Below are 55,943 nucleotides of genomic sequence, written 5' to 3'. Positions count from 1 at the left end.
ACGTGCCGGGCACCATGCTCGTGCTCAACCCGATGGACCCGGACATCGGCATCCCGTGGGAGCTGACCGGGCCGCCGATCATGTCCGAAAAGGACGCGAACGGCGTCGGCCTCAAGGAAGCGGAGTCCGAAGGGCTGCTGCCGACCTACGAGGAGTGCCTCGCGCACTACGCGGCACTGGGGGCGGGCGCCGCCGCGACGCCGGCGAGCCGGCCGACCTCCCCACTTCCCGACGAGCAGCGGAGCTTCTGCCGATGACGAGCTACCAACCGGCCCAGCGGCTGCGCTTCGGGGTGATCGGCTGCGCGGACATCGCCTGGCGGCGGACGCTGCCGGCGATGGAGACCGACCCGGCGATCGACGTCGTCGCGATCGCCAGCCGCGACGGCGACCGGGCCCGGACGTTCACCGACCGCTTCGGCGGCACGCCGTACGCCGGCTACCAGGCGGTGGCCGAGCACGAGGACGTCGACGCCGTCTACATCCCGCTGCCGCTGATGCTGCACGCGGAGTGGATCGAGCGGTGCCTCGACGCCGGCAAGCACGTGCTGGTGGAGAAGCCGATGTCCGACGGCTACAAGGAGTCGGCCCGGCTGCTCGACCTCGCCCGCGAGCGCGGCCTGGTGCTGCTCGAGAACTACATGTTCCTCTACCACTCCCAGCACGCGGCGGTGCGCAAGCTGCTCGCCGACGGCGCGATCGGGGACCTGCGCGGTTTCCACAGCGCGTTCACGATCCCGCCGAAGCCGCCGGGGGACATCCGCTACCAGGCGGACGTCGGCGGTGGCGCGTTCCTCGACTTCGGCGGCTACCCGATCCGCGCGGCGCAGCACCTGCTCGGCCGGGACCTGTCGGTGGAGGGCGCGGTGTTCCGCCGCGACCGCGCGCTCGACGTCGTGATGTCGGGCAGCGTGCTGCTGGCGTCGCCCGAAGGCGTGCCGGCCCAGCTGACCTTCGGCATGGAGCACTCCTACCAGAACAGCTATGCCCTGTCCGGCAGCACCGGGCGGCTGACGGTGGACTGGGCGTTCACCCTGCCGGAGACGCACCGGCCGGTGCTGCGGATCGAACGGCAGGACCACCGCGAAGAGGTGGTGCTGGCGGCCGACCACCAGTTCGCCGGGGCGATCCGGGCCTTCGTCGAAGCGGTCGTCACCAAGGCGCCGCTGCGGGAGGAGCACGACGGGACGCTCGAACAGGCCGCCCTGATCGAGCAGGTGCAGCGGGTCGCCCGCAACGTCTGGATCTGAAACTTTCCCATACCCAAGAGGGAGATTGTGAGCATGTCGAACACAGCCGAATGCCGGATCTGCGGCGGCACGGTCGAAGAGTTCTTCGACTTCGGGCGCCAGCCGCTTTCCGACGCCTTCGTCGCGCCCGGCGCGGACCCGGGTAAGGAGTTCTTCTTCCGCCTCGCCGTCGGCCTGTGCGGCGGGTGCACGATGGTGCAGCTGATGGAAGAGGTGCCCCGCGAGGCGATGTTCCACGAGGAGTACCCGTACTACTCCTCGGGTTCCGTGGTGATGCGCGGGCACTTCGAGGACCTCGCCAAGCACCTGATCGCCACCGAGCTCACCGGCGACGACCCGTTCGCCGTCGAGATGGGCTGCAACGACGGCATCATGCTCAAGACCCTGGCCGACTCCGGCATCCGGCACCTGGGCGTCGAGCCCTCCGGTGGCGTCGCCGACGTCGCGGCGTCGAAGGGCGTGCGCGTGCGCAAGTCGTTCTTCGAGGAGTCGACCGCGCGCGAGATCCTCGCCGAGGACGGCCCGGCCGACGTCATCTACGCGGCCAACACCCTGTGCCACATCCCGTACATGGACTCGATCCTCGACGGCGTCAAGGCGCTGCTGAAGCCGACCGGCGTGTTCGTCTTCGAGGACCCGTACCTGGGCGAGATCGTGCGGCGCACGTCGTTCGACCAGATCTACGACGAGCACTTCTACTTCTTCACCCTGCGCTCGGTGCAGCAGATGGCGCAGCGCCACGGCCTCGAGCTCGTCGACGCGCAGCGCCTCGACGTCCACGGCGGCGAGGTGCGCTACACGCTGGCGCCGGCCGGGTCCCGGACGCCGTCGGACGCCGTCCGCGAGCTGCTCGCCGAGGAGCAGGCCGCCGGGCTGCACGAGCGGGCGACGCTGGAGGCGTTCGGCGCGAAGGTGCTGCAGGTCAAGGAAGATCTCGTCACCCTGCTGCGCAAGGCGAAGGACGAGGGCAAGCGCGTCGTCGCCTACGGCGCCACGGCGAAGAGCGCGACCATCGCCAACCTGTGCGGCCTCGGCCCGGACCTCGTCGAGTTCGTCTGCGACACCACGCCGGCCAAGCAGAACCGGCTCACCCCGGGCACGCACATCCCGGTGAAGCCGGCCGCCGCGTTCTCGGACCCCTACCCCGACTACGCGCTGCTGTTCGCGTGGAACCACGCCGACGAGATCATGGCCAAGGAGCAGGCGTTCCGCGACGCCGGCGGCCAGTGGATCCTCTACGTGCCGACGGTCCGGCTGGTCTGATGACCGAGACCACGACGTTCCCGCTCTCCTGGATCGGCGACTGGGCGCCGGAGCCGATCCCGGGCGGCGCGGCGGGCATCTTCAACTCGGCCGTGGCGGCGTTCGCCGTCGCCACGGCCTGGGAGGCCGGCGCCCTCGACGCGCTCGACGGCGGCGGCACCCTGGACGTGCCGGGGTTCTGCGCGCGCCGGGACCTGCACGAGCCGTCGATCCGGAGCGTGTTCGCGGCGCTGGCCTCGGTCGGCATCGTGGTGCGCGAGGGGGACGCCGTCGTGGCCGGCCCGGAGTTCGCCGAGGTGTACCGGGCCAAGGCGTTCTTCCACTGGCTCACCATCGGCTGCGGCGAGCTGTTCGCGAACATGCCGCGGATCGTGCGCAACACCGAGCGCACCGGCGACTTCTTCCGGCGCGACGCGGCGGCCATCGGGTTCGCCTGCCGGGACATCAACCGGCAGGCGTTCGACCCGGTGTTCGCCGACGCCCTGGCGGACCTGGACTTCCCGGTGACCAAGGTGGCCGACCTCGGCTGCGGCAGCGGCGGCCGGCTCATCGACCTGGCCCGCCGGTTCCCGGGCGTGCGCGGCGTCGGCGTCGACATCGCCCCGGCGGTGCTGCGCTCGGCGGCGTCGAACACCGAAGCCGAGGGACTGGGCTTCGAGTTCGTCGAGGCGGACGTCCGCGCGCTGGGGCCGTCACCGCGCTTCGACGGCGTCGAACTGCTGACGTGCTTCATGATGGGCCACGACTTCTGGCCGCGGGAGCGCTGCGTGGCGACCCTGCGGATGCTGCGCGAGGCGTTCCCGGACGCGCGCCGGTTCCTGCTCGGCGACACCGCGCGCGTCGAAGGCGTGCCGGACCGCGAGAAGCCCGTGTTCACCCTGGGGTTCGAGACCGCGCACGACCTGATGGGCGTCGACCTGCCGACGCTCTCGCAGTGGGACGGCGTGTTCGCCGAGAGCGGCTGGCGCCTGCTGCGCGCCCGGCCGGTCGAGGTGCCCGCCGCATCCGTGATCTTCGAACTGAGCTGATCTTCTGAGCTTGCTTGAGAGGGGACGACATGCGGGTCCTGGTGACCGGCGGAGCGGGTTTCATCGGCTCGAACTACGTCCGGCGGGTGCTGTCCGGGGGCTACCCCGCGCTGGCCGACGCCGAGGTGACGGTGCTCGACAAGCTGACCTACGCCGGGAACCGGGCGAACCTCGCCCCGGTGGCCGGCAGCGAGCGGCTGAGGTTCGTCGAAGGCGACATCTGCGACGCCGCGGTCGTGGCGGACGTGATGCGCGGCGTCGACCTCGTGGTGCACTTCGCGGCGGAGTCCCATGTGGACCGGTCGATCGCCGGGTCGGGCGACTTCGTGCTGACGAACGTCCTCGGCACGCACACGCTGCTCGAAGCGGCGTTGCGCGCCGGGACCGGCAAGTTCGTGCACGTCTCCACCGACGAGGTGTACGGCTCGATCGACGACGGCTCCTGGCCCGAAACGCACCCGCTGGAGCCGAACTCGCCGTACTCGGCGGCGAAGGCGTCGTCGGACCTGCTGGCCCGGGCGTACTTCCGCACGCACGGCCTGCCGGTGTGCGTGACGCGGTGCTCGAACAACTACGGGCCGTACCAGTTCCCGGAGAAGGTCGTCCCGCTGTTCGTCACCAACCTCCTGGACGGCGAGCAGGTGCCGCTCTACGGCGACGGCCTGAACGTGCGCGACTGGCTGCACGTGGACGACCACTGCCAGGGCATCCAGCTCGTCGCCGAGGCGGGCCGGCCGGGCGAGGTGTACAACATCGGCGGCGGGACCGAGCTGAGCAACCTGGACCTGACCGGCCGGCTGCTGGACGCGGCCGGCGTGGGCTGGGACCGCGTCCGCCGGGTCGAGGACCGCAAGGGCCACGACCGGCGGTACTCCGTGGACATCTCGAAGATCAGCGCCGAGCTGGGGTACGCGCCGCAGGTGAAGTTCGACGACGGCCTGGCCGCGACGGTGGCCTGGTACACCGCGAACCGGTCCTGGTGGGAGCCGTTGAAGGAACGAGCCGCCGAAAGGTGAAGACGTTTCGGGCCGGGGTCGGCTATGTTGGCCTCTTCGGTCGGCGTGCTGGGGGGTCGGAGGCGATGGAAGGTGCGGGCCGGTACGACCTCGTGACCGAGCGGCGGTTCCTGAACCCGCTCGAAACCGAGGCCGACACGGGCCGCGCGCCCGCGGTGGTCGGTGACCGCTACGAGCTGGGCGAGCTGCTCGGCAGCGGCGGCACCGCCCGCGTCTACCGCGCCCGTGACCGCGACACCGGCACCGAGTGCGCCGTCAAGCTGTTCCACCGCAACGCCGCCACCCTCGGTCCCCGCCGCGCCCGCGAAACGGCGATCCTGCAGGGTCTCGACCACCCGGGGGTCGTCGGCCTGCACGACGCCGGCCTGGAAGACGGCCGCGCGTACCTCGTGGTGCAGCTCGTCGAAGGCGAAGACCTGGCCGAGCGCCTGCTCACCGGGCCGCTCGGCCTCGACGAGATCACGGCCGCGGCCCGGCGGCTGGCCGACGCGCTGGCCCACGTGCACGAGCGCGGCGTCATCCACCGCGATCTCAAGCCGGGCAACGTGCTGCTGGGCGCGGACGGCGCGATGATCACCGACTTCGGCGTCGCGTACCTGCTGGACACCACGCGCGTCACGGCGGTCGGCTCGGTCGCCGGGACCGCGGCGTACATGGCGCCGGAGCAGGTCCTCGGCGAGCCGGTGGGCCCGCCCGCCGACGTCTACGCGCTGGGGCTCGTGCTCATCGAAGCCGTGACGGCCGAGCGCGAGTACGCCGGGCCGCGTGTCGAGGCCGCGCTCGCCCGGCTGAGCAGGCAACCCCGCATCCCGGAAGGCCTGCCGGACGAGCTTTCCCAGGTGCTGCACCTGATGACGGCCCGCGACCCGGCGTTGCGCCCGACCGCCGCCGAGGTCGTGCGGGCGTTGTCGGGGGTCTCGTCACCGTCGTCGTCACCGTCCGAGCCGCTGCCGTCCGAGCCGCTGCCGTCCGGCCTGGTGACACCGCCTTCGCTGCCCGCGTCCCGTCGCAAGCGCGGCGTGGTCGCGGCGGCCGTCCTGTCGCCGGTGGCCGCCGGGCTGGTGCTGGTCGCGCTGGTGACGGGCAGCGGCCGGGTGACCGACAGCCTGCACTCGCCGTCCTACCCCGATCCCGGCCGGATCCCGGCCACGTCGTTCGCCCCGGCGCCGTCGTCCATCGTGATCCTCACCCCGGTCGGTTCGGACGTGGTTTCCCCGCCGGGCGAAGGGAAAGCGCCGTCCGGCGGCACCGCGGCGGCCGTCCAGGCACCCCCGCCGTCGATGACCACGGTGACGTCGACCGCGACCCGCGGCCCGCACCGCGGGGTCCGCCACCACACCCCGCTGAAGCACGCGACCAAGGCGATCCCCTCGGGCAAGGCCAAAGCCCGGTAGCGCCGCCGCCGCCGGGCAGGCCGAAGTCCGTGAATGCCACATTCACGGACACTAGGTCCCTCGATGTGGCATTCACGGACGTTCGCCGGACGTGTGGCCGGGCTCACGTGGGTGCGCGGAAACTCGTGGCCGTCGGAGACCGGGATCGCCGAGCGCGTCCGGACGGTTACCGGGAGCATGGGGGCATGGCGCGACGTCTGGCTGCGGCCCTCCTCCTGGTGGCACTGTCCCCGTTCGTCGCCGAGTTCCTGCTCGGCGACCAGTACCTCAGCGGCACCCCGCGACCCGGGCAGCAGTTCGGCCAGTTCGGCATGTTCGTCGCCTTCTACGGCAGTGGCGCGCTGCTCATCCGCGAGATCGCCCGGCACCTCAACCGCGGCTGGCCGACGATCCTCACCCTGAGCCTCGCGTTCGGCCTGCTCGAAGAAGGCCTGCTGACGCAGTCGCTGTTCAACCCGGACTACCTCGGCATCCGCGTGCTCGACGCCGGGCACATCCCGGCGCTGGGGATCGGCGCGCCGTGGACGGTGTACGTGCTGACGCTGCACGTCGTGTGGAGCATGGGCACGCCGATCGCGATCACCGAGGCGCTGTTCGGCCGGGAACCGTGGCTGGGCAAGCTGGGCCTGGCGTTCTGGTCGGTCGTGTTCGTCCTCGGCTGCGCCGCCGAGTTCCTGATCTCGCTGCTGGTCGGGCCCGCGCCGTTCATGTCGGCGCCGGCCCAGCTGATCGTGGCCGGCTTGATCGTGGCGGGGCTGGTGGTGCTGGCGATCCGCGGCTTCCGCAAGCCGCCGCGTGACGCGCCGAAGGGCAACCGCTGGGCCGGGTTCGCGGTCGGCCTCGTCGCCGGCACGGGCGTGCAGCTGCTGGAACGCTGGGAGTCGATCTCGCCGTGGCTGCTGGCCGCGCTTATGCTGGCGCTGGTCGTGGTGGCCGCGGTGGTCGTGCGGGCCCTGAACCCGCCGGCGTTCGCGCCGGCCGCGGGCACCCTGCTGACGTACTGCTGGGTCGGCCTCAACACCGCGATCGGCCAGGGTGTGGTGGCGATCATCGAGCAGACGGTGCTGGTGGCTGTCGCGGTGGCGCTGCTGCTGGTGACGGCCCGCCGGACCACGGCCGAGTACTGAAGTCCACAGTGGACAGCGCCTGGCGGGACGCCGTCCAGTGTGGACTCAGGTGCCGGCCGGCTCGGTCAGCAGCGCGGCGTCGACGGCGCGGCGCATGGCCGCCGCGGTGGCGGGGCTGTCCCGCGCGGTCGCGATCGCGGTGTTGACGAGCACCGCGTCCGCCCCGAGCGCCAGCGCTTCCGAGACTTGTTCGGGAGTACCGAGCCCGCCCTCGGCGACGACCGGGACGTCGACGGTTTCGATCACGGCCCGCACGGCGTCCGGGTCGAGGACGCCCCGCGCGCTCGCCACCGGTGACGCCATCACGCGCAGCGCCACGGCGCCGAGGTCGACCAGCCGCTTCGCCAGGCCGGCGTCGGGCCGGATGAACGGCAGCACCGAAAACCCGTCGCCGATCAGGGTTTTCGCCGCGGCGACGGTGGGTTCGCCGTCGGGCAGGTTGTCCGGCGTGCGGACGTCCAGCTTGATCACCTCGATGCCGAACGCGGCACGCAGTTTCTTCGCGGTGTCCACCGCTTCCCCGGCCGAGTAGGCGAACGAGGTCGTCCCGATCCAGCCGTACCGGGTGAGGTCCATCGCCTCGTCGAGGTCCGAGAGCAGCAGGCTCGCCCGGTCCCCGGTGGGGTCGTAGGTGGTGATGAAGACGTCGCAGCCGCCGGCGGCCAGGACGTCGGCGACGAGCCGGGGGTCGGCGTACTGCTCGATCCCGACGATCAGCCGGGAGGTGAAGGAGACCCCGCCGGCCACCAGCCAGGGGGTGTTCACCGGTCTGTTCGCGTCGTGCACGATCCTCCTCGCAGATCGATGACTTCGACACCGGCGGCCGCCGGCGCCTCTGACCGAGGATGCCGCATCCTGGTCTGGACCAATAAAGCGGCCCTCTCCGAACGGGTTTCGCTAGAGTCGCGACCATGGATTTCCAAGACGTGGTACGGCGTCGGCGCATGGTCCGGGAGTTCGGCCCGGAGCCGGTGCCCGCCGGGAGCCTGGAGCGCCTCCTCGACAACGCCACGCGCGGTCCGTCCGCCGGGTTCTCGCAGGGACAGGCGTTCCTGGTCCTCGAAGGCGACGCGCTCGAGCGCTTCTGGGCGGTGGGCCTGGACGCCGTCCAGGACTCGGTGCGCACCGCGCCGCTGGTGATCGTGCCGCTGTCGTGCAAGCGGGTGTACCTGGACCGCTACGCCGAACCGGACAAGGGCTGGACCGACCGCGACGAGTCGCGGTGGCCGGTGCCGTTCTGGCACATCGACACCGGGATGGCGGCGCTGCTGATCCTGCAGACCGCCGTCGACGAGGGCCTGGGCGCGCTGTACTTCGGGATCGTCCCCGAGCAGGTGGCGCCGTTCCGCGCGCTGTACGGCGTGCCGGACGACCAGGAGCCGATCGGCGCCATCGCCATCGGGTACCCGGCGGAGACCGTCCCGGTCGACCGGGAGCGGTTCAAGCGGCGCCGGAAGCCGCCGGCCGACGTCGTGCACCGCGGCCACTGGAGCTGACGCCCGGATCCGGACCGTGGAATCCGTAGCGGCCCGTGTCGCCGCCGTCGCTTTCCGGGGTCCGGTTGCGCCGGTCGAGTCGGCCTTTCGCATTCAGCTAGCGAGGGCCAAACGGCCGTGCCAAATTGATCCCATGAGCGAATACCCGAGTTATCCGGCTTCGTCCGACCCATCCGCTTCGAGCGCGGCCGCCCCGGCCCGGCCGAGCACCATCGAGGTCTCGTTCTGGGCGTTCATCGCCTCCACTGTGGTCAGCCTGATCGGCGGCATCCTGGTCTTCGGCAACAGAGACGCCCTGACCACCGCCACCCGCGACGCCAGCAGGCAGAACGGCACCGGCCTGACCGAGGCGCAGATCGACCAGGCGGTGACCATCGGCCTGGTCGTGGCGGTGGTGATCGCGGTCGTGATCGCGCTGCTGTACCTGCTGTTCGCGTTCAAGCTCCGCGCCGGCCGCAACTGGGCCCGCATCGTGCTGACGGTGATCACGGTGCTCCAGGTCCTGTCGGTCCTGGTCGGCCAGAGCACGTGGGTCACGTACGTGAGCGTCGTCGCCGCGGTGATCGGCGTGGTGTTCTCGTTCCTGGCCCCGTCGAGCGCCTACATCAACGCGAGGAAAGCCGTCCGCTGACCCCGCGGGCCGCGCCGCATCCCCCGGCGGCGCGGCCTGGGGTCACCCCGATCAGCCGACGGCCGCTCGGGCGGCTTCGACGTCCGGGTGGATCTCCAGCATGTCGGCCAGTCCCAGCAGGGAGATCGGCCTCAACACCGCGCGCTGGCGGGTGACGAGGACGAACCTCGTGCCGGCCGCGTCGGCGGCGCGGTGGGCGTGGATCAGTGCCGTCAATCCGGTGGAGTCGCAGAACGTCACGTCGGTCAGGTCGGCGATCACCGGGGTCCCGGACTCGATCGCCGTCGCCAGCCGGTCGCGCAGCTCGCCGGAGACGGACGCGTCGATCTCGCCGGCCGCCTTCAGCACCGTCGCGGCGCCGGTGGACGTCAGCTCGAGCGCGAAGTTGACGCGGGCTGGCGGGCCTTCGATCACGGGTGGACTCCTCCGGGGGTCAGCGCGGGATCACGCATGACGGAACCACGGCTGGGGTCTCAACCGTATTGACACGACCGTAGCAGCCGGGGCCGTCGGCGGCGCCGCTCCGGACGCCGCGAAGCCGCGTACCGTGTGGAGGCGGCTACTGAGGAGGTCCTGGCGTGGATTGGTTCCTTGACCGGCAGGACCGCGCCTCCGCGTCGCTGCTGCGCCGCGAGATCACCGGCTACCTCAGCCGCCACGCGGTGGACCAGGCCGAGCAGATCGACGACGCCGCGTTGATCGTCGCGGAGCTGCTCGCGAACGCCTACGACCACGGCCGCGGCGACATCTGGGTGTCGCTCCAGTGGACCGAGGTCCGGCCGGTGCTCGAAGTGCACGACATGGGTGAGGCGTTCACGCTGCCGCGGGAGGCGCCGACGGCGGAGCAGTACCGCGGGCGTGGCCTGTGGCTCGTGTCGCAGTTCTCCTCCGAGCTCGCGGTGGCCGCGAAGCGCGCCGGCGGGAAGTTCGTGCGGTCGGTGCTGCCCGTGGTCCGGCCGGTGGAGCTGACGCTCGACCTGCCCGCGCGCCGCGTCAGCCCGCTGCCCGCCATGTCCGAGGCCCGCCCCGAGGGCGGGTTCGGCCGCGAAAGCTTCCTGCGCGCTCTGGTCGTCCAGTTGTCGACGGCCGTCGAGCAGCAGCAGGGCCCGGAAGCCGCGCAGCGCGCGATCGCCCAGGTCGCGGCCGACATCGGCGGCCAGATGGAGCAGGAGTACCGCGACGCCATCGCCACGCAGGCGGCCCAGCTGGCGCCCGAGCAGATCGCCGAGTGCCTCGTCCGGCTGAAGGCGGCGATCGGCGGCACGTTCCAGGTCGTCGAGATCACCGGCGACCGCCTGGTGTTCGTCAACTCCGACTGCCCGTTCGGCGCCGCGGTCCGCCAGTCGCCGTCGTTGTGCCGCATGACGTCGTCGGTGTTCGGCGGCATCGCGGCCCGCAACGTCGGCGAGTCGGCGGTGACCCTGGAGGAGCGCATCGCGGTCGGCGATCCGCAGTGCCGGGTGGTGGTCCACCTGGGCGCGGCGGCGGCGAAGGCGGAGAACGCGCACCGCTACACCGCGAGCGCCTGACTCCTCGGCGGCGCCGGGGATCGAGGCGGTGGCCCCGGGTCTTGGCGGCATCGCGGCCCGCGTCGACGGTGACACTGGAGGAGCGCATCGCAGTGGGCGACCGCAGTGCCGGGTGGTAGTCCACCTTGGGTGGGGCGGCGAAGAAGGCGGAAAACGCGCATCGCTACACCGCGACCGCCTGACCTCTCACCGCCGCCGGGGATCGAGGCGGTAGCCCCGGGTCTCGGCGGCATCGCGGCCCGCAACGTCGGCGAGTCGGCGGTGACGCTGGAGGAGCGCATCGCGGTCGGCGATCCGCAGTGCCGGGTGGTGGTCCACCTGGGCGCGGCGGCGGCGAAGGCGGAGAACGCGCACCGCTACACCGCGAGCGCCTGACTCCTCACCGCCGCCGGAAGGCCAGCAGCGCGATGTCGTCCTCCGCGGCTTCGCCGAAGCGGTCCAGCAGCGTGTCGCACAGCGTTTCCAGCTCCGCGTCGTGGGTGACCGCCGTGCGGAGGAGGTCCATGCCGTCGTCGATGACGCTGCCTCGGCGCTCGATCAGGCCGTCCGTGACCAGCAGCACCAGCGTGCCGCGGTCGAGGGTCAGGGCCGTCGCCGGCGGGCGGGGCAGGCCGATGCCGAGCAGGGGCCCCGCGACCTCGACGTACCGGGCCCCGGCCGCGTCGGCCAGCAGGGGCGGGATGTGGCCCGCGCTGGCGATCTCCAGCGCGCCCGACGCGGGGTCCAGCACGACCAGGCAGAGCGTGGTGAGGCTGCGCGGGTGGTAGCGGCGCAGCATGGCGTCGAGCAGGTCCAGGATCTCGACCGGCCCGTGTCCCTCCACCGCGTACGCGCGCAGGGCGTGCCGCACTTCGCCCATCACCGTGGCCGCCTCGATGGAGTGCCCGACGACGTCGCCGACCGCGATCAGCAGGCGGCCGCCGATGTCGGAGACCTCGTAGAAGTCGCCGCCGATCTCCGCGTTGTCGCTCGCGGGTGCGTAGCGCGCGGCCATCTCCAGCTCGGGCCGGGCCGGGAGCTCGCGGGGCAGCAGGCTCTGCTGCAGCGTCAGCGCGAGCTGGTGCTCCTCGGAGAACGTCCGCATCGCCTCGCACGCCAGCGCGGTCGCCTGGCCCAGCTGCAGCAGCAGGTTGCGGTCGTCCTCGGACTTGATCCCGCGCGCCGCCACGGTGATCGCGACGGGCAGCCGGGACGGGTTCGGGTAGACCAGCGCCACCAGCGAAAGCCCGTCCGGGGACGGGAAGACCGAGGACGCCGGCGCGTCGGCGGCCACCGCCTTGGTGGCCTGCTCCAGCGCGCGCGGGGTGTCCGCGTGGACGACCGGGACCTCGGCGGCGTCCTCGGTGGTGGCGGAGCGCACCTGGCCGCGGTGGCTCGCGCTGACGACCGAGGCCGGGCCCTCGAAGATCGTCGCCGCCCCGGTGGCGGCCGCGGCGAGGACGTCGTCGAACGTGCGGGCGCTGTTCATCGCGAGGGTGGCGCGGGTCAGCCGGCCCAGCCGCAGCGCCAGCCGTTCGGCGTGGGTCCGGGCCCGGTAGTACCGCAGGGCGGCCTCGACGGTGGCCACCAGCTCACCGGGGTCGACCGGCTCGATCAGGTACCCGTCCGCGCCGCGGTCGAGGCCGGTGGTGCGGTCCTCGACCTCGATGGCCGTGGCGGAGATGTGGATCACCGGCATCGCGGCCGTGCGCGGGTCGCCCTTGATCCGCTCGCAGATGTCGAACCCGCTCATGTCCGGCAGGTTGACGTCCAGCAGGACGATGTCCAGCTCCTCGGCGGCGATGGCGGTCAGCGCCTCCCGGCCGGTGCGGGCCTCGGTGACGCGGTAGCCGTTGCGGCGCAGCCAGCTGCTGGTCAGGTACCGGCTGGCCTCGAGGTCGTCGACGACCAGGATGCTGGCCCGGCCGGTTTCGCCGGGGGTGCTCATGCGGTCACCGCCCGGGCCACGACCGCGAACGCTTCACCGATGGCGAGCCGGAGGGTCTCCGGCGTGACCTGCGACTTGAGCAGCAGGCCCGCGCGGAGGCCGGCCCCGGTCAGGTCCAGCCCGTCCGGCGGCGACGAGGTGACCACGACGACCGGGATGTCCCGCAGGCCGGGTTTCTCCCGCAGCACCTGGAGCACCTCCTTGCCGTTCATCCCGGGCATGAGCAGGTCGAGGAAGATCAGGCCCGGCCGGTGCTCGTCGAGGGCTTCGATGGCCTCCCGCCCGTCCGCGGCGTGCCGGACGTCGGCGGCGACGCCGTGGACCAGCCGGGCGAGCCGGTCCCGGAACTCGGCGTCGTCGTCCACGATCAGCAGCGAGTCGACGCGGGCGGGCGAGGGCCGGCTCGGGTCGGGACGCGGCAGCCGGAGCACGGCGGTGGTGCCCGACCCGTGCTCGCTGGCCAGCGTCAGGCCACCGCCCAGGATCTCCGCGAGCCGGCGCGCGTACGGCAGGCCGAGCCCGGTGCCCGGGGCGCCGGCCTGCAGGTCGTTGTGGACCTGGTGGAACTCCTCGAAGACGCGGTCCTGCTGGTCGGCCGGGATGCCGATGCCGGTGTCGGTGACGGTGAACCGGACGTCGCCGGCGTCGGCGTCGATCCTCAGCCGGACCTCGCCGCGCTCGGTGAACTTCAGGCTGTTGGACAGCAGGTTGCGCAGGATGCGGACGAGCATCGTCTCGTCGGTGACCAGCTGCGGTTCCGGGCCGGGGTCCTCGATCACCAGCTTGACCTCGGGCGAGGTCACCGTCGAGCGCAGGGCGCCCCGCAGCTGGAGGCAGACGGCGGTCAGGTCGACCAGGGTCGGCTGCGCGACCAGCCGGCCGGACTCGGCCTTCGCGGTGTCGAGCAGCTCGTTGACCAGGGAAAGCAGCGTCGACCCGGCGTCGTTGACCAGGCTCACCTGACGGCGCTGGTCGTCGGTGAGCGGATCCGCGCCGGGGCCGGTCAGCAGCCGGGCGAGGCCGATGACGGAGTTGATCGGCGCCCGCAGCTCGTGGCTGATGTTCGACCAGAACCGGGTCTTCGCCTCGCTGGCCGCCTTGAGCTGGCTCGACTTCTCGTTGAGCTCGGCGTAGAGCGCGACGACCCCGCGGTTCGTTTCCTCGAGCTCTTCGGAGAGTTCCTTGTACAGCGCGACGACCCCGTGGTTGGTCTCTTCGAGCTCCTCGTTGACCCGCATCAGCTCCTGGCTCTTCGCTTCGAGGCTCTCCAGGGTTTCGATCAGCTCCTGGTTCTGCGCCCGCAGCTCGTCCATCGGGGTGCTCACCCCGCGCAGCGCCAGTGCTTCGCGCAGCCGGTCGAGGTCGGCGGCCGTGGGCGTCTTCGCCGCGGGGGAGCGCAGCTTGTGCAGCGCGACGACGTTGCGGTCCGCCTCGCGGGTGACGCGCACGTCGTCCATCAGCCGGTCCGCGGTGGCCCGGCCGGACCTGAGCACGGCGTCGGCCGGGCCGCCGGGCCAGCCGAACTCGACGACGAGCGCGGGCGGCGCGTCCTTGAGGAGGAACCGGACGGTGGCCTGCACCCCGGCGTGGACGAGGTCACGCCCGATGTCGCTGAGCACGGTGGCGACCCGGATCTGGTCCTGGCTCTCCAGGCCCACCGCTTCGGCCACTTCGCGGCCGCACCGGCGGATCGTGAAGACGTCCGGTTCCGCGCCGACCGGCAACCGGATCAGCTCGTCGCGCTGCCGGGTGGTCATGGGCGGGGCTTGCCGACCAGCACGCCGGCGTCGTCGTGGCGGATCCCGGCGTCGCGCAGCAGCGCCGCCGCGATCGCCAGGGGAGTGGCGGCGAACAGCCGTTCGCGGCCGTCGACGCTCCACCGCTCGGTGAGGCCGTCGGAGTGCAGGACCACCGTCGAGCCGGGCGGCAGCGGGTAGTCGAACGCGCGGATCGTGCGGGCCTGGTGCCCGGCGACGCCGGGTGCGGAGATCATGCCCTGCTTGCGCCCGCCGGCCACGACGCAGCCGGCGATGTTGCCCAGGCCGGCGAACCGGACGGTGCCGGCCGCGGTGTCGACGTCCGCGACCGCGACCGCGCCGCCGCGGGTCCGGCGCAGGGCCTCGTGGATGTGCTTCACCACTGCCTCCGGCGGCTCGGTCGCGTGCTCGCGGAAAACGTCGGCGGCGGCGCGGGACGCCGCGGCCGCCAGCGGGCCGTGGCCCGATCCGTCACACATCATCAGCCGGAGCCGGCCGGGCTCGTGGTGCACAGCGTAGGCGTCGCCGCAGACTTCTTCGCCGCCGATCGGCCGGGTGATCCCGGCGAAGCCGGTCTCGGGGATCTCGGCGAGCGGGCCGCGCCGGGGGTGGAACCGCGCGGTGACGACGGTGCCGTGGCCGGGCTCGGAGAGCACCGAGGCCACGTCGGCGAGCCGGCGCACGGCCCCCATGCCGATCCCGAGCGTGCCGGTGGTGGACTCGCCGTCCTGGCCGGCGGCGACGGCGTCGGCCATGCCGGGTCCGCGGTCGATCGCGACGACCTCGACGGCGGCCTCGCTGACGCCCCGGACGGACCGGACGACCACGACGCCTTCGACGGCGTGCTTGGTGAGGTTCGTCGCGAGCTCGGTGACGGCCAGCCCGATCTCGGCCACCCGGACCTCGCCGAAGCCGAGCTGGCCGGCGAGCGTGGCGGCGGCGCGCCGGGCCCGGCCGTGCGCCGTCTCGTCTTCGACCCGGAGCCAGGCGAAGTCCTCGGTGACGGGGAGGGAACCGGCGGTGGTCATCGCGCCCACTTGACGACGGTGATGTCCGTCCCGCGGCCGACCTCGGTGTCCAGGTCGAACTGGTCCACCAGGCGCTTCGCGCCGCCGAGCCCGAGGCCCATGCCCTTGCCGCTGCTCCAGCCGTCGGCCAGGGCGACGGTGACGTCCGGGATGCCGGGGCCGTCGTCGTGGAAGTGCGCCCGGACGCCCTTGCGGCGGCCGTCGGTGATCTCCTCGACGCGGGCCGTCCCGCCACCGCCGTAGATCAGGGTGTTGCGTGCTAGCTCGCTGGTGGCGGTGACCAGCTTGGTCTGGTCCACCAGGGACAGCTTGACCTGCAGCGCGTAGGTGCGGACGAGCTGGCGGACGCGGACGACGTCCTCGTCGGCCCGGATCACCTGCTCGTCCGTTCTGCCGGGGTCGGTCATCCCGTCACCGGAACGGGTTCCTCGTCCGGGCCGGCCGTGGTCCCGGCGCGCCGGGCGGCGAGTGAGTCGAGCACCTTGATCCCGCGCTCGAGGTCGAGCGCCGTGCGCACGCCACCCAGCGTCAGGCCCAGCTCGACCAGGGTGATCGCCACGGCCGGGCGCATGCCGACGACGACGGTCTCGGCGTCGAACAGCTTCGACAGCGACGCGATGGTCGCGAACATCCGGCCGATGAACGAGTCGACGATCTCGACCGCGGAGATGTCGATGACCACCCCGGACGCGCCGGTCGTGCTGATCTTCTCCGCGAGATCCTCCTGCAGGGCCAGCACGCTCTGGTCCTGCAGGTCGATCTGGATGGAGACCAGCAGCATGTCGCCGATCTTCAGGATGGGGACCCGGTCCATCAGCGCGTCCGCTCGCGGGTACGGGTCACGACGACGCCGTCGCGCCGCAGGGCGTGGCGGAGCGCGTCGGCCAGCGTGGCCTTGGTGGTGATGTCGCCGAACTCGATCCCGAGCGCCACGATCGTCTGCGCGATCTGCGGCCGGATGCCCGAGATGATGCATTCGGCGCCCATCAGCCGCGCCGCCACGACGGTCTTGAGCAGGTGCTGGGCGACCTGGGTGTCGACGGCGAGCACGCCGGTGATGTCGACGATCGCGTGCTCCGAGCCGGTCTCGACCAGCGCCTCCAGCAGCTTCTCCATCACGACCTGGGTGCGCGCGGAGTCCAGGGTGCCCACCAGCGGCACGGCCAGCACGCCTTCCCAGAGCTTGACCACCGGTGTGGTCAGCTCGAGCAGCTGCTCGGACTGCTCCCGGATGATCTCCTCGCGGGCGGCGGCGTAGGTCTCGAACGTCCACAGCCCGAGCGTGTCCAGCAAGGAGGAAAACGCCAGCACCTCGCGGAACACCTGGGGGTCGGCGGCGTTCTCGGTCAGCTCGGACACGGCCTGCTTGAGGGCGAAGACGCCCGCGGCGGTCTCGGACGGGCTGAAACCCTGGCGGGCCCGGCTGCGGGAGAGGTCGGCCAGCTGCGCCTTGAGCTCGGTGAACTCGGACCGGTCCAGACCACCGTCCAGGGTGATCACGGCGGCGATCGCGGTGTACAGCTCGCGCAGGTCACGCTCGAGCTCGGTGGTCGTCAGCCGCCCGCGCAACGCCGACCCGGCCAGCTCGGCCCAGCGGCCGACCAGCCGGTCGCGGTCCGTTTCGAACACCTCGGCCAGCCGGTGGACCGGCCCGCTTTCCGCTACCACGGTTTCTCCTTGCGACGTCACTTGTGGTGCTGACAGTAGCCGGTGGCCCCGGCCGGGTTTCCCGTCGCGAGGGGTAATCCCGATGGGGGTACCCGCGCACCGCAGTTGGTGCACTATTCACGAAAGGGGGAGCGGTGTGATCGGCGCGGCGGCGAACTGAAGGAGGAGGGTTTCCGGTCGAGCAGGTGTCGGATTTCCTAGCCGACGAGGACACGGCCGTGTGGGTCGACCTGTGCGAGCCGACGGAAGCGGACCTCGCCGCGCTGACGGCGGAGTTCGGGCTGCACCGCCTGGCCGTGGAGGACGCCGTCCACGAGCACCAGCCGTTCTTCGACGAGGCGACCGCGCCGTACTTCCAGGACGTCTACGACCACGTGCTGCGCGCGTCGGAGTGGACGAAGTCGTTGCGGGAGCTGGTTTCCACGATTCGCGAGACGCAGCTGAACCTGCAGAGCAACCGGCTCAACCTGATCATGAAGAAGGTGACGGGCTGGGCCGCGGTGATCGCCGTCCCGGCCGCGGTGACCGGCTTCTTCGGCCAGAACGTGCCGTATCCGGGCAGCGGGAGCTCGCTCGGTTTCTGGATGTCGACGCTGGCGATCGTGCTGTTGTCGGCGTTGCTGTTCGGTATTTTCCGCCGTCGCGACCGGCTCTGACGACTAGGCGCGGAGCAGGACGAAACTGGCCCGCGCGACGGTCGTTCCCGCCGACGTCACCCGGCACGAGGTGAAGACCGCGCGGCGGCCGACGCGGTCCACCGTCGTGGCCACTTCCAGCCAGCTGCCGACCGCGGCCGCCGAGAGGAAGTCGACCGTCGAGCTGACCGTGCGGACCACCGCGCCCTCGCCGATCGCGTGGCGCGCGGTGCGTCCGGCGGCGATGTCGGCCAGCGTCATCAGGAAGCCGCCGTGGGCCGTGCCGAGCGTGTTGCGGTGCTCGTCGCGGACGTGGACCCCGAGCACGCCGTCGTCGTTGACGTGCAGCGGTCCCACCAGCCCCGAGAACGGCGACGACTCCAGCACCACGAAGCCCGGCGGCGGGGTGCTCACCGGGCCGCCTGGAGGAGCCGGGCGAGGCGGTCGAGGTCGTCCTCGAGGTCGATCGACGGGTCGAGCAGCCACTGGGCCTGCAGGCCGTCGGACGCCGCGATCAGCACCCGCGCGGCGAAGTCCGCGTCGACCGGCGGCGTCTCGGGCCGCGGTGACCCGCGGAACTTGCGGGCGAGGATCTCGCGCAGCTCGCGGTAACGGCGCGTGAAGAACCCGTGGGCCGCGTGTTCGGGGTCGGGCGCGGCCGCGGTCATCTCGAGGAAGAGCCGGACGAGGCCGGGCGTCTTGGCGGTGTGCGCGGTCACCGCGGCGAGGTCGTCGAGCGGGCCGTCCGGGTCGAAGCTCGCGCGGTCGGCCGCGTCGCGCTCGGCGAGGATCGCCACGAACAGCTCGTCACGGGCCGGGAAGTAGTGCAGCAGCCCGCGTTCGCTCAGCCCGGTCCGCTTCGCGATGGCCCGCAGCGACGGCCCGGTGCTGTCGCTCTCGGCGTAGGCGGCCAGCGCCTCGCGCAGGATCTGCTGCCGCCGGGCGATCCCCTTGGCGTACGGGCCGCGACGTGTCGGTTCGGGCATGGGCCGACGGTACCGGGAAATTGAAAACACAGCATCGCTGGGTTTTCGTGTACCGTCCTCGCCGTGGAGAGATCGCCGATGATCGACGCGAGCGCCGTGCGGCTGGGCCGGCTCGGGCCGTTGCTGCTGCTCGGCCAGCTGGCCTGGGCCGCGCCGGGCGCGGCGAGCGGCACCCTGCTCGCCGCCCTGCTGGCCGGCGTCACCCCCGCGCACAAGGTCGGCGTCTTCACCGCCTACGCCGTGGCCGGCGCGGTGACCAGCGCCGCCGGCACCGTGCTCGGCGGGCTCCTCTCGGACCGGACGCGCAGCCGGCTGGGCCGGCGGTCGCCGTGGCTGCTCGGCTCGGCCCTGCTGGCCGCAGTGGCGCTCACCGCGGCCGGGCTCACCAGCGATCTCGTGCTGGTCGGTGCCTGTTACGCGGTCTTCCAGCTCGGCGTCGGGACGTGGGTGGCCGCGTTGTCGGCGCTGATCCCCGACCACGTGCCGGCCGGCTCGGTCGGCCGGGCGTCGGCGTTCGCCGGCTTCGGCTTCCTGCTCGGGCAGACCGCCGGCGGGGTCGTGGCGGGCGCGCTGGTGACGACGCCGGCGCGCGGGCTGATCGTCGTCCCGTGGCTGATGGTGCTCGTCGCGGTCGTCCTCGCGCTCGCCGTACCCGGGCGCGACAACCGGGACGAGCCCCGGCGGATCGCCCGGCGCGACCTGGCGCTCCCGGCGTCGCGCGACTTCTGGCTCGCGTTCACCGGGCGGTTCCTGTTCATCTTGGCGATCCTGATGATCACGACGTTCCAGCTCTACCTGCTCACCGACTACCTGGGCCTGCCCACCGCCGAAGCCGGCCGGGTCGTCGGCCTGGCGACGCTGCTGGTGGGCGTGCTCTCGGCCGTCTCGGTGATCGTCGCGGGCGTGCTGGCCGACCGGCTCGGCCGGCTGAAACCGGTGGTCGGCGGGGCGCCGGTGCTGCTGGCGCTCGGCCTGGTCCCGCTGCTCGTCGCGCCGGGGCTGGGCACCGAGCTGGTGTTCTTCGGGATCGTCGGGCTGACGCTGGGCGCGTACCTGGCGGTCGACCAGGCCCTGATGGTCGCGGTGCTGCCCGATCCCGGCACGGCCGCGCGCGACCTCGGCGTGCTGAGCATCGGCTCGACGCTGCCCGGCGTCGTCGCGCCGATCGCCGGCGGCCTGCTCGCCGGCGCGGCCGGCTACCTGGCGATCTTCGTGGTCGCCCTCGTCCTGGCGGTGGCCGCGGCCGCCGTCGTCCTCGGCATCAGGAGTGTGCGATGACCTTCCCGCCCGGTTTCCTCTGGGGCGTCGCGACCGGCGCCCACCAGACCGAAGGCGGCAACGTCGCCAGCGACTGGTGGTACCGCGAGAACCGGCCGAACTCGCCGGTCGCCGAGCGCTGCGGCGACGCCGTCGACAGCTACCACCGCTGGCCCGAGGACCTGGATCTCGCCGCGGGCGCGGGGTTCACCGACTACCGCTTCGGCATCGAGTGGTCCCGCGTCGAACCGGCCGACGGCCACGTCTCGCACGCCGCGATCGCGCACTACCGCCGGATCGTCGAAGGCGCGCGCGAACGCGGGCTGCGGCCCCTCGCGACACTGCACCACTTCACGCTGCCGCTGTGGTTCTCCGCGGCCGGTGGCTGGCTGCGACCCGATGCCGTGGACCGGTTCCTGCGGTACGTCGACGCGCTCGCGCCCGTCCTCGACGCCGGCGTCGAGCGCGTGGAGACCATCAACGAGCCCAACATCGTCGCCATCTTCCCGAAGCTGACGGCGGCCGGGGAGCTGGCCCACGGCCTGCCCGAACCGGACGCGGCGACGACGGACGCGATGATCGCGGTCCACCGGTCCACTGTGGACCGATTGCGGGTGAACCACCCGGGCCTGCTCGTGGGCTGGGGCGTCTCGGTGCAGGACTACCAGGCCGAACCCGGCGCCGAGGCGGCGCTGGAGGCCTACGCCGAGCCCCGCGACCAGGTCTTCCTGCGGGCGAGTGCGGGCGACGACTTCGTCGGCGTCCAGACCTACACCGGCGGCCGGCTGCGCGCGGACGGCACGGTGGCCGAAAACCCGGCGGCCGAGCGCACGCAGACCGGCTGGGAGTACACGCCCGGCGCCTTGGGCGGAGCCGTGCGACGGGTGGCGCGCGTGGCCCGCGACGTCCCGATCATCGTCACCGAGAACGGCGTCGCGACGGCGGACGACGACCGGCGCGTCGCCTACACGACCGGCGCGCTGGAGTCGTTGCGCGAGGCGATGGCCGACGGCGCCGACGTCCGCGGCTACTTCCACTGGAGCCTGCTCGACAACTGGGAGTGGGGCCACTGGGGTCCGACGTTCGGCCTGGTCGCCGTCGACCGCACGACGTTCGCGCGCACGCCCAAGCCGTCGCTGAAGTGGCTGGGCGGGCTCGCGCCGTCGAGGATGGACGCGTGACCCCCGAAGACGCCGGCCTCTCGCCGGCCGGACTGGACCGCGTCGACGCCGCCGTGCAGCGGCAGGTCGACAACGGCGTGATCGCCGGCGCCGTCACGCTGGTGGCGCGCCACGGCGAGGTCGTGCGCACCACGGTGCTGGGCCGCGACCGCCGGTTCCCGCGCAAGCCGCTGCGGACCGACACGATCTTCCGCATCTTCTCCATGACCAAGCCCGTCACCGGCCTGGCCATGTCCATCCTCGCCGACCGCGGGCTCTGGAAGCCGGCCGACGCCATCGCCGAGCACCTGCCCGAACTCGAGAACCTGCGCGTCGCCACCGGGTTCGCCGACCGCGGCCGCCCGGTGCTCGCCGACCCGGTGCACCCGCCGACGATGCTCGAGCTGCTGACGCACACTGCGGGGTTCGCCTACGGCTGGGACAAGGCCGACCCGATGACCCGGCTCTACCGCGCCGAACGGCCGTTCCGGGCCACGAGCCTCGACGACTTCGTGGCGCGCGTGAGCCGGCTCCCGCTGGCCTACCAGCCGGGGACGAGCTGGCGCTACAGCCTGTCGATGGACCTGCAGGGCGCGATCATCGAGCGGCTCAGCGGCCAGTCGCTGCCGGACTTCTTCCGGGAGCACATCTTCGAGCCGCTGGGCATGACCGACACCGCGTTCCACACCCCGCCGGAGAAACGCCGGCGGCGGGCGGCACTGCACTTCACCGGCGGCCCGGTCCGGCTGCTGCCGATCCGGAACCCGCTCTACCGCGACTCCGCCACCCCGCCCGCGGCGGCGATGGGCGGCATGGGCCTGGTCTCCACGATCGGCGACTACGCGAAGTTCGCCCAGCTGCTGCTGAACCGGGGCGAGTGGCACGGCCGCCGGATCGTCAGCGAAGAAGCTCTCGCCGCGCAGATGTCGAACCAGCTGCCGGAATCCTTGCTGGAGCGGGGTTTCCACGCCGGGCACATGGACCTGCGGCCCGGGTTCGGCTACGGCTACGACGGCGCCGTGTTCCACGACCCGGCCCTGGCCGGCGCCCCGGTCGGGCGCGGCACCTACCAGTGGGACGGCGCCGCGGGCACCTGGTTCTGGGTCGACCCCGAGCACGACCTGCTCTACGTCGGGATGATCCAGCTGCTGTCGTACGCGGCGCCACCGCTGCAGAAGATCACCCAGGCGCTGATCGCCGAAGCGCTGCTCGACCGGTGACCGCGACGTTCCCGCTCGGGCCGTTCGAGCCGAGCCCGGCCAACCCGATCCTGCGCCCGCGCGGTACCGGCTGGGAGTCGGCGAACCTCTACAACCCGGCCGCGATCGTCGTCGGCGACCGCGTCGCGCTGCTCTACCGCGCGCACGCGGCCGACCGCGTCTCCCGCATCGGTCTCGCCTGGAGCGAGGACGGCGTCCGGTTCGACCGTGAAGACGACCCGGTTCTGGTTCCTGAGCACGACTACGAGCGGGTCGGGTGCGAAGACCCCCGGATCACGCGGGTCGGCGAGACGTACTACCTGACGTACACCGGCTTCGACGGCGCGCAGGCCCAGCTGTGCCTGGCGACGTCGGCCGATCTGCGCACCTGGGCGAAGCACGGCCCGCTGTTCCCGGGCTTCAACACCTGGCGAACCTTGCCGTACGGCCCGGACAAGCCGTGGAGCAAGGCCGGCGTCATCCACCCGGAGAAGCTCGGCGGCCGCTACTGGATGTGGTTCGGCGAAGGCACGATCCACGCGGCGACGTCGGCGGACCTGCTGCACTGGACGCCGGTCGCCGGCGACGAGCACCCGATGCACACGCCGACCCCCGGCGAGTGGGACGCGACCCTGGTCGAGATCGGCGCCCCGCCGGTCCGCACCGACGACGGCCTGCTGGTGTTCCTGACCAACGGCGCGACCGCGACGTCGCCCACCGAGGTCCACTACCGCTGCGGCCAGATCGCCGTGGCCGCAGCGGATCCGGCGACGGTCGTCGCGCGCACAACCGAGCCGTGGCTGCGCCCGACGAGCTTCGAGGACACCCACGGGATGGTCTCGAACGTCACGTTCGTCGAGGGCCTGGTGCACTTCCGCGGCCGGTGGTTCGCCTACTACGGCCAGAGCGACACGACCCTGGCCGTCGCGATCTGCTGATCACCGTCGTTCCAGGACGACGATGGGGATCTCGCGACCGGCTGCTTTCTCGCGGTACTCCGGGAAGTGCGGCCAGAAGGTCTCCGCGATCCGCCACCAGCGGTCTTTCTCCGCACCGTGCACTTCGCGCGCGCGGACGGCGTGGACGTCGTCGTGGTCCTGCACGCGCACGAGGGGATCGGCGAGGACGTTCCGGTACCAGGCGGGGTGCTCGGGCGCACCCCCGGCGGACGCGACCACGGCGTAGACGCCGTCGTGCTCGATCCGGATCAGCGGGGTCTTGCGGACCTTGCCGGTCTTGGCGCCGGTGGTGGTGAGGATGACGACGGGCTGGCCTTCGAGCGTCCCGCCCTCACGGCCACCGGTGGCTTCGTACCGCTCGACCTGCTCGCGGACGCGGTCACTGGGGCTGGGTGCGTAGTCCATGGTTCGTGCTCCTGTCTTCAGATGGCGGTGCGGCCGCCGTCGGCGGCGATGGTCGCGCCCGTGACGTAGCTGGCCTTCGGGGACGCCAGGAACGCCACCACCTCGGCGATCTCCGCCGGGTCGGCGGCCCGCTTCATCGCGGTCGTCTCGGCGAGCGCGTCGAACAGGTCGCGGGCCTCCGGGCGGGTGTACACCGGGCCCGGTGCGACGGTGTTGAAGCGGACGCCCCGGCCGCTGTACTCGGCCGCCCAGCCGCGAGTCAGGGCGGCGAGCGCCGCCTTGGTCGCGCCGTACGCGGCGCCGTTCACCAGGCCGACGCTGCCCGCCATGCTGCCCAGCGAGATCACGCTGCCCGACCCCCGGGCCGCCATCGCCGGGGCGAACGCGGCCACCAGCAGGAACGGCGCACGGACGTTGCCGGCGAACATCGCGTCGTAGTCGGCGAGCTTCAGGTCCTCGGTCGGCGCCCAGACCGACTGGCCGGCGTTGTTGACCAGGACGTCGATCTCGCCGACGTCGGCCGCGAGCCGCTCGATGGCGGCCGGGTCTTCGAGGTCGGCCTCGACGAACCGGGCCCGGCCACCCGCGGCGGTGATCTCCTCGACGGTCTCGGCGCCGCGGCGGGCGTTGCGGCCGACCGCGATGACGGTCAGCCCGTCGGCGGCCAGCTTCTTCGCCACGGCTTTGCCGATCCCGGACGTCGCGCCGGTGACCAGGGCGGTAGCAGGCTGAGCGGACATGGTCGGCACCTTCCGGAGTTGTCATCCAGACCGGTCTGTCTGGCAAGAATCAACCTAGACAGACCGGTCTGGATGCGTCAAGGGTGACGCTCGCCTCAGCGCAGACAGACCGACCTGTCTGCTATGGTGTGCGCATGTCCGAGAAGGCGCCGTCACCCCGGGAACGCAGCGCGGCCGCGCGGGCGCGGCTGCTGGCCGCCGCCGACGAGCTGTTCTACGCCGAGGGCGTCCAGTCCGTCGGCATCGACCGGGTCATCGAGCACGCCGGCGTCGCCAAGGCGACGCTCTACAGCGCGTTCGGCAGCAAGGACGGCCTCGTCCGCGCGTACCTGGAGGCCCGGCACGCCGCCACGGCCGACCGGATGGCCCGCGAACTCGAAACCCGTTACGCCACGCCGAAAGAGCGTCTCGTCGGCGCCTTCGAGGTACAGGGCTTGTCGTTCACCGAGCCGGGGTTCCGGGGTTGCGCGTTCGTCAGCGCGAGTGCCGACGCCGCGCCGGGCGGCGTGGTCGAGGAGACCGCCGCCGACTACCGCACCTGGCTGCACGACCTGTTCTTCGACCTCGCCCAGCAGGCGCGCGCGACGGACCCGAAGCTGCTCGCGCAACAGTTGGTGCTGCTCTACGACGGCGCCGGGATCAGCGCGTGGATGGACCGCGACCCGAGCGCCGAGTCGGCCGCCCGCGGCGTCGCGGCCGCCTTGGTGAGCGCCGCCGTCCCGGACTGATCACGTCGCACCGGCGAAGGCGACGACTGCCTCCAGGACGACCGTCGTGTCGGGGCCGTACAGCGCGAGCGTCGGGGTCGAGCGCGGCACGTTACGCGCGTGTGGCGCGGGTGGAAACGATCCGGGACCACCCGCCTGGCCGAGCGCGGGCGCGGTGCGCGCGCCTACGCTGGGGGCGCGCCCCGGACCCAGGCGACCGCAGTCGAACGGCCCGAGGAGATCCGCCGATGACCACCACGCACCGGGAGCTCGATCCCGTCGAGATCGAGCAGATCGGCACGGAGCTGGACAAGCTGCGCACCCGCGTCGCCGGGGAGCTCGGCGCGGAGGACGCCGACTACATCCACAACGTCGTTGCCGTGCAACGGTTCTGCGAGGTCTCCGGCCGGGTGCTGTTGTTCGCGGGCTGGTTCCCGCCCGCCTGGGCCGGCGGCGTCGCGGCGCTGACGCTGTCGAAGATCCTCGACAACATGGAGATCGGCCACAACGTCATGCACGGCCAGTACGACTGGATGAAGGACCCGGCGCTGAACTCGCGGACCTTCGAGTGGGACATGGTGTGCCCGGGCGAGCAGTGGCGCCGCTCGCACAACTTCATGCACCACACCTACACCAACATCCTCGACAAGGACCGCGACGTCGGCTACGGCATCCTGCGGATCACCGAGGACCAGCCGTGGCACCCGTACTACCTCGGCAACCCGGTCTACGCCGCGGCGCAGGCGGTGTTCTTCGAGTACGGGATCATGCTGCACGACCTCGAAGTCGACCGGATCGTGCAGGGGCGCCGCGGCTGGCGCGACGTCCTCCCGCTGCTGAAGCCGATGCTGCGCAAGACGGCGCGCCAAGCCGGGCGCGACTACGTCGTCTACCCGCTGCTCACCGGGCCGCTCGCGCCGCTGACCCTGACGGCGAACGTCACGGCCAACGTGCTCCGCAACCTCTGGGCGTTCTCGATCATCTTCTGCGGCCACTTCCCCGACGGCGCCGAGGTTTTCGCCGAGGAGGAGAGCGAGCACGAGAGCCGGGGCCAGTGGTACCTGCGGCAGATGCTCGGGTCGGCCAACATCACCGGCAGCCCGCTGTTCCACGTGCTGTCGGGCAACCTCAGCCACCAGATCGAGCACCACCTGTTCCCGGACCTGCCCAGCCACCGCTACCCGCGGATCGCCGCCGAGGTGCGGGAGATCTGCGAACGGCACGACCTGCCATACAACACGGGATCGCTGTCCCGGCAGCTGGGCTCGGTGGTCCGCAAGATCTTCCGCCTCGCGCTCCCGGGGCGTCTACTTTAGACGGTCCAGCAGCGTCTCGACGGTGTCGGTGCCGTCGCGGTGCGCCGCCGCCATCTGCACGTCGTGCGCGGCTTCCGGGTTCGCGTCCGAGGGAACGATCAGCAGGGTCACGCGGTGGCGGTCCGACGCGCCGATCACGGTGAGCGTCCCGGCTCGCTGCGAGCGGAACCCCTCAAGCCGGACCCGCTCGCCGTCGTACTCGATTCGCCTTGGCGGGTCGGCGAAATCGCCGAGGTGGAAGGTGACGCGCTCGATCCGGCCCAGCCGGACGGCCAGTACGGCGAACAGCTCCGGCAGCTCGCCGACCAGGTCGGCCGAGCGCGGCCACCACGCGCCGTCGACGTACCCCGTCGTGGGTCCCTTCGGCTTCAACCGAAGCCGGAGGGCGTGCTCCTCGGCCGCGGGGGTGGTGACAGTGCTGGGGGCCGACGTCATGCCGGGACTCCCGTCCCCGGCCGCCGATCGCGACCGGTACGCGCCCGAGGACGGCGCGGGCTCGAGCGCCCGCGCGCGAAATGCTCTCGGTCACCACAGACACTACACGCACTGTGTGTTAAGACTGGGGTCTACCAAAGGGGCCCTCGTGGACCAGCTCACCCTCGGCGTCGTCTCCCGTTCACGGAAAGAGAACGAACGCCGGCTTCCCATCCACCCCCGCCACTTCGAGCGGATCGATTCCGATCTGCGCGAACGCATCTTCCTCGAACACGGCTACGGCGAGAACTTCGGCGTCGCGGACGAACAGCTGGCCGGCCTCGTCGGCGGCCTGCGCACCCACGAGCAGCTCGTCGCCGAGTGCGACGTCCTGTTGCTGGCCAAGCCGTTGCGGGAGGACGTCGCCGAGCTGCGCCCCGGCCAGGTGCTGTGGGGCTGGCCGCACTGCGTCCAGGACACCGGGCTCACGCAGCTGGCGATCGACAGCAAGCTGACGCTGATCGCGTTCGAGGCGATGAACCACTGGAACCGCGACGGCTCGTTCGGGCTGCACGTCTTCCACAAGAACAACGAGCTCGCCGGCTACTGCTCGGTGCTGCACGCGCTGCAGCTGGCCGGTGCGACCGGGGACTACGGCCGCCGGCTGAACGCGGTCGTGATCGGTTTCGGCGCGACGGCACGGGGTTCGGTGACCGCGCTCAACGCGCACGGGGTGCACGACGTGCACGTGCTCACCGGCCGGGGGATCGCGGCGGTCGGCTCGCCGATCCACTCCGCCACGATGGTGCACTTCGAGCACGACGAGAACAACCCGGGCGACCTCCGGCGCAGCCACGCGCTGACCGACCGGGGCCGGGTGCCGCTGGCCGGGTTCCTCGCCGAGCACGACATCGTCGTCAACTGCGTGCTGCAGGACACCGCCGAGCCGCTGACGTTCCTCATCGAGGAAGACCTCGCCGCTTTCGCGCCGGGCAGCCTCATCGTCGACGTCTCCTGCGACGAGGGCATGGGCTTCAGCTGGGCGAAGCCCACCACGTTCGCCCACCCGGCTTTCACGGTCGGCGACGGCATCACCTACTACGCCGTCGACCACAGCCCGTCCTACCTGTGGAACTCGGCCACGTGGGAGATCAGCGAGGCGCTGCTCCCGCTGCTGCGGCCGGTGCTCGGCGGACCGTCCGAATGGGACGGTCACGAGACCGTGCGGCGCGCCGTGGAGATCCGCGACGGCGTCATCGTGAACCCCGCGATCCTGGCCTTCCAGCACCGGTCGGCCGCGTACCCGCACGTCGCGGGGTAGGGTTCGGTGCGGCCGCGGTGGCGGAGCTGATCCGTACCCATGTCCTTCCGAGTCGGTGTGGCGGTGCAGGACACCGACCCGGAGGAGGCCCGCATGCGCCGGCGTGTGGTGGGTGGCTGAGCTCGACGCCCTGCGCAGCGGCGTCCTGGCCGCCCTCGCCGGCGGCCGGGCGGGCAGCGGCGTCGACACGGTCGGCCGGGTGTGCCGGGCCTGCGTCGAGCTGCTCCCGGTCGATGGCGCCGCGGTGTCGGTGATGGCCGACGCCGGGCACCGCGAAGTCGTCTACACGAGCGACGAGGTGAGTTCCGCGCTCGCCGAAATGCAGTTCTCGCTCGGCGAAGGCCCGTGTTTCGAAGCGTTTTCCCAAGGCGGGCCGGTGCTCCACCCCGACCTCGCCGCCGGGCTCCCGCCGGCCTGGCCGGTGTTCGCCGCCCAGGCCGCCGAGCACCCGGTGGCGGCGTTGTTCACCTTCCCGCTGCAGATCGGGGTCGTGCGCGTGGCGACCCTCGACACCTACCGGGCGACGCCGGGCTCGCTCACCGCCGCCGAGCTCTCGACGGCCCTGCAGGTGGCCGACATCGCCGCGCTGGCGCTGTCGGGCCTGCTCGGCGGCGACCGGTGGCTCGACGGGGACGGCCGGTGGATGGAGGGCGCGGGGATGCGGCACCGGGAGGTCCACCAGGCCACCGGGATGCTGATCGCGCAGCTCGACGTGCCGGCCGAGGCGGCGCTGGCCCGGATGCGCGCGCACGCCTTCGGCGAAGGGCGTCCGCTGCTCGACGTCGCCGCCGACATCGTGGCCGGCCGGCTCCGGCTGGACCGGGAGCCCCGATGAGGGTCACCGTGAAGACATCCGACGAACAACCAGGAGGTGGTGGGCATGGCCGACCGTGAACGACAGGTGACCCGGACGTTCGTCGCACTGGCCGACACCCTCGTCGACGACTTCGACGTCGCCGACCTGCTGCACACGCTGGTGCGGCGGTGCGTGGACCTGCTCGACGTCGCCGCGGCCGGCCTGACGCTCGTCGACGAGCGCGGCAGCCTGCAGGTGCTCGCGTCGTCGACCGAGCAGGCCCGGCTGCTCGAGCTGTTCCAGCTCGGCATCGACGAGGGCCCGTGCGTGGAGTGCTTCGCGAGCCGGACCCCGGTCCTGGTCGCCGACATCGCCGCGGCGGCCGGCCGCTGGCCGCGGTTCGCCGCCGAGGCCGCCCGCGAGGGGTTCGCCTCGGTGCACGCGCTGCCGATGCGGCTGCGCAAGCAGACCATCGGCGCGCTGAACCTGTTCGGCGCCCGCCCGGGCGAGCTGGCGGCCGACGACGTCTACCTGGCCCAGGGGCTGGCCGACACCGCGACCATCGGCATCCTCCAGGAGCGGGCCGTCCGGCACGGGGAGACGATGTCCGAGCAGCTGCAGACCGCGTTGAACAGCCGGGTGACGATCGAGCAGGCGAAGGGCGTCTTGGCCGTGACGGGCGGGCTCACCATGGACGACGCCTTCGCCGCGCTGCGGGGCTACGCGCGCAACAACGGCCTCCGGCTGAGCGACGTCGCCCGCGCGCTCGCCGAACGGGCACTGGACCCGGCCCTCGTACTGGCGCGCCGCAAGGCCTGATCACCGGCGGGTGCGAGCGACCGGCGGAACCACCCGGCTGGAGCTGCCGCGGTGCCGCGGTGCTCACGTAGGCTGGATCATCGCCCCGGACCACGGCGACGAGAGTTCGTCGACGAATCGGGGCTGTGCGGTGGAATCGGCAAAAGCGTTGGACGACGAGTACCCGGTGGGCTGGGTCCTCACCTACCGGGATCGGCGGGTTTCCGGCTGGTCGGCCGGGGTGGTGCTCGGGTCGCCGGTGCGGGATCCGCGCACAGGTCTGGAAACGATCCCGCTGGCCCCACTGGGCGACGGCCCGCCGGTCTGGGTGCCGGACAGCGACGTCGTCGGCATCGAACCCCGGCGCCCACCACCCGGGTGACGTCCGTCCTCAATGGACTGCCCCGCGGGCGGAACCACCCACCTGGCCGAGCCCGCCGAGCCCCGCCCGGGCTTAGGCTGGACGCCACGCCCCAGCCCCCGGCGCCCTTCGACGTTCGAGCGAGCGGGGTGACGAGATGGCCACGGCCGAGGATGCCGAACCCGGCGTGTACCCACCGGGCTGGCAGGTCCGCTACCGCGGCCGCCGGGAGCCGTCGATGCCCGGGTTGCGAACGTCGCGGGAACGCATCGGCACGATAGCCGGCCCCACCCTGCGCGACGAGCACACGTGCACGACGTGGGTCCGGGTCAGACCGTTCCGCGCGGCCCCCGGCACCCCACTGAGGCTGGTGCGCTCGACGGACATCGTCGACGCCCGCCCCCCGGGCGAGCCCATGCCCCCACCCCCCGCGAACGACGACGACGAAGGCCGCACGGTGGTCATCGAACTACCGGACCGCGGCCCGTGAGGTGCCGGTCGGTCGCCGCATGAGCGCTGACGCGGGCACGTAAGCGATGACGGGGGCGCGTGAGCGCTGACGCAGGCGGCCGGTGGTCGCCGAGCCTTCGGAGCGGGGCCCGGGAGGTCAGGTCGCGTGCCGGGAGGGTCGGCTTACGTACTCAGAGGGTCGGCTCACGTACTCGGAGAGTCGGCTCGCGTACTTGGAAGGTCGGCTCGCGGTACGGAGGCCGGAACTCGCGTGATCCGAGCCGGAACTCGCGTGGTCCGGGTCGGGAATCGTGTGATCCAAGTCGAGACTCGCGTGATCTGGGTCGGGACTCGTGTGATTGAAGGCGGAACTCGCGTGATTGGACGGTCAACTCGCGTGTCTGGAGGGTCAACTCGCGTGTCTGGAGGGTCGGCTCGTGTGTCTGGAGAGTCAACTCGCGTGATTGGAGGGTCGGTTCGTGTGTCTGGAGGGTCGGCTCGCGATACGGGAGGCCGGAACTCGCGTGATTCGGGCCGGAACTGGCGTGATTCGGGCCGGGACTCGCGTGATCCAAGCCGGACTCGCGTGACCAGAGCCGGGACTCGTGTGATCTGGGCCGTGACTCGTGTGATTGAGGGCGGGACTCGTGTGATTGGGGAGTCGGCTCGTGTGGTTTGGGGGGCGACACGGTGTGGGGCGTGGTGGGTTAGGGGGGTGTGGGGAGGTGGCCGGGGCGGAACTGGACCAGCAGGGCCGTTGCCGTTGCGCAGACCACGTTGCCTGCTCGGAGTTCGCCGGTGGCGTGGAGCTTGCGGCCGTCGCGGCTTGTGAAGCGGCCTTCCGCCGTCAGCGGGACGCCGTAGGGCGTGCCCTGGTGGTAGTCGACCGTCAGGGAGGCCGTCATGCCGGGGAAGCCCGCCGCCGCGGTGGCGCGGCCCAGCACGTGGTCCATGACCGCCGCTACCCAGCCGCCGTGTACCCGGCCGGGTGGTCCTTCGTGCGCCGGGCCGAGCAGCAGCTCGGCCCGCACCGAGTCCGGCCCGACGTGCACCCACGACAACGGTGGCGCCAGCGGGTTTCCCGGCCCTTCGACCGGGTTGTTGATGCTCAGGTACCCGCCGCCCTCGAGCGCGGCCAGCAGCAACGGCGACTCGCCGCCGGCGGCGCGCAGGGCCTCGGTGACGGCCTCGATCCGGTCCGCCGCGGCGACCAGATCGGCTTCGTCGTCGCGCACGCACACGGCGGCCTCGATCAGGTCCCGGATCCGTGAACCGAGCAGGGCCCGCGCGGGTGGCACGCCGGGGACCACCGGGTACGCGCTCCTGAGCTGCGGTTCGGCCATCGTCCTCCTGCCGCCGGAACTAGAACACGTTCCACATTAGCAGGATCTTCACCGGCCGGTACGGCCGTCGACGCGCACCGTGGCGGGCAGGCCGGTGCCGGCCTGCCCGCCGACGGACTCACCCCGTGACGAACGGGTTCGCGTCCAGCCCGCAGGTCTTGCCCGCCGCCGGGAACGTGCCGGCGATCAGGTAGTTCCGCTTGACCTGCTCCGTGCACGTGCTCGGCGCGTACATCGACGAGTGCCCGAAGCCGTCGGTCACGAACACCTTGGCGCGCGCCAGTTCCGCGGCGCCGTCCTGCGCGCCGTGCAGCGGTGTCGACGGGTCGTAGCGGTTGTTGATCACCAGGATCGGCGCCGACGTCCAGCGGTTCCACGGCCCTGTGTACCGGTCGGTGTCCTTCGCCTTCCAGTACGCGCAGCTCATCATGTCCAGCGCGCCGATCCGTCCGAAGTACGGCACCCGCTGGTCTTCCGACGCGGCATAACGGCTGTAGATCGCCGGGTCGGTCGGGACGTCGCTGTCGGTGCACTGGATCGCGTTGAACGCCTCGGTGCGGTTCGAGGTGTACTGCTCACCGGTGGCCACCGACAGCCGCGCGACCGTGTTCTTGGCGTTGTACAAGCGCTGCAACAGGTCCGCGATGTCCGGCCAGCCCCGCAGGTCCGAAAGGTCGCCCGCGGTGTTGATGATCCCGGAGTACGTCCAGGTTTCCGGGCCGTCGGCCCCCTGGACGGTGATCGGGCCCTGCTTCGCCCGCGCCATGATCGCCGTCCACTTCGCCTTCGGGTCACCCGAGGAGAACGCGCAGTCCGGCCCGGCCGCGGTGCACTGCTTCAGGAACTGGTCGAACGTGTCCGCGATGCCGCGCGGGACGTCCTGCCGGGTGTCGAGCGGGACCGTCGGCCCGGTGCCGTCGTGGCCGGTGGCGCTGCCCACGAAGTCCATCGAACCGTCGAAGACCATGGCCCGGATCCGGTCCGGGAACAGGTTGGCGTAGACGGCGCCGAGGAACGTCCCGTACGAGATCCCGTGGTAGGTCAGCTTCTGGTCACCGACGGCGCGGCGCAGCAGGTCCAGGTCCCGCGCCGTGTTCGCCGTCGAGACGTGCTGGAGGATGCTCCCCGCCTTCTGGCCGCACCGGTCGGCGAGGTCCTTCGAGGCGGCGTAGAACGGCGCTTCGCCGCTCGGGTCGCCAGGCATCTCCGGGAAGGCACCGAAGAACGCCTGCTGGTCGGCTTCGGTGTCGAAGCACCGCACGGCCGTGCTGTTGCCGATGCCCCGCGGGTCCCAGGACACGACGTCGAACCGGGACCGCAGCTCGGCGGAGAACAGCCACGGCCACTTGCCGCGCTCGCGCAGCCGCTGCAGCCCGGACGCGCCGGGGCCGCCGAAGTTGACGAACAGCGTCCCGATGCGCTTCGCCGGGTCGGGTGCCGGGAGCTTGATCAGCGCCAGCTGCACCTGGGCGCCGGTGGGCTGGTCGTAGTCCAACGGCACCGGCGCCGTCGAACACTGGAAGCCGTCCTGGCAGTCGGACCAGGTCAGCTGCGGGGCCGCCGGTTCCCGTGGGGTGGCGGCGGCGGGTACGCCGGGCAGGGCCAGGGCGGTCGCCAGCACGGCGACCACGAGCCGGCGCGCACGGCGGGGGAGAAGGGTGGGCAAGGGGGAGTCCTCCAGTTTTGCCGCTTGTGGTGTCGCCTCCTCTTGCCCGCAGCCGTGAAAGGTGTTCACGCGGGTGCCGGATCGCTCCGGCACCCGCGTCGGAGATCAGTTCGCGGCGCTGGTGTTGACCTCGCCGTTGACGCCCTTGGGGAAGAATCCGCCGGAGGTGGCGGCCTTGTTCGTCAGGTAGACGATGTTGAGGACCTGGCCGGGTGAGCGGCTGTAGGCGATGCCGTTGGCGTCGGTGGGGACGATGTTGGCGTTGCCGTGGCTGTCGATGACGCCCTGGTCGTCGTCGGTGGGGCCGTCGAGGCTGTCGCGGGCGGCCGAGAGCTTGACGGTGGCCTTGCCCTCGCCGCGCTGGTAGAGCGCGCTGCGGATGTTGGCCGCGTGGTAGGCCTCGACGGCGAGGATGCCGGCGGCGGCTTCGAGGTAGGTCTTGTTGGTGATCAAGGGCGCCGCGCCTTTGTACGCCGTGACGCCGACGTCCTCGAAGAGGAACGCGGCGAGCAGGAAATTCTCCTCGCAGGAGAACGCGTCGAAGCTCTGGCCGGGCTTGACCAGACCGGCGGCCTGGGCGGCGGCGGTGAAGCTGGAGCGCAGGTCGATCGCGGGGCGGCTGACCGCGGCGGAGCCGAGGGCGGAGCGCAGGAACTGGACGTGGGCCTTCTCGTCGCCGGCGATCTCCTGCGCGTACTGCTTCGCGGCTTTGGTCTGGAAGCGGACGGCGCGGCCGCCGGTGACGCCGCCGCGGGCGCCGGTGCCGGTGGTCATGGCGTCGTCGAGGCCGCGGCCGGTGACGGCGTGCAGGTAGAACTCGGCTTCGAGGTACTCGAGGTTGAGGGCGAAGTTGAGGACGGCGGCGTCGCTGACGCCGCTCGGCGCGGCGGCCGCGGCGGCGGGCCGGGCGGTGGCCGCGGACGCGGTTCCGGCGGTGAGACCGCCGAGGGCTCCGGCGCCGACGACGCCGAGTCCGGTCATGCCGGCCGCTTTGAGGAAGCGGCGGCGGTCCTGGTCGTTCTCGGCACTCCGGTTGATCATGGCTGCTGCGTAGCGTTTGCCGAACACGGGCGAACTCCTCCCCGCCCGCACGCGTACGGCGGGCGACACCCGCTCGCCGGGCTTCCCGGCGGCGGGACGGATCCATCGTGGACGTTTCCCTTTCGGGGCCGTCGGCGCCGCGGATGGGTCGGAAAGCGGCCTCGTTACCCGCTACTCAGCGGTAGGAAACCCTTTCGGGTAAAAGAAAATAACTGGGATCTAACCCAATCCGGTGATGACGTTCGCCCCGAAAGACGACTGACGGTGAAGTCGCCACTCGAAAGGGGGTGAGATGATGGATACTTCCCTGACGGACACAACGCCGGCCCCGCACCCGTTCGTGCTGCGGATGCTGATCTTGGCCGGCGCGTTGTTCGGGTTCACCGTGCTGGCCCTGCTCGTGTCGGGCACCGCGAACGCTGCCGAAGGTTCGCCGCCACCCGACCGGCCCGGCCTGCTCGACCAAGCCGGGCAAACCGTGCACGGCGTGCTCGAGCCCGTGGAACCGGCCCTCAAGCCGGTGACGGGCACTCTGCACGCGGTGACAACGCAGGCGGAACCGGTGCTGAAGCCGGTGACGGGCACCGTGCACACGGTGACGTCGCAGGTGGCGCCGGTGCTGAAGCCGGTGACGGACACGGTGTACGCCGTGACGTCGCAGGTCGCTCCGGTGCTGGAGCCGGTGACGAGCGGGCTCGAGCCCGTCGTCGCGCCGCTGATCCACGCGGTGAAGCCGGTGACGAGTCCGGTGCTTTCGGCCCTGCGGCCGGTGACCCAGCCGGTGCTGCACGCGCTTTCTCCGGCGACGGAGCCGGTGCTGCGGTCGCTGTCCCCGGTGACGGAGCCGGTACTGCACGTCACGGCTCCGGTGACCGCGTCGCCGGTCCGTCCGATCCGGACTGACCAGGTGGTTCCGGCCGTGACCGGGCAACCGGCCGTGCCCCAGCCGCGTGAGGGTGCCAGTGCCTCGCCGGTGCAGGCCCGGGTCTTCGCGGTGGTCCACAGCGGTTCTTCCCAGGCGGTCGCCAAGACCGCCGACACCGCGGTTCCGATGTCCGGATCCGGCGGTGGCGGGTTGCCCGCCGACGTGTCCGGCACGAGCGGTGCGATGTCGGCGAGCCCGGGTGGTCAGCACGGTGGTGAATACGCCGTGACGTCCGCCGGTTCGCGGGTGCTCGGCACCGACCGGGCCTGGCGCGCGCCACCGGGCGCCGCGTGGTCGCTGTACTGGCTGGTCTTCTACGGAAACGACCATCCGAGCTGACTTTCCCTTTCCACCTCCGGAAATCCATAAAGGACAGATGGTAAGGAAAGGGAAGTCATGCACGAGTACGTGCGACGCGGCCTGACCGCCGCATTCATCTCCGGCGGGTTCGTCCTGCTGGGCAGTGCGGTGGCCAGTGCGGACACCGGCAACACGAACCCGCTCGGCGGGCTCGGCAACACGCTGCACTCGGTCGTGACCGGCACCGCCACCGGCGGCAACGGCGGGACCTCGGGCAACGGCGGCAACGCGACCAGCGGCAACACCGCGGTCAGCGGGAACTCCGGCAACTCGGGCAACTCCGGTTCCACCGGCGGCAACAGCGCTTACGGCGTCTGCGTGCTGGCCAAGTGCAACACCACGGTGTCCTCGGGCAACTCCGGGAACACGGGCGCGACCGGCTCGACCGGGAACGCCTCGAACACCAGCACCACCACCGGTGGGCACTCCGGGAACGCCGGCGACGGCGGCTCCGGGACGTCGGTGGCCTCGGGCAAGAACACCGCGGACTCGCGGGGCGCCCGCGGTGTCGGCAAGGTGCTCGGGACCGTCACGGGTACCGCGAAGGGCGGCAACGGTGGCAACTCCGGCGACGCCGGGAACGCCACCAGCAGCAACTCCGCGACGTCGGGGAACTCGGGCAACTCCGGGAACTCCGGCTCGACCGGTGGCAACAGCGCCTACGGCCTGTGCCTGCTGGCGCAGTGCACCACCTCGGTGACCTCGGGTGACTCCGGGAACACCGGCGCCACCGGCTCGACCGGCGACGCCACGAACACCAGCACCACCACCGGCGGGAACTCGGGCAACGCGGGCAACGGTGGCGACGCCACCGCGGCCGGCACGGGCCACAACTCCGCCACGAACAACGGTGGGCACGGCTGGGGCTGGAACCGTCAGGGCGGCACCACGGGCGTCCTGGGTTCGGTCACCGGCACCGCCAAGGGCGGCAACGGTGGCAACTCCGGCGACGCCGGTAACGCCACCAGCCACAACTCCGCGGTGACCGGGAACTCCGGCAACTCGGGTGACTCGGGCTCCACCGGCGGCAACACCGCCATCGTGTGGACCCTGGGCGGCCAGGACAACGGCCGCGGTCACCAGAACGGCGGCTGGAACCACGGTGGCTGGAACAAGGGTGGCTGGGACAACGGCTGGAAGCACGACTCCGGCTGGAACAACGGTGGCTGGAAGCACGAGGGCACGAAGTCGGCCACCACGGTGACCTCGGGCAACTCGGGTGACACCGGCGCCACCGGTTCGACCGGCGACGCCTGGAACACCAGCACCACCACCGGCGGTAACTCGGGCTGGGCGGGCAACGGTGGCGACGCCACCGTCGTGAGCACCGGCAAGAACTCCGCCACGAACAACAACGGTGGGCACGGCTGGAACCGTCACAACCAGGGCGGCACCAGCAGCGTTTCGGGCACGGTCACCGGCACCGCGACCGGCGGCAACGGTGGCAACTCCGGCGACGCCGGTAACGCCACCAGCGGCAACGACGCGGTGAGCGGCACGTCCGGCAACTCGGGCGACTCGGGCTCGACCGGCGGCAACACCGCCGTCACGTCGACCCGTGGCCACGAGCAGCAGGGCCGCCACCACGGTGGCTGGAACAAGGGTGGCTGGAACAACGAGAGCGGCACGAAGTCGGCCACCACGGTGACCTCGGGCAACTCGGGTGACACCGGCGCCACCGGCTGGACCGGCGACGCGGGCAACACCAGCACCACCACCGGCGGTAACTCGGGCTGGGCGGGCAACGGCGGCGACGCCGGCGTCATCGCCTCGGGCTGGAACACCGTCGCGCACAGCCCGCACACCGTCTGACGGTAAGCGGGAGAACGACCGAGCGGGGGCACCGGAATCCGGTGCCCCCGCTCCGTGCGTGTCAGGGCGTCGGCCGTGCTGAGCCTGGCCGCACTGAGGCTGGCCGCGCCGAGTCTGGCCGCACCGATCGCGTCAGGGCAGGGTCAGGGCAGCGCCAGGGCGTCGTCGACCGTCGGGACCAGGGTGATCAGTTCGTGCGCTCCGGCGAGCTGGATGGTCTTGAGGACCGTCGGGCCGTCCGCCACCACCCGCAGCCGCGTGGGGTTGTCGTCGGCGTCGCGGCTGGCGCGGACGATGGCGTTGATGCCGCTCGAGTCGAGGAAGGTCACCGCCGTCAGGTCCAGCACCACGGGCCCGGCGGCGGCCGCCTGGATGGCGGTCAGGGTCCTGCTGAACTCCGGGACGGTCAGGAGGTCGAGCTCGTCGGCCACGGCGACGACGACCGCGCTGCCACGGCGGCTGACACTGCACTGCAAGGCCGGCTGCTCGTCGGGGATCACCAGCGGCGGCGGCTCAGGGGGTTCGTTGCTGGACACGGGTCAAGTCTCTCCCGGCCGTCCGGCGTCCGCAGCGTGGTCCCCGAGGTCGAGTGCCGGTTCTCACTCCGGCAGGGTCGCGCTCGAGGTCACGGTCCGCAGCGCGGCCCGCAGCAGCCGGGCGATCTGCGGCGGCGTCCAGCCCGTGCGCGTGGCGAGTTCGGCGGTCGTGAGGCGGTCGACGGCGGTGGACCACAGGGCGAAGCGCTGCCGCGGCGGCAGCTGGGTCACCTCGTCGAGCAGGACGGCGTCGCGCAGGGCCGCGTCCAGCGTGGCGCGCTCGATCCGCGGCGCCAGGTCCGCCCGCAGCGCCACCAGCACGCGGGCCCGCACCTGCCGCTCGGCGGCCGCGTCCCGGCACCGCCGGTCCACCTCCGGCGCCGCGGCCAGCACCCGGCGGCACAGGGCGGTGCTCGTGCGCTGGGAGCGCCCGGTCTGCTTCGCGACGCGGTAGACCAGCGTCAGCATCCGCCCGGGAAGATCGGTTTCGGCGGACTGCCAGGTGAGCACCGGCCGCGTGCGGCTCTCGGTCTTCATCCGTCCACCTCGGCGCCGGTCCGGGCGCACGGATCGCCGGTCAGGTGGCCCAGCAGCCAGGTGAGCTCGGCGGCGTCGATCAGCCCGGCGTCCGCCGCGCGGATCCAGGCGCCGGCGGCACGACGGGTGAACTCGCGCGTGAGAACGGGACTGGTCGCGTGCTGAACGCTGTTCATCAGCTGCTCCCGATCGGCGAGTGGTGCGTGTTCGGCCACCGGGGTCCGGGGTTGCCGCGACTGGCTGAATCCTAACCCCCGCCTGCCTCCGTCGCAGTGGTCAGGACCCCAAACCGAACCGTTGCGCTGCGGAGGAGTTGCAGTCGTGGATCCGCAGCCGGTCACCGGCCTTCCCGGCGTTGTCCGGGTCGTCGAGGCACCGCCCGGAGCCGACGTTGCGCAGCGCCCCGCCCGTGCCCGCGACCCACTGCTGCGCGGCGCTTCCGTTGCAGTCCCACAGCTGGACCGGGGTCGAGTTCGCGGTGCCGCCGTTGACGACGTCGAGGCACTTCCCCAGCGTCCGCAGCGACGCGTCACCCGGCGCGGACCAGCGCTGCGCGTCGGTGCCGTTGCAGCCGTAGAGCTGCACCCCGCTGCCCGACGCGGGGTAGGCGTCGACGACGTCGGCGCAGAGCCCGGCCGGCCCGGTGACCGGCGCCGGCGGGAAGCGCCAGGCCTGGTCGGTGGTGTCGGCGCAGTCGGCCAGGCGCATCCCGTCACCCGCCGTCGTGGCGGCCAGGCACCGGCCGGCGTTCAGCAGCTTGCCCGCCGTGGTCAGGCTCCACGCCTGCGCGGCCGTCCCGTTGCAGGTGTAGAGCTGGACCGGCGTGCCGGCGGCCGTCGAGCCGCCGGCGAGGTCGAGGCACTTGCCGAGCACGCGCACCGTGCCACCACCGCTCGGCGGGGTGAGCTGCTGGCCCGCCGAGTGGTCGCAGGCGGCCAGTTCCAGCGCCGTGCCGTCGGCCGACGCGCCGCCGTGGACGGCGAGGCAGAGCCCGCCGCGTCCGGTCACCTGGCCCGCCGCCGGGTTGTCGGCGGCGCTGCCGGTCAGGGTGACGGTGTGCCGGGCGTTCGACGGCAGGCTCGCCGTCGTCACGGTGACCGTGCGGGAGTGCGCGTTGTACGCCCACGCCGTCTCGGGCAGCCGCTGCCCGTCGACCGAAACCGCGGTCGGCGCGGCCGAATTGGCCAGCCGCAGGGTGTAGGCCTTGGCCGGGGAGGTGCCGGCGGCCGCGTCGATCGTCAGCGTCTTCGCGGCGTCCTGCCAGCCGAACCGGGTGGTCGACGACGCTCCGGCGCCTTCGCCGGAGTCCTCGTACAGCGAGAAGTTCCCGTCGGCGCCCGCCGTCACGTTCAGCGTCAGCTGGTCGAGCGGCGCGGCGGCGTTGTCGACGTAGTTCGTGCGCAGCGGCACGACGCCGCCCGCCTTGACGAGCACCGGCATCTCCGACAGCGGCTTGGTGATCGTCGCCGTCGACGGTCCTGTGTAGACGGTCCCGGTGAAGTAGTCGGTCCAGGTGCCCGGCGGGATCCACGCCGAGACCGAGCCGCTCGCGGTGGTGATCGGTGCGACGAGGACGTTGTCGCCGTACAGGTATTCCTGCGGGTGGGTGTAGGCCGCGTCCTGGTCGGGGTAGTTGAGGTAGAGCGGCCGGGTGATCGGCACGCCGGTCTGGTTCGCCTGCTTGGCGAGGGTGTAGGTGTAGGGCACCAGCGATTCGCGCAGCCGCAGGAACTTCTCCGCGCTGTCGCCCGCCGCGCCGGGGTAGTCCCACGGCAGCCGGTCGCCGTGGTCGGAGTGCAGCCGGTCGATCGGCTGGAACGCGCCCAGCTGCAGCCACCGCGCGTAGAGGTCGTCGGGCAGGTGCCCGCCGTGGAAGCTGCCGATGTCGTGGCTGACGTTGCTGAGCCCGGCGGCCGCCTCGTCCGGCGTGAAGTGGGCCTCGTAGGCGAGCATGTCCCAGCTCAGCGGGGTGTCGCCGGTGAACTGGAGGGTGTTGCGGCGCTCCGACCACGGGCCGAGCGGGTAGCTGCTGTGGATGCCGCCCTGCTCGGCGCCGCCGATGCGGCCGAAGGAGAAGCCGCGCAGGCCCTGGGCCGCCGCGTGGTCGGCGTAGGCCTGGTTGATGAAGTTGTCCGGCGCGACGCCGGTGTCCGACGCCGTCGACCGGCCGCAGCCGGAGCAGTAGTCCAGCCACCACGTCCGGACGCCCTGGGCGTCGAACGGCTTGTGCAGGTCGAAGTAGGAGCGCAGGTGCGCCGGGTTCGACCAGTCCCACACGTAGTTCGAGCCGTCGGCGATCAGGCCGCCCGCCGTGGCGTTCGCCGCCGCGAACTTGGGGTCGTTGCCCGCGATCGACGTGTGGATGTTGAGCGAGACGGCGAGGCCCTGCTGCTTCGTCCAGTTCAGGAACCCTTGCGGGTCCGGGAAGAGCCCGGTGTTCCAGTTCCAGCCGTTCCACTGCGACGGCGACTTCCAGTCGGTGTCGACGACCAGCCAGTCGATCGGGGTGAAGCTCGAACGGAACTTCGGCAGCAGCGAGGTGCGGTAGTCGTTGTCGGAGTAGGCGAAGTAGCGGGAGAACCAGACGCCGTAAGCGGAACGCGGCAGCAGCGCCGTGCCGCCGGTGAGGGCGTTGAGGTCGCCCAGGCCCTGCTTGAAGTCCTTGCCGTAGCCGAAGAAGTAGCCGTCCTGGTAGGGCTGCGCACCGTGCGACGCCCGGTCCGTGACGGTGCGGTCGGCGTTGAGGACCGCCGAGCGCGTGTCGTCGAGCAGGTACCAGCCGTCGCGGTCGAGCAGGCCCGGGTGCTGCGGCGTCGGGACGGCCTCCGGGTTGTCCAGCGAGCGGTCCCAGCCGCCGAGCACGGACTTGGGGCCGGCGCCGTAGGCCGTGGTGAGCAGCGAGGTGTCGGCGGCGGGGTAGGCCCCGGTGGCCGTGGTGACGGCGAGGCTGTCGAGGTTGACGTTGCCCGAGTCGCCGGACTTGCGGTCGACGCGCACCGCGTTCGTCCCGGCGTTGAGCGGCACCGTCACCGACGCCGTCGCCCAGGTGTTCCACGACGACGTCGCCGGCAGCGAAAGCTTGGGCCCGGGCGCGCCGTTGACGGTGGTGGACAGCGTGCGCGTGGTGGTCTGGCCGTCGCCGCCCTGGGCGTTCGCGTAGCGGACGGTGAGCCGGTACTGCCCGGCCGACGGCACCGCCGAGACGTCCTGGGCGAGCGACGCCCCGACCGAGGTGAAGCCGGCGAGGAAGCCCGACCCGGTGTTGCCGGTGTGGTCGTAGGCGGTCGCCGCCGACCCGCCCGGCACGCCGTTTTCGGCCTCGCAGGCCGTGGCGAAGGCGCAGTAGGACGGGAACAGGGGAGCGGCGGTCACGTTCGTCGTCGTGAGCAGCACCGACGTGTTGTCGCGGGTGAACGGCCCGCTGTTCTGCCGGTACCGCAGGGTCAGGCCCGCGGTCCTGATCTCGCGGACGCCGCCGGTCACCGTGGTCGTGTAGGCCGGGGCGGGGAAGGACCGGTTGACGGCGTTGAAGGTGGTCAGGTCCTGGAACCGGTCGTCGCCCGCGTATTCGAGCCGGATCAGCGTCGGCGTCAGCACCTCGAACCGCGCGTGCCCGTCCTGGACGACGGCTTGGTCCACCTGCTGGGGTCTGAGGTCCTGGGCGGCGGCGGTGCCGGTGACCGTGGCGACGCCCGTCACGACGGCGACCAGGGTGTGGATCAGCTTCAGCGACGGTGATCGGAACACGCGCACTCCCTTGTCCACGCAGACCAGCTGATCCACTGTCAACGTTGTCCACCGGACATGTCAGCCGCCGAATGCAGCAGAACCGGCCGAAGTGTCCACAATGGACGGACCACGGCGGCGCGCTGGTCCGGTGCGGTCGACTCTTTCGGGTACCGGCGGTTCGCCGGGGCCCGTGCGGGGTAAGCCGGGGGCGAGACGGTCTTCGCCGGTCAAACAGCCGGCCGGTGAAGACCGTCTCGGCCGGGTACCGGAACCCGCCGGGCGGCGTCCGCCTGACAGGATGGCCCGATGGACGCGCGCAGCAGGAACAACGTGGTCGTCACGGGTCCCGCCGACGGCCCCGTGGTGCTGCTCGCCCACGGGTTCGGCTGCGACCAGAACCTCTGGCGGCTCGTCGCCCCCGCACTGGCCGAACGCTTCCGCGTGGTGCTGTTCGACCACGTCGGCGCGGGCCGCTCGGACCTCTCGGCGTGGTCGGCCGAGCGGTACGCCGGCCTCGACGCCTACGCCGAGGACGTCCTCGAGATCTGCGCCGAGCTGGACCTGCGTGACGTGGTGCTCGTCGGGCACTCGGTGTCGGCGATGATCGCCGTGCTGGCCGTGAACCGCGCGCCGGAGCGGTTCGCGAAGCTGGTGCTGCTCACGCCGTCGCCGTGCTACCTCGACGACGGCGACTACCGCGGCGGGTTCAGCCGGGCGGACATCGACGAGCTGCTCGAGTCCCTCGACGCCAACTACCTGGGCTGGTCGGCGGCGATGGCGCCGGTGATCATGGGCAACCCGGACCGGCCCGAGCTCGGCGGCGAGCTGACGGACAGCTTCTGCCGCACCGACCCGGTGATCGCGCGGGTGTTCGCCCGGGCCACGTTCCTCTCCGACAACCGCGCCGACCTGCCGGGCGTCTCGGTGCCCACGCTGGTCGTCCAGACCGCCCAGGACGCCATCGCCCCGCCGGCGGTCGGCGCGTTCGTCCACGACCGGATCGCCGGCAGTGAACTGGTGACGCTGGACGCGATCGGGCACTGCCCGCAGCTGAGCGCGCCCGAAGCGACCACCGAAGCGATCCGGGCGTTCGCGGGCACGCCGTGATGTGCGAAATCGGGGACACCGGCGGCAGCGAGGACACGGTCGGGGCCGCGTTCGGCGCCCTGCTCGAGGACAGCGCCGAGGACCTCTACGAGCACGCCCCCTGCGGCTACCTCTCGACGTTGATGGACGGCACCATCGCGAAGATCAACACCACCCTGCTCGGCTGGCTGGGCCACGGGCGCGCCGACCTGGTGGGGCGACGCCGTTTCGCGGACCTGCTGACCGTCGGCGGCCGGATCTACCACGAGACGCACATCGCGCCGATGCTGGCGATGCACGGCGAGGCCGGCGGCCTGGCGCTGGAGCTGCGGACCGCGGACGGGACCCGGCTCCCGGTGCTCGTCACCTCGACGGTGAAGAAGGGCGAAGACGGCACCGCCCAGCTGATCCGCAGCACGATCTTCGACGCCCGCGACCGCCGCGCCTACGAAGAGGAGCTGCTGCGCGCCCGCCGGCAGGCCGACGAGGAACGCGACCGGGCCCGGGAGCTGGCGGCGATCCTGCAGCGCACGCTGCTGCCGCCCGCGCTCCCCGCCGTCCCCGGCATGGAGGCGGCGGCCTACTACCACCCCGCCTCGGCCGACGAGGTCGGCGGCGACTTCTACGACCTGTTCCCGCTCACCGGCGACACCTGGGGGTTCTTCCTCGGCGACGTCTCCGGCAAGGGCGCCGTCGCGGCCGCGGTGACGTCGCTGGCCCGCTACACGCTGCGGGCCGCCGCCGTCTACGACCCCGATCCCGTCGGTGTGCTCGCCAACCTCAACACGGTGCTGAACCAGGAGTTCCACGGCGCCGACCCGCGGTACTGCACCGCCATCTACGGCGCGCTCACCCCCGAACCCGGCGGCTACGGGATCACCCTGGCCAGCGGCGGCCACCCGCCGGCGATCCTGGTCCGCGCCGACGGCACCACCGAGTTCCTCGACACCCCGGGCGGCATGCTCGTCGGCGCGGTGCCGAACGCCCGGTTCACCAGGATCGGCCTGCACCTGGCCCCCGGCGACACGCTGCTGCTCTACAGCGACGGCCTCACCGAAGCCCGCACCGCGGCCGGCCGGGACCGCTACAGCGAAGAGCAGCTGCTGGAGTTCCTCACCGCGCGCGCGTCGACGACGGCCCCGGCGCTGATCGCGGCGCTGACGGCCCTGCTCACCGGCTTCGGCGACGGCGTCGAGGACGACACCGCCCTGCTGGCCCTGAGCATCCCCGCCCGGACCCGGCCGTGACCGCCGGCTTCACCACCGCCACCCGCCGCTCCGCCACGGGGACGGTGCTCGAGTTCGCCGGCGAGCTGGACGCCGCCACCTCGCCCGACGCCCTCGCCGCGATCCAGGCGCTGACCCTGAACCGCGGCGAGCACCTGGTCGTCGACCTGTCGGCGTTGACGTTCTGCGACTCCAGCGGCATTTCCGCCCTCCTGGCGGCCCGCAACCTGGCCCTCGCGGCCGACGCCGGGATCGCGCTGGTCGCCGTGCCCGGCCAGCTGCAGCGCAGCCTGCGGCTCATCGGCCTGGCGGACTTCTTCCCGGCCCACCCCACCCTCGCCGACGCCGACGCCGCGTGGGCCGCCGCACGGCGTTAGCGCGTGTCTGACAATGCCGTGTTGGCCGCTCCGGTCGCCGTGTCGGCGCTTCCGGTCACCGTACTGTCCGTTCGTGAACGGCCGAGCGCCTGCCGACGGCCACCGCAGTGCCCGGAGTGGCCGATACGGCGACCGGAGTGGCCAACACGCCGCGTTCGGTGCGGGTCATCGGTCCGCTCCCGCGTCGAGGGCGGTGCGGAGGAACTCGAGGATCTCCGCCCGCGCGGCCCCGGCCTGCGGCGCCACGCCCGGCATGCTGAGGAACGCGTGCCCGGCGCCGGGGTATTCGCTGAGCCGCACGGAAGTCCCGGCCGCGCGCAGCCGGCCAGCGTAACTACGGCCGTGGTCGGCCACCGGGTCGTCGGTCGGCACCACCACGAGCGCCGGCGCCAGTCCGTCGAGATCCTCGGCGTACAGCGGGGAAACCGCACGGGCGTCGGCGCCCGGCGGCACGGCGAGCCGCTGGAACAGCCGCAGCTGCCCGGTGGTGAGCGTCGGGCTGACGGCGTACTCGGTGGCCGACGGGTAGTCGAACATCGTGGCGGTCGCGTCGACGGCGGGGTTGACCAGCACCTGCGCCCGCAGCGGCAGGCCGGCGTCCTCGGCCCGGATCGCGGCCAGCGCGCAGATCAAGGCGCCGCAGCTCTCGCCGAAGACGGCGGTCCGCGCCGGGTCGACACCCCACTGCCCGGCGTGGTCCAGCAGGTGCCGCAACGCGTCCCAGCCGTCGTCGACGGCCGCCGCGAGCGGCGTGGCGGCGTCGAGGAGCCGGTGCTCGACGGAGACGACGACCGCGGGCAGCCGGGCGGCGACGTGGCTGGTGACCCAGTCGCACTGCGCCGCCGTGCCCACGAAGCCGCCGCCGTGCACGTGGAGCACGAGCGGCAGGACGTCGTTCCCGTCGGCCGGCCGGTGCACCCGGACCGGCAGGTCGCGGCCGGGCAGCGCCAGCTCCCGCCACGCGATCGCGGCGCCGGGATCCGGCTCCCCGGTGATCACCCGCGCCGCCGCGGACGCCCGGACGCGGTTCTCCGCCTCGCGGTAGCCGACCAGCTCCTCGTCGGTGATGGCCGACCAGTCCGGCTCGGGCGGCCGCTGGGCCATCGTGGTTTCGCTCATGCGCTTCTCCTCGCTTCGCCAATTACGCTACCTCAGGTATCGATACCAAGGGTAGCGAAAACCGGTATCGTCCGGCCATGAGTTCCGCCCGGCCCCCCGGCCGCCCCCGCACCGGCGTCAACGAGGTGGTCTTCGCGGCCACCTTGAGCACGGTCCACACCCTCGGCTACGCGGCGGCCACGGTGGAGCGCATCGCCACCGCGGCCGGCGTCGCCAAGACGACGATCTACCGCCGCTGGCCCTCGAAGGGCGAGCTGATCGTGGACTGCCTCCTGGACGCGTTCGGCCCGCTGCCCCTGACGGGCGGGGGCCGGGTGGAGCTGATGGCGTCGTCGATCCGCTGGATCGCGGCGAAGATCGCCGAGCCCGGGGTGGGCGACGCGTTCGCGGGCGTGTTCAGCGACGCCGTCAGCGACCCGGCCCTGCGCGAGATCCTGGCCGCCCGCCTGCAGGACCCGTACCGCGAGGCGCTCCAGGACGCCCTCGATGAGCCGGAGAACCGGGTCCTGTTCTTCATCGACGTCGTCGTCGGCACCCTGCTCCACCGCATGGGCATGACCGGCGAACCCATGGCGGACAACGACGTGGCGGCCCTGGTGGAGATGGTCCTGCCCCACTTCACCGCGGGGAAGCGCGCCGGATGATCACCTTCCGGACGGGCCGCGACTAGGGCATCCTTGGCGGCCTGACGAGGAGGATCATGCTCGACGATGTGATGACGGCGCTCGACACCGTCCTGCCGCGGCTGGCGGCGGTCACCGGCACGCCCGGGGTCGCCGTCGCGGTGGCGACGAGCAGCGAGCTGCGCACGGCCGCGACCGGGTTCGCGGACCTGGCCGCGGGCGCGCCGATGACCGCCGAGACCGTGGCGCCGGCGGGGTCGCTCACGAAGCCCGTCACCGGACTGGCCTTCATGCAGCTGGTCGAAGCGGGCGAGGTCGGCCTGGACACACCGATCGACGCGCTGCTGCCCGCGGGGCTGCGCGGCCCCGGCGCGGCGCCCGTCACCACGGCCATGCTGGCGGCCCACCAGGGCGGCTACTACAACGACATCGTCACGGCCACGGCGTTCGAGGCGCCGGCCGAACCCGTCCTCGACTACGTCCGCCGTCGCCACGAAGCCGGGCGCGCCGTCGAGTACGGCGGGGCGCTGCCGCTGGTGACGACGCCGGGGCCCTACTCGTACTCCAGCTTCGGCGTCGGCGTGCTGGGCGGTGCGCTCGAGCACCTGACCGGGGACGCCTACGGCGCGCGCGTCCACCGGGACGTCTTCGCCCCGGCCGGGATGACCGGCACGAGCGTCGACGACGGCACGCGGAACCCGTGGGCGACCGGCGCGCCGGGCCGCGGCACCGACCGGGCGACCGGGTACATGGCCTTCGGCGACTGGTGCGTGCCGAGCCCGCCGCTGCGCACCTCGGCCTACCCGGGCGTCGGGATGCACACCAGCGCCGCGGACGCCGGGCGGCTGCTGCAGTCCTTGCTGCGCACCGCCCGCGGCGACCGCGGACTCGTCCGGCCGGAGTCGCTCGCGGCCATGGTGACGCCGCGGGTCGCCCGGCCCAGCCACGGTGCCCCGTCGTTCTCCGGCCTGACGCTCGAGCTCGCCGACCCGGCGCTGGGCGACGACTGGTGGTGGGGCCACACCGCGGCGTTCCCGTGGGGCTTCTGGTGGGAGGCGCGGGTCTGGCCGCACCGCGACCTCGCCGCCGTCGCGGTCGGCACCCGGTGGGACATGGCCCGCTTCCACAACCCCGCCACCCGCAGCGCCCCGGGCCTGGCCGTCGAGTGGGCCGGCCGCTGGGCCGTGTCCGGCGTCCCCACGAGCCTCCCGGACATGGACGCGCGCCCCCGCTGGACCGGACCGAGCCCGACGCCGGAAACCTCGCGCTGGATGGGGGTGCTGGCCGGGGAACGCACCCACGGCCTGCTCGGCGTCACCGACCCGCTGCCGGCCGCGACGCTGACCGCGATGACCAAGGGAGCGCGCTGCCTCGGCGACGCCGTCCCGGACGGCTGGGACCCGGACGCGTTCACGCGCGGGGTGGCGCAGGCGCGCGCGGTCGCCCCCGATCCGGACGCGCTCGGCGCACTGGGCCGGGACCTCGGGCCCGCCGCGGCGCTGTGGATGCTCGAGTGCGGGGCGTCGAGCGCCGAGGTGACGATGCCGGTCGGCTTCTACGCGCGGGCGTAGCGACGGTCAGCGCAGGCGGACGTCCAGGTTGACGCGGTGGCGGCCGCGCGGCAACGGCACCCACGCCGGCTCGGTCACCGGGGACACCTCGGGGAAGCGGGCGAACAGGGTGCTCAGCGCGACCTCGGCCTCCAGCTTCGCCAGCGCGACGCCGAGGCAGAAGTGCGGCCCCCAGCCGAATCCGACGCTGCCCTCGCGGCCGCCGTAGAGGGCCTGCCACCGCACGTCGGTGTCGTGGGGGTGGGCGAACTGCGCGGGATCGCGGTTGGCCGCCCCGAGCACCGCCTGCACCGCGTCACCCGCGCTGATCCGCACGCCGCCGACCTCGAGGTCGGTCGCGGCGTAGCGCAGCCGGGCGAGCTGCACCGGGCCGTCGGTGCGCACCAGCTCGCGCACCGCGGCCGGCCAGAGCTCGGGCTCGGCGCGCAGCAGCTCCCGCTGGGCGGGGTCGCGCATCAGGGCGAGCGCCGCGTTGGACAGCATGTGCGCCATGGTTTCGTGCCCGGCGAGCACGAGGAACACCAGGACGGCCACGGCGTCGACGTCGGTCAGGTCGTCCTTGGCGACGACCTGGCTGATCAGGTCGTCACGCGGTTCGGCGCGGCGCCGGTCGACCAGGGCGTGGCAGAAAGCGAACATCTCGCCCAGCGTCGGCGTGATCTGCGCCGGGTCGCCGCCGACCAGCACCTTGCCCCAGCGCCACCAGTCCGCCCAGTCGGCTTCGGGGACCCCGACCAGTTCGCAGACCACGGCCATGGCCAGCGGGTAGGCGTACTCGTCGAGCAGGTTCACCGTCTCCGCCGCGGCGAAGCCGTCGAGCAGCTCGTCGACGATCTCCTGCACCCGGGGCCGCAGCGTGGCGACCTGGGCCGCGCCGAAGGCGTGGCTGATGCTGCGGCGCAGCCGGGTGTGCTCGGCACCGTCCAGGCTGAGCAGGCTCGCCCGCAGGTAGGGCAGGTGTTCCGGGGGCGTGCCCAGCGCGAGGAACGCCTGCTCCTGCGTCTGGGCACCCGCCCCCGGCAAGCCGGTGGGATCGTTGCGCACGGCCGGGTCGGAGAGCACGGCGCGGACGTCGTCGCTCCGGGTGACCAGCCAGCCCTCCTCGCCGCCCGGCAGCCGGGCCCAGCAGACCGGTGACTCGGCGAGGATGCGGTCGTAGCCGGACAAGGGGTCATCGAGGATGGCCGGATCACGCAGGTCCACAACGGGTTCGGGCGGCACCCGGCCATCCTGCCACGAAGATCGCCCCGGGCGGAGCGGCCCGCGTCACTTGCCCGGCTGCGGCCCGAGCATCGTGTTCACGTCGATCGGCGACGGGATGGCGCCCAGCTGCAGCAGCAGGTCCGGCACCCGCTGCAGCCGCCGTGAGTCCAGGCTCGAGCCGTAGCCCGGCAAGGTGAGCAGCTTGGCCGTGTCCTCGTCGATCTTGGCGAACCGCACCAGCAGCGGCTCGACCTTGGCGCGGTCGTTGGTGGCCTCGTGGGTGGCCTTCTGCATCGCCCGCTGGAACGCGGCCAGCGTCTTCGGGTTCTCCCGCACCCACTTCTTCGTCGCGCCGAAGCCGGTCAGCGGGAAGTCCTGGGTCGCGCCGGTGTTGATGTCGATCACCGGGATCGCGCCGGCCGTCTTGGCGGCCTGCGTGATGTAGGGCTCCGGCAGGTACGCCGCGTCGGCCTCGCCCTGCTGCAACGCCGCCGCGATGTTCGGCAGCGGGATCAGCACCCATTTCACCTTGCCGAAGTCCACGCCGTGGTCCTGCATCACCGAGCGGGTGAGCAGATCCGACGCGGTGTTCTTGGCCGTGATGGCGATCTTGCTGCCCGCCAGGTCGAAGATCGTTTTCACCGGCGAATTCGGCACCGTGACGATCGCGTTGGTCTTGGCGTTGACCGACGTCGCGTCGGCGACCAGTTCCATGTCGGCGGCGCCGGTGCTCTTCGCGATGAAGAACGGCGGATAGGTCGAGAACGCGATGTCGGCCTCACCCGAGATCGCTTTGGTCAGCGAGGCCTGCCCGCTGGCGGCGACCACGGACTGGACGTCGAGGCCCTCGTCCTTGAAGAAGCCGCTGTCCTGGGCCAGCCAGAACGGCCCGAGGTCCGTGGTGGGCAGGATCGAGACCTTCAGTGTCGTCTTCTCCAGGCCGGTGCCCGCAGAGGCTTTCGAATCGGTCGAACCGAGTGCCCCGCAGCCGGTGACGAGTGTGACGACGGTGGCGGCCGCGAGGGCGAGGGTGGCGCGAAGAGCGCGATCCCGGCTGCTCCTGGCGATTCCAAACAAGACCTGCTCCTTGACGGAGATGATGGTTGATGTACCGAATCCAAAGAAGCCGGGTGAATAATTCCCGGAGTCAGGCAGGTGACTGTAGGGACCTGTGAACCGCGTGGCAATGCGTTGGTGCGCCCCAAAACCGGGATTTCACCAGAATGGCGGTGCGTATTCTTGATCGACGATCATGAATTGATCTTCGCTGTGCGCGGCGTAATTCTACGAATCACTGTGGCCGACCGGCGGGACGCTGCCGATTCCTCCGGCCGCGGCCGCCGGGAGCGCGGATTCGCGAAGGAGCCGGTGGTGGCGGGTGGTGACCGATGGTGTGCGGTGGCCACCCATCCGGCCCAACGGTGCCGGTCCCCGCTCACCACGAGAGTCCATTGTGGACTCGATAAAGTGCCTAAGCGGTGACGCGAAAAGCGTCGATCATGCCGACGGACGTGCTGCGGTTGACGATCCGGACGGTGTGCTGCGCCGCGCTCAGCCCGCTCTTCTGCCAGACCACCTGCTGCACCTGCCGGGCGCCGTCGGCGTGCAGGTCCACGGTCGCCTGGAAGGTGTTGTCGAGGTAGACGTCGACGGTGCCCATGTCGCCGTTGCGTTCGGAGAGGTACTGGATTCCGGTGCCGGTGAAGGAGTAGTTCGCCGTGGCGCCGACGACGGTCGAGTGGTGCGTGTCGTCGTTGTAGTCGCCGTAACCGCGGTTGGTGGTGGCGAACCAGTTGCTGTCGTAGCCGGCTTCGGTGTCGTTGACCAGACCGCCGCCGCCGGCGTTGAGGCCCAAGGTGGAAGCGGTGCCGCTCAAGGCTTTGGCGCCCTGGTTCGGGCTGCCGGTCAGCCGGGTCGTCGCGTACGAGGTCAGCGGCTTCGCGGTGCGCTCGACGACGTAGGTGGTGCCGCCGGCCGTGGGGAACTCGAACTCCGCGTCGGTGGTGGTCAGGAGGATCGTGTTGTCCGACGCGCGCCGCACGCGCACCTGCTGCCCGCTCCAGGGGTTGACGACGTGGGCGGTGGCGCCCCACTGGCTGCGCAGGCCGACGTACTTCGTCTCGTTGGCCTCGCGCTCGGCGCTGACGAGGAAGCCGTTCTTCGCCAGCAGCGTGAACTTCCCGACGAACGAGGAGTTTCCAGGCACGGCCGGGAAGACGCGGATCTTGTCGTTGTACGACTGCAGCAGGGCCTCGTTCATCGCGGAGAGGTTGACGCCGTGGTACTCGAAGACGCCGTTGGTGTTGCTGGTGAACCCGTTGGGGTAGTTCTGGTACTGCCGCAGCATCCGCTTCACGCCGTCGAAGGTCTGGTCGCCGAGCCCGAGGCGCGCGGCCTGCACGGCGTCGTTGGCCCAGACGTTGCCGTAGGGGAACGGCCGGCTGTTCCAGGCGTTCAGGGCGGTCTGGTAGTCGGGGGCGCCGATGCCGGTGACGTTGTAGGGCCAGATCAGCTCCGAGGCGACATTCTCGTTGTTGCGCGTCTGGGCCAGTGGTGGCTGGTGCGGCTGGTACGCGCCGTTCTGCTGCGGGTAGGCGACGAGGTTGGCGAGGACGCGCTGCCACTCGGAGCGCAGGCTCGCGTCGGCGCCGAGCTGCTGGGAAACCTGGATGGCGATGGGGAAGATGCTGCGCACGGCGGCGAGGTCGGTGATGGCGTTCGGGACGTTCCAATACGTCTCGTGCGCGTTCGAATTGGCCATGTAGTACTTGCCGTTGCCGTCGACGGAAAGCATCCGGGAGTAGAACTTCGCCGTTTCCCGGATGAACGGGTACGCGACGGTGCGCAGGTAGTTGTCGTCGTTGGTGTAGCGGTACTGCAGGTACATGTTGTACGCGGCTTCGTAGCCGGTGGAGAGGATGTTCTTGGTGTAGTCGCTGCCGACCGTGCCGCGCGCGTTGCCGTCCCAGCCCATGGTTTCCGGCACCCACAAGCCGTCGACGCCGTACCGGGTCTGGGTGTAGGACTTCAGCGCGGTGTAGTTGCGGCTGTAGAGGTTGTCGAAGGTGTTCATCAGGTCGACGTGGTTCGAGGCTAGGAAAGAGTTGTAGACGTCGCGCTGGTTCCAGTACCAGTAGGCGTTGCTCCACTTAGTCTGGTCGCCGGTCGCGCGGAAGACGCCGTTGATGAAGTGGTACGGGTAGTTGCCGTAGCCGCCGGCGGCGATCAGGTACGTCGAAAGGTAGTAGACGTTCTCGAGGTAGTCGGCGTCGCCGCCGAGCCCGCCGTACTGCACGAAGGACTTGCTCCAGAAGCTGTGCCACCAATTCCGGTAGGCCGTGTAGGTGCTCGGGTAGCCGGTGGCCTTGACCGCGTTGAGCGCGGTTTTCGCCTGGTTGACGGAGTTGTTGCCGGCGGCGTTGAGCCGGGTGCTCGCCGTGAACCACACGGTGTAGCTCGAAGTGGGCGTGATGGTGAGGCGCACGCGGCTGTTGTTCACGACGGAGGCGCTGTAGTTCGCGCCTTCGACGGTGGCCGCGAGGGTGTAGCCGAACTTCTGCGGGTCGGCCTGGCCGCGGCTGATCCCGGCGCCACTGGCGTCGGCGTAGCTCGACACCTGCCGCCAGGTGCTGATGTCGGGCACGTCGCCGCTGTTGGCCAGGTTCGCGACGTCCCACAGCGACAGTTCGAGGGTCACGCTGCTCACGCCGCCGCGGGTGTCGTCGACGTGGATGCCCATGACCTCGGAACCGGGCTGGCCCATGATCGTGACGGTCCGGTTGGCGTCGTACTTCGTCGTCAGCGTCCCGTTGTAGAGGGACAGCCGCTGCTGGTAGGTGCTGTAACCGGAGTCCATCGCCGGGGTGGTGGCCAGGTTGACCAGGCCGGCCCCGAACGCGGTCTGCTGCGACGCGTCGACGTTCGACACCTGCATGGTCAGGCCGCCCGCCTGCCAGACCATCGCCCCGGTGCGGCCGTTCCCGACGGTCAAGCCGTAGTCCGGGTTGGTGTTCGGCCGGTTGTAGACGATGTCGTGCTTGGCCAGGTAGCCGGCGTAGTCGACGTCGAGGCGGCCGGTCGCGGGGGAGAACGCGGCGTCACCCGGGGCGGCCAGCGCGGGCGAGGTGACGGGGACGGTGAGCGCGGCACCCAGCAGCACGGCGACGGGCAGCAGGCGGATCGACCTCATGGAGCACCTTCCGGAGCCAGAGATATGATGAATCGATCAGATCTTGAGCGCGTAACCGGGCTATGAGCTTGTTTAAGGTTGTAGCAGACGGCAGGCATCACGTAAAGAACCGATGTCTGGACCTTTGGCTCAGGGATCGGGCGGGCACCAGGTGTCGGACGTCGGGCCGTTGGCGGCGCCGCAGAAGCCGTGCACCGACTTGTCGACCTCGCCGCCGGCCACCCCCATCACCGCGACCGGCTTGTTCTGCGGCACGTTCCGGCTGATGTCGCCGCCGTAGTCGATGATGCCGGTGACGCCTTCGAGGTACTTGTTGACCTGCTTGCCGTCCGGGCGCGAGGTGTGGATGGCGGTGATCTCGCGCCAGATCGCCCCCGGCGTCACCGGGATCTCGGCGGCGGTCTCCCGCAGGTACGCCGCCGCGACGATCATCACCTGCGCGGCGTCGTAGGCGAGCGCGGCGTGGCCGTCGTACGAGCGGCCCTCCGGCGTCCGCTCGAACGGGAACAGCGTCTGGTCCAGCGTCGTGTAGAAGTCGAGCGCCGCGCCCCGCGGCTCGGTGACCGGCGCGGTGGCGAACGACATGAAGTAGTACGGCAGCGCGCGGTTGCGCTGGCGTTCGCCCTGGTCGGCGACGAACCGCGTGACGTCGTCGTCGCCGATCACGGTGGCCCGGCTGCCGCACAGCGCCGCGCTGCTGATGAACTGGCCGAAGTCGGGGACGCCCCGGCCGGCGAAGAACACGAAGCCGTCGTAGGAACAGGTGTCGCGGCCCGCCGCGCCGGCGTTGCCCACCAGCGTCTCGCCGTACCGCAGGTGGGACGGCGGCCCGCCGGGGCCGCCGTCCGGCGTGAACGCCCGCGCCTCGACCTGGAAACCCTTGTCCCGGAACGACTTCAGCGTGTCGTCGCGCAGGTTGGTGCTGTAGACGTCGGCGTCGTCGTCGGAGTAGTAGACGCGGATCACGCGCGGCCCCGGCAGCTGCTCGACGAACCCGGCCGCCACCGCGGCCTCGCGCCGGTTCTGCGGCGTGACCTGGAAGTGCATCGGGTTCAGGTCGGCCAGCGGGTCGGCGGACAGCGTCGAGGCGACCATCGGCAGCCCGGCGTTGGTCAGCGCGGCGATGGTCTGCTGCGTCGGCTGGCTGCTCAGGTCCAGCCCGACCACCCCGACGATGCTGCGGTCCTGCTCGGCCTGCTGCCGCAGCTGGTTCGCCACCCGCACGCCCTGGCGCATGTCGCGGCCGGCGTTGGCGATGAGCAGCCGGACGATCGGGTCGGCCGACCCCGGGGCGTTCAGCTGCCGCAATTGGGCGACCGCGAAGCCCTCCAGCGATTCGCGCTCGCTGGTCAGCCCCTCCGCGAGGTTGTTGGACGACGTCAGCGCCTCCAGCGCGACGAGCGTGATGTACGGCCGCTCCGGGTGGGCCTCGTGCAGCTTCTCCGCGCGGTGGTTCTGGTCCAGCACCACCGCTTCGACCTGCCGGATCGTCGCGTCCGACGGCTGGAAGAGGTCCTGGGCGCCGTCCGTGGTGCCGACGCACTCGCTGCCGGTCCAGGTCAGCCAGGGGTTGTCCGAACCGCAGTGCTCGGCGTAGGTGTTGTGACTGCGGTAGGCGATGAACCCGGCGACCAGCGCCACCACGACGACCGGCACGCCGATCCGCGTCCACCGGCTCGCCCACCACGGCGGGCGGACCTGCCGGCGGAACCGGTAGTCGCTGCCGAGGGTCTGCAGCATCTGCTGGACCTTCGGCTCGTCGGCGTCGGCGGGCGGCCGGACGCCGATCGGCAGGTACCACGCGGTCGGCTGCCGTTCACGGCGGTCGCGTTCGAGCTGGTTCTGCCAGGCCACGTAGGCCGCGCGCGCCTGCTCCGCCTGGAACTGCGGGCGGCGCGAGGTCGGCACCGCGTCCGGCGGCGGCGCCGGGCTGGCGCTGACCACCAGCAGCGGGTCGAACAGGCCGACCTGGTTGCGGACCGA

Annotated in this window: 54 protein-coding genes (2 of these 54 cut by a window edge); 29 read left to right on the top strand and 25 right to left on the bottom strand. The window is 72.0% G+C overall.

All coding sequences use genetic code 11. From position 1 onward, the window contains the following. From OHS58_RS27150 to OHS58_RS27120, 7 genes are all read left to right on the top strand, one after another. A protein-coding gene (locus OHS58_RS27150; protein WP_326943846.1) for a dTDP-4-dehydrorhamnose 3,5-epimerase family protein crosses the window boundary here: on the top strand, positions 1-257 show its final stretch. 412 nt of this gene lie to the left of the window's left edge; only the last 257 of its 669 coding nucleotides appear in the window; the start codon falls outside the window, past its left edge; the stop codon is at positions 255-257. After that, complete coding sequence (locus OHS58_RS27145; RefSeq protein WP_328644441.1) at positions 254-1,249, top strand: Gfo/Idh/MocA family protein; 996 nt, start codon at positions 254-256, stop codon at positions 1,247-1,249. The genes OHS58_RS27150 and OHS58_RS27145 overlap by 4 nt, the downstream gene beginning before the upstream one ends. A gap of 33 nt (positions 1,250-1,282) precedes the next feature. Beyond that, positions 1,283-2,512, top strand: coding sequence for a class I SAM-dependent methyltransferase (locus tag OHS58_RS27140; RefSeq protein ID WP_328644440.1), 1,230 nt, complete (start codon positions 1,283-1,285; stop codon positions 2,510-2,512). Beyond that, on the top strand, positions 2,512-3,540 hold the full coding sequence (locus OHS58_RS27135) for a class I SAM-dependent methyltransferase (RefSeq protein WP_328644439.1): 1,029 nt from the start codon (positions 2,512-2,514) through the stop codon (positions 3,538-3,540). Before OHS58_RS27140 ends, OHS58_RS27135 begins: the two co-directional genes overlap by 1 nt. A 29-nt stretch (positions 3,541-3,569) precedes the next feature. Then, positions 3,570-4,556 (top strand): dTDP-glucose 4,6-dehydratase, encoded by a 987-nt coding sequence (gene rfbB / locus OHS58_RS27130; RefSeq protein WP_326943842.1) that lies wholly within the window; start codon positions 3,570-3,572, stop codon positions 4,554-4,556. Positions 4,557-4,621: 65 nt separating this feature from the next. Continuing rightward, positions 4,622-5,950 carry a serine/threonine-protein kinase gene (locus OHS58_RS27125; RefSeq protein ID WP_328644438.1) on the top strand — a complete coding sequence of 443 codons (1,329 nt, stop codon included), beginning with the start codon at positions 4,622-4,624 and terminating at the stop codon, positions 5,948-5,950. A 185-nt stretch (positions 5,951-6,135) separates the two neighbouring features. Beyond that, positions 6,136-7,077: a hypothetical protein gene (locus OHS58_RS27120; RefSeq protein WP_326958697.1), complete on the top strand. Its 942-nt coding sequence runs from the start codon at positions 6,136-6,138 to the stop codon at positions 7,075-7,077. A gap of 45 nt (positions 7,078-7,122) precedes the next feature. Here OHS58_RS27120 and OHS58_RS27115 read toward each other — a convergent pair whose 3' ends face one another. Beyond that, positions 7,123-7,863, bottom strand: a complete 741-nt coding sequence (locus tag OHS58_RS27115) for a nitronate monooxygenase (RefSeq protein ID WP_328644437.1) — start codon at positions 7,861-7,863, stop codon at positions 7,123-7,125. Positions 7,864-7,988: 125 nt separating this feature from the next. Between OHS58_RS27115 and OHS58_RS27110 the strand changes: the two genes are divergently transcribed. Together OHS58_RS27110 and OHS58_RS27105 are read left to right on the top strand one after the other, a co-directional pair. After that, the gene (locus OHS58_RS27110; RefSeq protein ID WP_326943838.1) at positions 7,989-8,573 is read left to right on the top strand and encodes a nitroreductase family protein; all 585 of its coding nucleotides are present in this window, start codon (positions 7,989-7,991) and stop codon (positions 8,571-8,573) included. A gap of 133 nt (positions 8,574-8,706) precedes the next feature. Beyond that, on the top strand, positions 8,707-9,204 hold the full coding sequence (locus OHS58_RS27105; protein WP_326943837.1) for a hypothetical protein: 498 nt from the start codon (positions 8,707-8,709) through the stop codon (positions 9,202-9,204). Positions 9,205-9,255: 51 nt separating this feature from the next. Here the strand turns inward: OHS58_RS27105 and OHS58_RS27100 are convergent, their stop codons facing one another. Then, positions 9,256-9,618, bottom strand: a complete 363-nt coding sequence (locus OHS58_RS27100) for an STAS domain-containing protein (RefSeq protein WP_247056443.1) — start codon at positions 9,616-9,618, stop codon at positions 9,256-9,258. A 164-nt stretch (positions 9,619-9,782) separates the two neighbouring features. Between OHS58_RS27100 and OHS58_RS27095 the strand changes: the two genes are divergently transcribed. Further along, on the top strand, positions 9,783-10,733 hold the full coding sequence (locus OHS58_RS27095) for a methanogen output domain 1-containing protein (RefSeq protein ID WP_328644436.1): 951 nt from the start codon (positions 9,783-9,785) through the stop codon (positions 10,731-10,733). Between the two features lie 379 nt (positions 10,734-11,112). On the opposite strand, the gene OHS58_RS27090 is transcribed toward OHS58_RS27095, so the two are convergent. The 6 genes from OHS58_RS27090 to OHS58_RS27065 are packed head-to-tail and all read right to left on the bottom strand — an operon-like array spanning position 11,113 to position 17,113. Then, entirely contained in the window at positions 11,113-12,660 is a 1,548-nt protein-coding gene (locus tag OHS58_RS27090; protein ID WP_326943834.1) for a fused response regulator/phosphatase, read from the bottom strand. Beyond that, the gene (locus OHS58_RS27085; RefSeq protein WP_328644435.1) at positions 12,657-14,417 is read right to left on the bottom strand and encodes an ATP-binding protein; all 1,761 of its coding nucleotides are present in this window, start codon (positions 14,415-14,417) and stop codon (positions 12,657-12,659) included. Before OHS58_RS27085 ends, OHS58_RS27090 begins: the two co-directional genes overlap by 4 nt. Then, a complete protein-coding gene (locus OHS58_RS27080; protein ID WP_328644434.1) occupies positions 14,414-15,445 on the bottom strand; it encodes a SpoIIE family protein phosphatase in 1,032 nt (343 codons plus the stop codon). Before OHS58_RS27080 ends, OHS58_RS27085 begins: the two co-directional genes overlap by 4 nt. Next, a complete protein-coding gene (locus tag OHS58_RS27075) occupies positions 15,442-15,852 on the bottom strand; it encodes an anti-sigma regulatory factor (protein ID WP_247056432.1) in 411 nt (136 codons plus the stop codon). Before OHS58_RS27075 ends, OHS58_RS27080 begins: the two co-directional genes overlap by 4 nt. Then, positions 15,849-16,259, bottom strand: coding sequence for an STAS domain-containing protein (locus tag OHS58_RS27070; RefSeq protein WP_326958709.1), 411 nt, complete (start codon positions 16,257-16,259; stop codon positions 15,849-15,851). Before OHS58_RS27070 ends, OHS58_RS27075 begins: the two co-directional genes overlap by 4 nt. After that, the gene (locus OHS58_RS27065; protein WP_328644433.1) at positions 16,259-17,113 is read right to left on the bottom strand and encodes an STAS domain-containing protein; all 855 of its coding nucleotides are present in this window, start codon (positions 17,111-17,113) and stop codon (positions 16,259-16,261) included. Before OHS58_RS27065 ends, OHS58_RS27070 begins: the two co-directional genes overlap by 1 nt. A 185-nt stretch (positions 17,114-17,298) precedes the next feature. On the opposite strand from OHS58_RS27065, the gene OHS58_RS27060 reads away from it, so the two are divergent. Beyond that, complete coding sequence (locus OHS58_RS27060; protein ID WP_328644432.1) at positions 17,299-17,769, top strand: CorA family divalent cation transporter; 471 nt, start codon at positions 17,299-17,301, stop codon at positions 17,767-17,769. Positions 17,770-17,772: 3 nt separating this feature from the next. Here the strand turns inward: OHS58_RS27060 and OHS58_RS27055 are convergent, their stop codons facing one another. Then, the gene (locus tag OHS58_RS27055; protein ID WP_328644431.1) at positions 17,773-18,162 is read right to left on the bottom strand and encodes a PaaI family thioesterase; all 390 of its coding nucleotides are present in this window, start codon (positions 18,160-18,162) and stop codon (positions 17,773-17,775) included. Then, positions 18,159-18,734: a TetR/AcrR family transcriptional regulator gene (locus OHS58_RS27050; protein WP_247056421.1), complete on the bottom strand. Its 576-nt coding sequence runs from the start codon at positions 18,732-18,734 to the stop codon at positions 18,159-18,161. Before OHS58_RS27050 ends, OHS58_RS27055 begins: the two co-directional genes overlap by 4 nt. 63 nt (positions 18,735-18,797) lie before the next feature. On the opposite strand from OHS58_RS27050, the gene OHS58_RS27045 reads away from it, so the two are divergent. The 4 genes from OHS58_RS27045 to OHS58_RS27030 are packed head-to-tail and all read left to right on the top strand — an operon-like array spanning position 18,798 to position 23,288. Then, a complete protein-coding gene (locus tag OHS58_RS27045; protein ID WP_328644430.1) occupies positions 18,798-20,012 on the top strand; it encodes an MFS transporter in 1,215 nt (404 codons plus the stop codon). Then, on the top strand, positions 20,009-21,172 hold the full coding sequence (locus tag OHS58_RS27040; RefSeq protein WP_328644429.1) for a glycoside hydrolase family 1 protein: 1,164 nt from the start codon (positions 20,009-20,011) through the stop codon (positions 21,170-21,172). The genes OHS58_RS27045 and OHS58_RS27040 overlap by 4 nt, the downstream gene beginning before the upstream one ends. Next, the gene (locus tag OHS58_RS27035) at positions 21,169-22,371 is read left to right on the top strand and encodes a serine hydrolase domain-containing protein (protein WP_328644428.1); all 1,203 of its coding nucleotides are present in this window, start codon (positions 21,169-21,171) and stop codon (positions 22,369-22,371) included. The genes OHS58_RS27040 and OHS58_RS27035 overlap by 4 nt, the downstream gene beginning before the upstream one ends. Further along, a complete protein-coding gene (locus tag OHS58_RS27030) occupies positions 22,368-23,288 on the top strand; it encodes a glycoside hydrolase family 130 protein (RefSeq protein WP_328644427.1) in 921 nt (306 codons plus the stop codon). Before OHS58_RS27035 ends, OHS58_RS27030 begins: the two co-directional genes overlap by 4 nt. Here OHS58_RS27030 and OHS58_RS27025 read toward each other — a convergent pair whose 3' ends face one another. Together OHS58_RS27025 and OHS58_RS27020 are read right to left on the bottom strand one after the other, a co-directional pair. Beyond that, positions 23,289-23,714 carry a nitroreductase family deazaflavin-dependent oxidoreductase gene (locus OHS58_RS27025; protein ID WP_328644426.1) on the bottom strand — a complete coding sequence of 142 codons (426 nt, stop codon included), beginning with the start codon at positions 23,712-23,714 and terminating at the stop codon, positions 23,289-23,291. Between the two features lie 17 nt (positions 23,715-23,731). Next, positions 23,732-24,454 (bottom strand): SDR family NAD(P)-dependent oxidoreductase, encoded by a 723-nt coding sequence (locus tag OHS58_RS27020; protein WP_328644425.1) that lies wholly within the window; start codon positions 24,452-24,454, stop codon positions 23,732-23,734. A gap of 134 nt (positions 24,455-24,588) precedes the next feature. Between OHS58_RS27020 and OHS58_RS27015 the strand changes: the two genes are divergently transcribed. Both OHS58_RS27015 and OHS58_RS27010 read left to right on the top strand, forming a co-directional pair. Then, positions 24,589-25,182 (top strand): TetR/AcrR family transcriptional regulator, encoded by a 594-nt coding sequence (locus tag OHS58_RS27015; protein ID WP_326943819.1) that lies wholly within the window; start codon positions 24,589-24,591, stop codon positions 25,180-25,182. 227 nt (positions 25,183-25,409) lie between these two features. Beyond that, positions 25,410-26,477, top strand: a complete 1,068-nt coding sequence (locus OHS58_RS27010; protein ID WP_326943818.1) for a fatty acid desaturase family protein — start codon at positions 25,410-25,412, stop codon at positions 26,475-26,477. Here the strand turns inward: OHS58_RS27010 and OHS58_RS27005 are convergent. Next, a complete protein-coding gene (locus OHS58_RS27005) occupies positions 26,469-26,912 on the bottom strand; it encodes a DUF5994 family protein (protein WP_328644424.1) in 444 nt (147 codons plus the stop codon). The genes OHS58_RS27010 and OHS58_RS27005 overlap by 9 nt on opposite strands. Before the next feature lie 148 nt (positions 26,913-27,060). Between OHS58_RS27005 and OHS58_RS27000 the strand changes: the two genes are divergently transcribed. The 5 genes from OHS58_RS27000 to OHS58_RS26980 all read left to right on the top strand — a co-directional run bounded on the left by OHS58_RS27000 (position 27,061) and on the right by OHS58_RS26980 (position 30,657). Then, positions 27,061-28,212, top strand: coding sequence for a N(5)-(carboxyethyl)ornithine synthase (locus OHS58_RS27000; protein ID WP_328644423.1), 1,152 nt, complete (start codon positions 27,061-27,063; stop codon positions 28,210-28,212). Positions 28,213-28,324: 112 nt separating this feature from the next. Next, a complete protein-coding gene (locus tag OHS58_RS26995) occupies positions 28,325-29,047 on the top strand; it encodes a GAF and ANTAR domain-containing protein (protein WP_326943815.1) in 723 nt (240 codons plus the stop codon). A gap of 45 nt (positions 29,048-29,092) precedes the next feature. Further along, positions 29,093-29,827, top strand: a complete 735-nt coding sequence (locus OHS58_RS26990) for a GAF and ANTAR domain-containing protein (protein ID WP_328644422.1) — start codon at positions 29,093-29,095, stop codon at positions 29,825-29,827. A gap of 130 nt (positions 29,828-29,957) precedes the next feature. Beyond that, positions 29,958-30,188, top strand: a complete 231-nt coding sequence (locus tag OHS58_RS26985; RefSeq protein ID WP_326943813.1) for a hypothetical protein — start codon at positions 29,958-29,960, stop codon at positions 30,186-30,188. Positions 30,189-30,324: 136 nt separating this feature from the next. Continuing rightward, the gene (locus OHS58_RS26980) at positions 30,325-30,657 is read left to right on the top strand and encodes a hypothetical protein (protein WP_326943812.1); all 333 of its coding nucleotides are present in this window, start codon (positions 30,325-30,327) and stop codon (positions 30,655-30,657) included. A 667-nt stretch (positions 30,658-31,324) separates the two neighbouring features. Here OHS58_RS26980 and OHS58_RS26975 read toward each other — a convergent pair. From OHS58_RS26975 to OHS58_RS26965, 3 genes are all read right to left on the bottom strand, one after another. Continuing rightward, complete coding sequence (locus OHS58_RS26975; protein WP_326943811.1) at positions 31,325-31,960, bottom strand: PaaI family thioesterase; 636 nt, start codon at positions 31,958-31,960, stop codon at positions 31,325-31,327. 118 nt (positions 31,961-32,078) lie between these two features. Next, entirely contained in the window at positions 32,079-33,626 is a 1,548-nt protein-coding gene (locus OHS58_RS26970) for an alpha/beta hydrolase (RefSeq protein WP_328644421.1), read from the bottom strand. Between the two features lie 105 nt (positions 33,627-33,731). Further along, positions 33,732-34,694, bottom strand: coding sequence for a ferritin-like domain-containing protein (locus tag OHS58_RS26965; RefSeq protein ID WP_328644420.1), 963 nt, complete (start codon positions 34,692-34,694; stop codon positions 33,732-33,734). Positions 34,695-34,959: 265 nt separating this feature from the next. Here OHS58_RS26965 and OHS58_RS26960 point away from each other — a divergent pair, with 265 nt between their 5' ends. Continuing rightward, the gene (locus OHS58_RS26960) at positions 34,960-35,931 is read left to right on the top strand and encodes a hypothetical protein (RefSeq protein ID WP_328644419.1); all 972 of its coding nucleotides are present in this window, start codon (positions 34,960-34,962) and stop codon (positions 35,929-35,931) included. Positions 35,932-35,988: 57 nt separating this feature from the next. After that, complete coding sequence (locus OHS58_RS26955) at positions 35,989-37,764, top strand: beta strand repeat-containing protein (RefSeq protein ID WP_328644418.1); 1,776 nt, start codon at positions 35,989-35,991, stop codon at positions 37,762-37,764. A 143-nt stretch (positions 37,765-37,907) separates the two neighbouring features. On the opposite strand, the gene OHS58_RS26950 is transcribed toward OHS58_RS26955, so the two are convergent. The 4 genes from OHS58_RS26950 to OHS58_RS26935 all read right to left on the bottom strand — a co-directional run bounded on the left by OHS58_RS26950 (position 37,908) and on the right by OHS58_RS26935 (position 42,584). Further along, the gene (locus OHS58_RS26950; protein ID WP_326943806.1) at positions 37,908-38,300 is read right to left on the bottom strand and encodes an STAS domain-containing protein; all 393 of its coding nucleotides are present in this window, start codon (positions 38,298-38,300) and stop codon (positions 37,908-37,910) included. A gap of 63 nt (positions 38,301-38,363) precedes the next feature. After that, the gene (locus tag OHS58_RS26945) at positions 38,364-38,837 is read right to left on the bottom strand and encodes a sigma factor-like helix-turn-helix DNA-binding protein (RefSeq protein ID WP_326943805.1); all 474 of its coding nucleotides are present in this window, start codon (positions 38,835-38,837) and stop codon (positions 38,364-38,366) included. After that, positions 38,834-39,013: a hypothetical protein gene (locus OHS58_RS26940; RefSeq protein WP_326958756.1), complete on the bottom strand. Its 180-nt coding sequence runs from the start codon at positions 39,011-39,013 to the stop codon at positions 38,834-38,836. The genes OHS58_RS26945 and OHS58_RS26940 overlap by 4 nt, the downstream gene beginning before the upstream one ends. 100 nt (positions 39,014-39,113) lie before the next feature. Then, positions 39,114-42,584, bottom strand: coding sequence for a ricin-type beta-trefoil lectin domain protein (locus tag OHS58_RS26935; RefSeq protein ID WP_328644417.1), 3,471 nt, complete (start codon positions 42,582-42,584; stop codon positions 39,114-39,116). 288 nt (positions 42,585-42,872) lie between these two features. Here OHS58_RS26935 and OHS58_RS26930 point away from each other — a divergent pair, with 288 nt between their 5' ends. Genes OHS58_RS26930 through OHS58_RS26920 form a run of 3 tightly spaced genes read left to right on the top strand, consistent with a single transcriptional unit; the run spans position 42,873 to position 45,255 of the window. Then, positions 42,873-43,673, top strand: coding sequence for an alpha/beta fold hydrolase (locus OHS58_RS26930; RefSeq protein WP_326958760.1), 801 nt, complete (start codon positions 42,873-42,875; stop codon positions 43,671-43,673). Next, a complete protein-coding gene (locus OHS58_RS26925; protein WP_328644416.1) occupies positions 43,673-44,899 on the top strand; it encodes a PP2C family protein-serine/threonine phosphatase in 1,227 nt (408 codons plus the stop codon). The genes OHS58_RS26930 and OHS58_RS26925 overlap by 1 nt, the downstream gene beginning before the upstream one ends. Next, entirely contained in the window at positions 44,896-45,255 is a 360-nt protein-coding gene (locus OHS58_RS26920) for an STAS domain-containing protein (protein ID WP_326943800.1), read from the top strand. Before OHS58_RS26925 ends, OHS58_RS26920 begins: the two co-directional genes overlap by 4 nt. 165 nt (positions 45,256-45,420) lie before the next feature. Here the strand turns inward: OHS58_RS26920 and OHS58_RS26915 are convergent, their stop codons facing one another. Then, positions 45,421-46,374: an alpha/beta hydrolase gene (locus OHS58_RS26915; protein ID WP_328644415.1), complete on the bottom strand. Its 954-nt coding sequence runs from the start codon at positions 46,372-46,374 to the stop codon at positions 45,421-45,423. Between the two features lie 77 nt (positions 46,375-46,451). Between OHS58_RS26915 and OHS58_RS26910 the strand changes: the two genes are divergently transcribed. Together OHS58_RS26910 and OHS58_RS26905 are read left to right on the top strand one after the other, a co-directional pair. Continuing rightward, positions 46,452-47,018, top strand: a complete 567-nt coding sequence (locus tag OHS58_RS26910) for a TetR/AcrR family transcriptional regulator (RefSeq protein WP_328644414.1) — start codon at positions 46,452-46,454, stop codon at positions 47,016-47,018. A gap of 56 nt (positions 47,019-47,074) precedes the next feature. Beyond that, positions 47,075-48,568 (top strand): serine hydrolase domain-containing protein, encoded by a 1,494-nt coding sequence (locus OHS58_RS26905; RefSeq protein WP_328644413.1) that lies wholly within the window; start codon positions 47,075-47,077, stop codon positions 48,566-48,568. A 6-nt stretch (positions 48,569-48,574) separates the two neighbouring features. Here the strand turns inward: OHS58_RS26905 and OHS58_RS26900 are convergent, their stop codons facing one another. The 4 genes from OHS58_RS26900 to OHS58_RS26885 all read right to left on the bottom strand — a co-directional run. Continuing rightward, positions 48,575-49,789: a cytochrome P450 family protein gene (locus OHS58_RS26900; RefSeq protein ID WP_328644412.1), complete on the bottom strand. Its 1,215-nt coding sequence runs from the start codon at positions 49,787-49,789 to the stop codon at positions 48,575-48,577. A 45-nt stretch (positions 49,790-49,834) separates the two neighbouring features. Beyond that, complete coding sequence (locus OHS58_RS26895; protein ID WP_328644411.1) at positions 49,835-50,848, bottom strand: ABC transporter substrate-binding protein; 1,014 nt, start codon at positions 50,846-50,848, stop codon at positions 49,835-49,837. A 394-nt stretch (positions 50,849-51,242) separates the two neighbouring features. Continuing rightward, positions 51,243-53,960 (bottom strand): glycosyl hydrolase family 95 catalytic domain-containing protein, encoded by a 2,718-nt coding sequence (locus OHS58_RS26890; RefSeq protein ID WP_328644410.1) that lies wholly within the window; start codon positions 53,958-53,960, stop codon positions 51,243-51,245. 129 nt (positions 53,961-54,089) lie between these two features. Further along, positions 54,090-55,943, bottom strand: partial view of a hypothetical protein gene (locus OHS58_RS26885; protein WP_328644409.1) — the 3' portion only. 933 nt of this gene lie beyond the right edge of the window; only the last 1,854 of its 2,787 coding nucleotides appear in the window; the start codon falls outside the window, past its right edge — the gene reads right to left on this strand; its stop codon occupies positions 54,090-54,092.

The organism is Amycolatopsis sp. NBC_00348 (genome assembly GCF_036114655.1).
In the GTDB taxonomy this organism is placed as follows: domain Bacteria; phylum Actinomycetota; class Actinomycetes; order Mycobacteriales; family Pseudonocardiaceae; genus Amycolatopsis.
The sequence above is the reverse complement of the archived record's forward strand: the minus strand, read 5'-3'. Positions and strand labels throughout refer to the sequence as shown.

Coding starts and splice junctions, on each gene's coding strand:
- OHS58_RS26975 (WP_326943811.1), bottom strand. CDS start 31,960: ATGGCCGAACCGCAGCTCAGGAGCGCGTACCCGGTGGTCCCCGGCGTG.
- OHS58_RS27075 (WP_247056432.1), bottom strand. CDS start 15,852: ATGACCGACCCCGGCAGAACGGACGAGCAGGTGATCCGGGCCGACGAG.
- OHS58_RS27125 (WP_328644438.1), top strand. CDS start 4,622: ATGGAAGGTGCGGGCCGGTACGACCTCGTGACCGAGCGGCGGTTCCTG.
- OHS58_RS27020 (WP_328644425.1), bottom strand. CDS start 24,454: ATGTCCGCTCAGCCTGCTACCGCCCTGGTCACCGGCGCGACGTCCGGG.
- OHS58_RS27015 (WP_326943819.1), top strand. CDS start 24,589: ATGTCCGAGAAGGCGCCGTCACCCCGGGAACGCAGCGCGGCCGCGCGG.
- OHS58_RS27050 (WP_247056421.1), bottom strand. CDS start 18,734: ATGCCCGAACCGACACGTCGCGGCCCGTACGCCAAGGGGATCGCCCGG.
- OHS58_RS26925 (WP_328644416.1), top strand. CDS start 43,673: ATGTGCGAAATCGGGGACACCGGCGGCAGCGAGGACACGGTCGGGGCC.
- OHS58_RS27085 (WP_328644435.1), bottom strand. CDS start 14,417: ATGACCACCCGGCAGCGCGACGAGCTGATCCGGTTGCCGGTCGGCGCG.
- OHS58_RS27010 (WP_326943818.1), top strand. CDS start 25,410: ATGACCACCACGCACCGGGAGCTCGATCCCGTCGAGATCGAGCAGATC.
- OHS58_RS27080 (WP_328644434.1), bottom strand. CDS start 15,445: ATGACCACCGCCGGTTCCCTCCCCGTCACCGAGGACTTCGCCTGGCTC.
- OHS58_RS27145 (WP_328644441.1), top strand. CDS start 254: ATGACGAGCTACCAACCGGCCCAGCGGCTGCGCTTCGGGGTGATCGGC.
- OHS58_RS26940 (WP_326958756.1), bottom strand. CDS start 39,013: ATGAACAGCGTTCAGCACGCGACCAGTCCCGTTCTCACGCGCGAGTTC.
- OHS58_RS27120 (WP_326958697.1), top strand. CDS start 6,136: ATGGCGCGACGTCTGGCTGCGGCCCTCCTCCTGGTGGCACTGTCCCCG.
- OHS58_RS27135 (WP_328644439.1), top strand. CDS start 2,512: ATGACCGAGACCACGACGTTCCCGCTCTCCTGGATCGGCGACTGGGCG.
- OHS58_RS26955 (WP_328644418.1), top strand. CDS start 35,989: ATGCACGAGTACGTGCGACGCGGCCTGACCGCCGCATTCATCTCCGGC.
- OHS58_RS27140 (WP_328644440.1), top strand. CDS start 1,283: ATGTCGAACACAGCCGAATGCCGGATCTGCGGCGGCACGGTCGAAGAG.
- OHS58_RS26980 (WP_326943812.1), top strand. CDS start 30,325: ATGGCCACGGCCGAGGATGCCGAACCCGGCGTGTACCCACCGGGCTGG.
- OHS58_RS27005 (WP_328644424.1), bottom strand. CDS start 26,912: ATGACGTCGGCCCCCAGCACTGTCACCACCCCCGCGGCCGAGGAGCAC.
- OHS58_RS27025 (WP_328644426.1), bottom strand. CDS start 23,714: ATGGACTACGCACCCAGCCCCAGTGACCGCGTCCGCGAGCAGGTCGAG.
- OHS58_RS26915 (WP_328644415.1), bottom strand. CDS start 46,374: ATGAGCGAAACCACGATGGCCCAGCGGCCGCCCGAGCCGGACTGGTCG.
- OHS58_RS27110 (WP_326943838.1), top strand. CDS start 7,989: ATGGATTTCCAAGACGTGGTACGGCGTCGGCGCATGGTCCGGGAGTTC.
- OHS58_RS27090 (WP_326943834.1), bottom strand. CDS start 12,660: ATGAGCACCCCCGGCGAAACCGGCCGGGCCAGCATCCTGGTCGTCGAC.
- OHS58_RS27105 (WP_326943837.1), top strand. CDS start 8,707: ATGAGCGAATACCCGAGTTATCCGGCTTCGTCCGACCCATCCGCTTCG.
- OHS58_RS27070 (WP_326958709.1), bottom strand. CDS start 16,259: ATGGACCGGGTCCCCATCCTGAAGATCGGCGACATGCTGCTGGTCTCC.
- OHS58_RS26990 (WP_328644422.1), top strand. CDS start 29,093: ATGGCCGACCGTGAACGACAGGTGACCCGGACGTTCGTCGCACTGGCC.
- rfbB (WP_326943842.1), top strand. CDS start 3,570: ATGCGGGTCCTGGTGACCGGCGGAGCGGGTTTCATCGGCTCGAACTAC.
- OHS58_RS26945 (WP_326943805.1), bottom strand. CDS start 38,837: ATGAAGACCGAGAGCCGCACGCGGCCGGTGCTCACCTGGCAGTCCGCC.
- OHS58_RS26910 (WP_328644414.1), top strand. CDS start 46,452: ATGAGTTCCGCCCGGCCCCCCGGCCGCCCCCGCACCGGCGTCAACGAG.
- OHS58_RS27040 (WP_328644429.1), top strand. CDS start 20,009: ATGACCTTCCCGCCCGGTTTCCTCTGGGGCGTCGCGACCGGCGCCCAC.
- OHS58_RS26960 (WP_328644419.1), top strand. CDS start 34,960: ATGATGGATACTTCCCTGACGGACACAACGCCGGCCCCGCACCCGTTC.
- OHS58_RS26905 (WP_328644413.1), top strand. CDS start 47,075: ATGCTCGACGATGTGATGACGGCGCTCGACACCGTCCTGCCGCGGCTG.
- OHS58_RS26890 (WP_328644410.1), bottom strand. CDS start 53,960: ATGAGGTCGATCCGCCTGCTGCCCGTCGCCGTGCTGCTGGGTGCCGCG.
- OHS58_RS26930 (WP_326958760.1), top strand. CDS start 42,873: ATGGACGCGCGCAGCAGGAACAACGTGGTCGTCACGGGTCCCGCCGAC.